The organism is Streptomyces typhae, assembly GCF_009755605.1.
Taxonomy (GTDB): domain Bacteria; phylum Actinomycetota; class Actinomycetes; order Streptomycetales; family Streptomycetaceae; genus Streptomyces; species Streptomyces typhae.
This window is the reverse complement of sequence record NZ_WPNZ01000030.1, coordinates 57,672-114,272: the sequence shown is the minus strand read 5'-3', so window position 1 is coordinate 114,272 and position 56,601 is coordinate 57,672. Positions and strand designations below refer to the sequence as shown.

52 protein-coding genes are annotated in these 56,601 nt (G+C 72.3%); 12 read left to right on the top strand and 40 right to left on the bottom strand.

The genetic code is table 11. The features are described 5' to 3' along the window. The first annotated feature begins 17 nt into the window (after nucleotides 1-17). Nucleotides 18-212 carry a DUF1918 domain-containing protein gene (locus GPA10_RS37000; protein ID WP_058851809.1) on the top strand — a complete coding sequence of 65 codons (195 nt, stop codon included), beginning with the start codon at nucleotides 18-20 and terminating at the stop codon, nucleotides 210-212. A 77-nt stretch (nucleotides 213-289) separates the two neighbouring features. Here the strand turns inward: GPA10_RS37000 and GPA10_RS36995 are convergent, their stop codons facing one another. Next, a complete protein-coding gene (locus tag GPA10_RS36995) occupies nucleotides 290-1,507 on the bottom strand; it encodes a glycoside hydrolase family 10-like protein (protein WP_157169205.1) in 1,218 nt (405 codons plus the stop codon). Between the two features lie 185 nt (nucleotides 1,508-1,692). Here GPA10_RS36995 and GPA10_RS36990 point away from each other — a divergent pair, with 185 nt between their 5' ends. Both GPA10_RS36990 and GPA10_RS36985 read left to right on the top strand, forming a co-directional pair. Then, nucleotides 1,693-2,550 carry a 3-hydroxybutyryl-CoA dehydrogenase gene (locus tag GPA10_RS36990; protein WP_058852039.1) on the top strand — a complete coding sequence of 286 codons (858 nt, stop codon included), beginning with the start codon at nucleotides 1,693-1,695 and terminating at the stop codon, nucleotides 2,548-2,550. 257 nt (nucleotides 2,551-2,807) lie between these two features. Then, a complete protein-coding gene (locus GPA10_RS36985; RefSeq protein WP_030560343.1) occupies nucleotides 2,808-3,065 on the top strand; it encodes a hypothetical protein in 258 nt (85 codons plus the stop codon). 21 nt (nucleotides 3,066-3,086) lie between these two features. Here GPA10_RS36985 and GPA10_RS36980 read toward each other — a convergent pair whose 3' ends face one another. From GPA10_RS36980 to infC, 10 genes are all read right to left on the bottom strand, one after another. Further along, complete coding sequence (locus GPA10_RS36980; RefSeq protein WP_058851807.1) at nucleotides 3,087-3,629, bottom strand: NUDIX hydrolase; 543 nt, start codon at nucleotides 3,627-3,629, stop codon at nucleotides 3,087-3,089. Between the two features lie 146 nt (nucleotides 3,630-3,775). Further along, nucleotides 3,776-5,125, bottom strand: coding sequence for an NsdA family TPR-like regulatory protein (locus tag GPA10_RS36975; RefSeq protein ID WP_157169204.1), 1,350 nt, complete (start codon nucleotides 5,123-5,125; stop codon nucleotides 3,776-3,778). Between the two features lie 273 nt (nucleotides 5,126-5,398). After that, nucleotides 5,399-6,490, bottom strand: coding sequence for a PP2C family protein-serine/threonine phosphatase (locus GPA10_RS36970; protein WP_157169203.1), 1,092 nt, complete (start codon nucleotides 6,488-6,490; stop codon nucleotides 5,399-5,401). A 211-nt stretch (nucleotides 6,491-6,701) separates the two neighbouring features. After that, the gene (gene pheT / locus GPA10_RS36965; RefSeq protein ID WP_157169202.1) at nucleotides 6,702-9,269 is read right to left on the bottom strand and encodes a phenylalanine--tRNA ligase subunit beta; all 2,568 of its coding nucleotides are present in this window, start codon (nucleotides 9,267-9,269) and stop codon (nucleotides 6,702-6,704) included. Further along, entirely contained in the window at nucleotides 9,269-10,411 is a 1,143-nt protein-coding gene (pheS, locus tag GPA10_RS36960) for a phenylalanine--tRNA ligase subunit alpha (protein WP_058851804.1), read from the bottom strand. The genes pheT and pheS overlap by 1 nt, the downstream gene beginning before the upstream one ends. A 160-nt stretch (nucleotides 10,412-10,571) precedes the next feature. Then, complete coding sequence (locus GPA10_RS36955; protein ID WP_058851803.1) at nucleotides 10,572-11,720, bottom strand: sensor histidine kinase; 1,149 nt, start codon at nucleotides 11,718-11,720, stop codon at nucleotides 10,572-10,574. Between the two features lie 58 nt (nucleotides 11,721-11,778). Then, a complete protein-coding gene (locus tag GPA10_RS36950; protein ID WP_058851802.1) occupies nucleotides 11,779-12,636 on the bottom strand; it encodes a TrmH family RNA methyltransferase in 858 nt (285 codons plus the stop codon). Between the two features lie 100 nt (nucleotides 12,637-12,736). After that, on the bottom strand, nucleotides 12,737-13,120 hold the full coding sequence (rplT, locus tag GPA10_RS36945) for a 50S ribosomal protein L20 (RefSeq protein ID WP_016642495.1): 384 nt from the start codon (nucleotides 13,118-13,120) through the stop codon (nucleotides 12,737-12,739). A 95-nt stretch (nucleotides 13,121-13,215) separates the two neighbouring features. After that, nucleotides 13,216-13,410, bottom strand: a complete 195-nt coding sequence (gene rpmI, locus GPA10_RS36940) for a 50S ribosomal protein L35 (RefSeq protein ID WP_004944288.1) — start codon at nucleotides 13,408-13,410, stop codon at nucleotides 13,216-13,218. 106 nt (nucleotides 13,411-13,516) lie between these two features. Then, entirely contained in the window at nucleotides 13,517-14,176 is a 660-nt protein-coding gene (infC, locus tag GPA10_RS36935) for a translation initiation factor IF-3 (RefSeq protein ID WP_241845561.1), read from the bottom strand. A 358-nt stretch (nucleotides 14,177-14,534) separates the two neighbouring features. Between infC and GPA10_RS36930 the strand changes: the two genes are divergently transcribed. Further along, nucleotides 14,535-14,909, top strand: coding sequence for a DUF1844 domain-containing protein (locus GPA10_RS36930; protein WP_058851800.1), 375 nt, complete (start codon nucleotides 14,535-14,537; stop codon nucleotides 14,907-14,909). 38 nt (nucleotides 14,910-14,947) lie between these two features. Here the strand turns inward: GPA10_RS36930 and GPA10_RS36925 are convergent, their stop codons facing one another. The 3 genes from GPA10_RS36925 to GPA10_RS43105 are packed head-to-tail and all read right to left on the bottom strand — an operon-like array spanning nucleotide 14,948 to nucleotide 18,853. Then, nucleotides 14,948-15,727 carry an SseB family protein gene (locus GPA10_RS36925; protein ID WP_343041739.1) on the bottom strand — a complete coding sequence of 260 codons (780 nt, stop codon included), beginning with the start codon at nucleotides 15,725-15,727 and terminating at the stop codon, nucleotides 14,948-14,950. Between the two features lie 10 nt (nucleotides 15,728-15,737). Further along, the gene (gene mycP, locus GPA10_RS36920; RefSeq protein WP_157169201.1) at nucleotides 15,738-16,913 is read right to left on the bottom strand and encodes a type VII secretion-associated serine protease mycosin; all 1,176 of its coding nucleotides are present in this window, start codon (nucleotides 16,911-16,913) and stop codon (nucleotides 15,738-15,740) included. Then, a complete protein-coding gene (locus GPA10_RS43105; protein ID WP_343041738.1) occupies nucleotides 16,910-18,853 on the bottom strand; it encodes a hypothetical protein in 1,944 nt (647 codons plus the stop codon). The genes mycP and GPA10_RS43105 overlap by 4 nt, the downstream gene beginning before the upstream one ends. Nucleotides 18,854-19,268: 415 nt before the next feature. Between GPA10_RS43105 and GPA10_RS36910 the strand changes: the two genes are divergently transcribed. Further along, nucleotides 19,269-20,471, top strand: a complete 1,203-nt coding sequence (locus GPA10_RS36910; RefSeq protein WP_157169200.1) for an amino acid deaminase/aldolase — start codon at nucleotides 19,269-19,271, stop codon at nucleotides 20,469-20,471. Between the two features lie 82 nt (nucleotides 20,472-20,553). On the opposite strand, the gene GPA10_RS36905 is transcribed toward GPA10_RS36910, so the two are convergent. The 5 genes from GPA10_RS36905 to GPA10_RS36885 all read right to left on the bottom strand — a co-directional run bounded on the left by GPA10_RS36905 (nucleotide 20,554) and on the right by GPA10_RS36885 (nucleotide 26,669). After that, entirely contained in the window at nucleotides 20,554-21,501 is a 948-nt protein-coding gene (locus GPA10_RS36905; RefSeq protein WP_157169199.1) for a DUF2510 domain-containing protein, read from the bottom strand. A gap of 96 nt (nucleotides 21,502-21,597) precedes the next feature. After that, nucleotides 21,598-22,896, bottom strand: coding sequence for an HAD family hydrolase (locus GPA10_RS36900; protein ID WP_157169198.1), 1,299 nt, complete (start codon nucleotides 22,894-22,896; stop codon nucleotides 21,598-21,600). A 160-nt stretch (nucleotides 22,897-23,056) separates the two neighbouring features. Next, nucleotides 23,057-23,872 carry a 3-oxoacyl-ACP reductase gene (locus GPA10_RS36895; protein WP_198550454.1) on the bottom strand — a complete coding sequence of 272 codons (816 nt, stop codon included), beginning with the start codon at nucleotides 23,870-23,872 and terminating at the stop codon, nucleotides 23,057-23,059. Between the two features lie 11 nt (nucleotides 23,873-23,883). Then, the gene (locus tag GPA10_RS36890; protein ID WP_198351809.1) at nucleotides 23,884-25,290 is read right to left on the bottom strand and encodes an aldehyde dehydrogenase family protein; all 1,407 of its coding nucleotides are present in this window, start codon (nucleotides 25,288-25,290) and stop codon (nucleotides 23,884-23,886) included. Between the two features lie 14 nt (nucleotides 25,291-25,304). Further along, a complete protein-coding gene (locus tag GPA10_RS36885; protein ID WP_343041737.1) occupies nucleotides 25,305-26,669 on the bottom strand; it encodes a glutamine synthetase family protein in 1,365 nt (454 codons plus the stop codon). Between the two features lie 78 nt (nucleotides 26,670-26,747). Here GPA10_RS36885 and GPA10_RS36880 point away from each other — a divergent pair, with 78 nt between their 5' ends. From GPA10_RS36880 to GPA10_RS36870, 3 genes are all read left to right on the top strand, one after another. Further along, on the top strand, nucleotides 26,748-27,494 hold the full coding sequence (locus tag GPA10_RS36880; protein WP_157169197.1) for a FadR/GntR family transcriptional regulator: 747 nt from the start codon (nucleotides 26,748-26,750) through the stop codon (nucleotides 27,492-27,494). A gap of 193 nt (nucleotides 27,495-27,687) precedes the next feature. Next, on the top strand, nucleotides 27,688-29,145 hold the full coding sequence (gene eat / locus GPA10_RS36875) for an ethanolamine permease (protein WP_157169196.1): 1,458 nt from the start codon (nucleotides 27,688-27,690) through the stop codon (nucleotides 29,143-29,145). A gap of 53 nt (nucleotides 29,146-29,198) precedes the next feature. Continuing rightward, entirely contained in the window at nucleotides 29,199-29,909 is a 711-nt protein-coding gene (locus GPA10_RS36870; RefSeq protein ID WP_058851789.1) for a gamma-glutamyl-gamma-aminobutyrate hydrolase family protein, read from the top strand. Here the strand turns inward: GPA10_RS36870 and GPA10_RS36865 are convergent. Further along, complete coding sequence (locus tag GPA10_RS36865; RefSeq protein ID WP_157169195.1) at nucleotides 29,890-30,891, bottom strand: LysR family transcriptional regulator; 1,002 nt, start codon at nucleotides 30,889-30,891, stop codon at nucleotides 29,890-29,892. The genes GPA10_RS36870 and GPA10_RS36865 overlap by 20 nt on opposite strands. A 72-nt stretch (nucleotides 30,892-30,963) precedes the next feature. On the opposite strand from GPA10_RS36865, the gene GPA10_RS36860 reads away from it, so the two are divergent. After that, complete coding sequence (locus GPA10_RS36860; protein WP_157169194.1) at nucleotides 30,964-32,136, top strand: TDT family transporter; 1,173 nt, start codon at nucleotides 30,964-30,966, stop codon at nucleotides 32,134-32,136. Nucleotides 32,137-32,157: 21 nt separating this feature from the next. Here the strand turns inward: GPA10_RS36860 and GPA10_RS36855 are convergent, their stop codons facing one another. From GPA10_RS36855 to GPA10_RS36840, 4 genes are all read right to left on the bottom strand, one after another. Beyond that, nucleotides 32,158-32,901 carry a helical backbone metal receptor gene (locus GPA10_RS36855; RefSeq protein WP_343041740.1) on the bottom strand — a complete coding sequence of 248 codons (744 nt, stop codon included), beginning with the start codon at nucleotides 32,899-32,901 and terminating at the stop codon, nucleotides 32,158-32,160. A 22-nt stretch (nucleotides 32,902-32,923) separates the two neighbouring features. Then, nucleotides 32,924-33,499, bottom strand: coding sequence for a helix-turn-helix domain-containing protein (locus tag GPA10_RS36850; protein ID WP_058851786.1), 576 nt, complete (start codon nucleotides 33,497-33,499; stop codon nucleotides 32,924-32,926). Nucleotides 33,500-33,865: 366 nt separating this feature from the next. Then, nucleotides 33,866-36,475 carry an ABC transporter permease/substrate binding protein gene (locus GPA10_RS36845; RefSeq protein ID WP_343041736.1) on the bottom strand — a complete coding sequence of 870 codons (2,610 nt, stop codon included), beginning with the start codon at nucleotides 36,473-36,475 and terminating at the stop codon, nucleotides 33,866-33,868. Next, nucleotides 36,468-37,664, bottom strand: coding sequence for a quaternary amine ABC transporter ATP-binding protein (locus GPA10_RS36840; RefSeq protein ID WP_343041735.1), 1,197 nt, complete (start codon nucleotides 37,662-37,664; stop codon nucleotides 36,468-36,470). The genes GPA10_RS36845 and GPA10_RS36840 overlap by 8 nt, the downstream gene beginning before the upstream one ends. A gap of 260 nt (nucleotides 37,665-37,924) precedes the next feature. On the opposite strand from GPA10_RS36840, the gene GPA10_RS36835 reads away from it, so the two are divergent. Continuing rightward, nucleotides 37,925-38,839: a 5'-3' exonuclease gene (locus tag GPA10_RS36835; RefSeq protein WP_157169226.1), complete on the top strand. Its 915-nt coding sequence runs from the start codon at nucleotides 37,925-37,927 to the stop codon at nucleotides 38,837-38,839. A 54-nt stretch (nucleotides 38,840-38,893) separates the two neighbouring features. Continuing rightward, nucleotides 38,894-39,733: a siderophore-interacting protein gene (locus GPA10_RS36830; RefSeq protein WP_157169192.1), complete on the top strand. Its 840-nt coding sequence runs from the start codon at nucleotides 38,894-38,896 to the stop codon at nucleotides 39,731-39,733. Nucleotides 39,734-39,906: 173 nt separating this feature from the next. Here GPA10_RS36830 and GPA10_RS36825 read toward each other — a convergent pair whose 3' ends face one another. Beyond that, nucleotides 39,907-40,494, bottom strand: coding sequence for a GNAT family N-acetyltransferase (locus GPA10_RS36825; protein WP_157169191.1), 588 nt, complete (start codon nucleotides 40,492-40,494; stop codon nucleotides 39,907-39,909). Nucleotides 40,495-40,607: 113 nt separating this feature from the next. On the opposite strand from GPA10_RS36825, the gene GPA10_RS36820 reads away from it, so the two are divergent. Beyond that, entirely contained in the window at nucleotides 40,608-41,561 is a 954-nt protein-coding gene (locus GPA10_RS36820; protein ID WP_246260408.1) for an RluA family pseudouridine synthase, read from the top strand. A 60-nt stretch (nucleotides 41,562-41,621) separates the two neighbouring features. Here the strand turns inward: GPA10_RS36820 and GPA10_RS36815 are convergent, their stop codons facing one another. From GPA10_RS36815 to GPA10_RS36745, 15 genes are all read right to left on the bottom strand, one after another. Next, a complete protein-coding gene (locus GPA10_RS36815; protein ID WP_343041733.1) occupies nucleotides 41,622-43,148 on the bottom strand; it encodes a cytochrome P450 in 1,527 nt (508 codons plus the stop codon). A gap of 18 nt (nucleotides 43,149-43,166) precedes the next feature. Then, nucleotides 43,167-43,796, bottom strand: coding sequence for a GTP-binding protein (locus tag GPA10_RS36810; protein ID WP_157169189.1), 630 nt, complete (start codon nucleotides 43,794-43,796; stop codon nucleotides 43,167-43,169). Continuing rightward, nucleotides 43,777-44,253 (bottom strand): DUF742 domain-containing protein, encoded by a 477-nt coding sequence (locus GPA10_RS36805; protein WP_157169188.1) that lies wholly within the window; start codon nucleotides 44,251-44,253, stop codon nucleotides 43,777-43,779. The genes GPA10_RS36810 and GPA10_RS36805 overlap by 20 nt, the downstream gene beginning before the upstream one ends. After that, nucleotides 44,250-44,657, bottom strand: a complete 408-nt coding sequence (locus GPA10_RS36800) for a roadblock/LC7 domain-containing protein (RefSeq protein ID WP_058851778.1) — start codon at nucleotides 44,655-44,657, stop codon at nucleotides 44,250-44,252. Before GPA10_RS36800 ends, GPA10_RS36805 begins: the two co-directional genes overlap by 4 nt. Then, nucleotides 44,654-46,285: an ATP-binding protein gene (locus GPA10_RS36795; RefSeq protein WP_157169187.1), complete on the bottom strand. Its 1,632-nt coding sequence runs from the start codon at nucleotides 46,283-46,285 to the stop codon at nucleotides 44,654-44,656. The genes GPA10_RS36800 and GPA10_RS36795 overlap by 4 nt, the downstream gene beginning before the upstream one ends. Before the next feature lie 372 nt (nucleotides 46,286-46,657). Then, nucleotides 46,658-49,468, bottom strand: a complete 2,811-nt coding sequence (locus GPA10_RS36790; RefSeq protein WP_157169186.1) for a DEAD/DEAH box helicase — start codon at nucleotides 49,466-49,468, stop codon at nucleotides 46,658-46,660. Between the two features lie 120 nt (nucleotides 49,469-49,588). Beyond that, complete coding sequence (locus GPA10_RS36785) at nucleotides 49,589-50,479, bottom strand: diacylglycerol kinase (protein WP_343041732.1); 891 nt, start codon at nucleotides 50,477-50,479, stop codon at nucleotides 49,589-49,591. 87 nt (nucleotides 50,480-50,566) lie between these two features. Then, a complete protein-coding gene (gene tatC, locus GPA10_RS36780) occupies nucleotides 50,567-51,502 on the bottom strand; it encodes a twin-arginine translocase subunit TatC (RefSeq protein WP_484600353.1) in 936 nt (311 codons plus the stop codon). A 51-nt stretch (nucleotides 51,503-51,553) separates the two neighbouring features. Next, nucleotides 51,554-51,844 carry a Sec-independent protein translocase subunit TatA gene (tatA, locus tag GPA10_RS36775; RefSeq protein WP_058851773.1) on the bottom strand — a complete coding sequence of 97 codons (291 nt, stop codon included), beginning with the start codon at nucleotides 51,842-51,844 and terminating at the stop codon, nucleotides 51,554-51,556. A gap of 244 nt (nucleotides 51,845-52,088) precedes the next feature. Then, a complete protein-coding gene (locus GPA10_RS36770; protein WP_058851772.1) occupies nucleotides 52,089-52,286 on the bottom strand; it encodes a hypothetical protein in 198 nt (65 codons plus the stop codon). A gap of 20 nt (nucleotides 52,287-52,306) precedes the next feature. Further along, nucleotides 52,307-52,561, bottom strand: a complete 255-nt coding sequence (locus tag GPA10_RS36765; RefSeq protein WP_058851771.1) for a hypothetical protein — start codon at nucleotides 52,559-52,561, stop codon at nucleotides 52,307-52,309. Nucleotides 52,562-52,721: 160 nt separating this feature from the next. Further along, a complete protein-coding gene (locus GPA10_RS36760; protein ID WP_058851770.1) occupies nucleotides 52,722-53,717 on the bottom strand; it encodes a helix-turn-helix transcriptional regulator in 996 nt (331 codons plus the stop codon). Nucleotides 53,718-53,734: 17 nt separating this feature from the next. Continuing rightward, a complete protein-coding gene (locus tag GPA10_RS36755) occupies nucleotides 53,735-54,751 on the bottom strand; it encodes a helix-turn-helix transcriptional regulator (protein WP_058851769.1) in 1,017 nt (338 codons plus the stop codon). A 348-nt stretch (nucleotides 54,752-55,099) separates the two neighbouring features. Further along, nucleotides 55,100-55,474 (bottom strand): FKBP-type peptidyl-prolyl cis-trans isomerase, encoded by a 375-nt coding sequence (locus GPA10_RS36750; protein WP_343041731.1) that lies wholly within the window; start codon nucleotides 55,472-55,474, stop codon nucleotides 55,100-55,102. Between the two features lie 64 nt (nucleotides 55,475-55,538). Continuing rightward, nucleotides 55,539-56,534, bottom strand: coding sequence for an FKBP-type peptidyl-prolyl cis-trans isomerase (locus GPA10_RS36745; protein ID WP_343041730.1), 996 nt, complete (start codon nucleotides 56,532-56,534; stop codon nucleotides 55,539-55,541). Nucleotides 56,535-56,601: the final 67 nt, after the last annotated feature.

Here is a 56,601-nt window from a genome sequence, read left to right as displayed (position 1 = left end):
CGAGGAGGGCACTCCCCATGCACGCATCCGTGGGCGACCGGCTGCTGATCCACGGCAGGATCGTCGGACAACAGGACCGGACGGCGGAGGTCGTCGAGGTCCTCGGCGAGAACGGCACCCCGCCCTACCGCGTACGGTTCGAGGACGGGCACGAGACCCTCATGTCACCCGGCCCCGACACCGTCGTACGGCACTTCGGCTCCGGCGAGTGAGGAATTTCGGCACCGGCGAGTGAGCACCGGGGCCCGGCCGCCCGACCCGGCGGGTCCGGGCCCCGTCGCCGAACCGCTCAGCCCGCGCGGTAGTGGTCGTCGACGACGCGCTGCATCGCGCCGATCCGGTCGGCGACGACGTGCTTCGCCGAGTAGAAGACGTGCCCCCGCACCCGCGGATACCCCTTGGCGAAAGTGAGGTGCCGGGACAGCTCCGCCGGGTCCTGCCAGGGCGCGGGCTGCGCCGGGTCCCCCGCCTTGTAGAGGGCCTCCCCCACGTACAGCCGCACGTTCGTGCCCCGCGCCACCTCGTCCCACCAGGGCACCAGCTTCGCGTAGTCGGCCGCGGCGAGCCCGATATGCCAGTACAACTGGGGACAGATGTAATCGATCCACTCTTTTCGCACCCAGCCCCGGGTGTCCGCGTGCAGGTCGTCGTAGGTCTGCACGCCGGCGCGCGTGTCGGAACCGGCCGGGTCGGTCGCGGCATTGCGCCACACGCCGAACGGGCTGATCCCGAACCGGGTGCGGCGGCGCACCTTCTTCACCCGTACGCCCATCTCCCGCACCATGCGGTCGATGTTGTCGCGGCGCCAGGACGCCCGGTCGGGGAAGCCGCCGCCGTAGCGGGCGAAGGCGTCGTCGTCGTCGAAGTTCTGGCCCGCCACGGGATAGGGGTAGAAGTAGTCGTCCCAGTGGACCGCGTCCAGCGGGTAGCGGCGCACCGCGTCGAGCATGGCGTCCTGCATGAACCGCCGGACCTCGGGCAGCCCGGGGTTGTAGTAGAGCTTCCCGCCGTAGGGCACGACCCAGTCCGGGTGCTGCCGTGCGGGGTGGGACGGGATGAGGCGCCCGGGGTCGGTGTGCATGGCGATCCGGAAGGGGTTGAACCAGGCGTGCAGCTCCAGGCCTCTTCGGTGCGCCTCGCGCACGGCGGTGCCCAGCGGGTCCCAGCCGGGGTCCTTGCCCTGGGTGCCCGTGAGGTACTCCGACCAGGGTTCGAACCGCGACGGCCAGAAGGCGTCGGCGGTGGGGCGCACCTGGAGGACCACCGCGTTCAGCCGGCGGCGGACCGCCTCGTCCAGATACGCGATCAGCTCGGCGCGCTGCTGGGCGGCGGTGAGGCCGGGCTTGGACGGCCAGTCGATGTTGACCACGGTCGCCACCCACATGCCGCGCAGCTCACGTTCCCGGTGCCGGGCCGCGGGGGCGGCCACCGCGTCCCCGGTCACCGTGAGCCCCGCGGCGACCGTGGCCGCCGCCAAGGCGAACGCCCGACGTGACATATGCCTCATGAAGTCGCCCCTTTGCGTCAGGATTCCTCCGACAACAGCCGGCCGTGCGGCAACAGCATGCCCGACCCGGCCCGGATCTCACCGCAGGTTGCGGAGTAACGTTCACCGGCGAGGCAGGCACCGGCACCGAGCGCGGGACCCTGCCGGACCTGTTGATCAGCGAAAGGCACGAGGTGACCGACTCCATGGCCGACATTGCGCGCGTGGGAGTAGTGGGCTGCGGCCAGATGGGCGCGGGGATCGCGGAGGTCTGCGCCCGTTCCGGCCTCGAGGTGAAGGTCGCGGAGACCACCGGCGAGGCCCTGGAGATCGGCCGCACCCGGTTGTGCAACTCCCTGGCCAAGGCAGCCGAGCGCGGCAAGATCTCCGAGGAGGAGCGCGACTCCGCGATGGAGCGCCTCAGCTTCACGACCGACCTCGGCGAGTTCGCCGACCGTGATCTCGTCATCGAGGCGGTCGTGGAGAACGAGCAGGTCAAGACCGAGATCTTCCAGGTGCTCGACCACGTCGTGACGCGTCAGGACGCCATCCTCGCGTCCAACACCTCCTCCATCCCACTGGTGAAGCTGGCCGTGGCGACGTCCCGCCCGGACCAGGTCGTCGGCATCCACTTCTTCAACCCGGCCCCCGTGCAGCAGCTCGTCGAGCTGATCCCGGCGCTGACCACGTCGGAGGGCACCATCAGCCGGGCACAGGCCCTGGTGGAGAAGGTGCTCGGCAAGCACGCGATCCGCGCCCAGGACCGCTCGGGCTTCGTGGTGAACGCGCTCCTCATCCCCTATCTGCTTTCGGCCATCCGGATGTTCGAGTCGGGCATCGCCTCGCGCGAGGACATCGACAACGGCATGGAGATGGGCTGCGCCCACCCGATGGGCCCGCTGAAGCTTTCCGACCTCATCGGCCTGGACACGGTGGCCTCGGTCGCGGACAGCATGTACGAGGAGTACAAGGAGCCCCTGTACGCCGCTCCCCCGCTGCTCCAGCGCATGGTCGACGCGGGCCGCCTCGGCCGCAAGACGGGCTCCGGCTTCTACACGTACTAGATTCCGGTCGCCTCGTACGGCGTTCCGCTTGCCGGAGCGCGATCCGAAAGCGATTACGCTCCGTATCTGAATTCAAGTCAATTTTCGGTCGGTTCACGGGCCCGGCACTCTCCGAGTGCCGGGCCCGCGCCATTCACACACCGTGTGCGCCACGGGCTCGCATATGCCCTTCGCACACTCTGTCGCCCTGCCCGCCTGGCGGGTTGACTTTCCATGCGCACAGGGGGGAAGTGACCGCTACCGAAAGGAGCTGACTCGTGACCACCGACCCCGAGCGTCCCGTGGTCCCGGAAGAACTCGCAGAGTTACGACGCAGCCTGGACGTGGGCCTCGCCCGCGTCGACGGACGGCTCGCGTTACTCACGCAGAGCGACTCCCAGCACACCAAGGACCAGGATGACCTGTCCCTCCGGATCACGGCCCTCGAGCACAACAGGTGGCCACTGCCGGCCCTCGCCGCCCTTACGTCGATCGGGGCACTCGCGGTGGCGGTCTGGCAGGCCCTCGGGCGCTAGAGCCGAACCGGGACAGGAGCGCTAACGCGCGTCCTGGCCGAGACGCAGATGGTGCAGCATGAGGAGTGCCGCCGCCATATTGGCGGCCGGGACCTCGCCCCGCCCCACCATGTCGGGAACGAGCTTCAGTGGGACCCACTCACGTCGGTCCGACTCGAAGTCGTCCTGGGGGTGGCCGATGTAGGTCCCTTCGTCCGACCAGTAGATGTGATGTCGGGCGTCGGTCAGACCGTTCGACGGCTCCACGCTCATCAGGTGCCGCAAGGGTCCCGGTCGCCAGCCGGTCTCCTCCTCCATCTCGCGGGCCGCCGCGACGGCGATGTCCTCGCCGTCCTCGACCACCCCCGCGGCCAGTTCCCAGCCCCAGCTGTCGGTGATGAAGCGGTGCCGCCACAGGAGCAGCACCTCGTTGGCCTCGTTGACGACCGTGGCGATCGCCACCGGCCGCATCCGTATCAGGAAGTGATCGAGGTGTCGCCCGTCGGGCAGCTCGACGTCTGCGAGATTGACGGTGAACCATCGGTTTCCATACACAGTTTGTTCGCTCTGTTTCGTCCACTGCACGGTTCTGCCACCTTCCGCCGAATAGATGGCAATATCGCAGCAGGAGAGTGGGCAGAGCACTCCGCGCACGGCGGAGCGAAGCAGGATGCGTCAGGTGTCGTCGTGCCCCCGGCGGCGCGCACAGCGCGCGGCGTCGCGCGGCGTCGCTACAGGGGCACGCGCAGCGCCCCGTCGATGAGCTCGGCGGCCTCGGCCGTACCGGCGCAGTCGCTGCGCACCAGGTGCTCGCGGACCGCCCGCAGCCGGTCGCGCAGCCGCTGGGACTCCATGCCCCGCGCCTGTTCCGCCATTTCCACCGCCGTCGCGGCGGCCTCGTCGGTGTTCCCCTTGCGCAGTTCGATCTGGCTCAGCATGGCGAGCCGGTGGACCCGGCCCCGGTCGTGCGCCGGTGTGTCCACGGCCGCGGTGGCGTGCTCGTACGCGCCGGTGAGATCGCCGAGGCTGAGCAGCGCCTCCGCCACCTGCACGTTCACCAGGCCGGGCTGGACATAGCCCGTCTCGTCCGGCTCACGCCCGCGCCGGATGCGGTCGGCCGCGGCCTCGGCACGCCGGATGCACGACAGCGCGCTGCTGCCGTCGCCGAGATGCGCGTACGACTTGGCCTGCATCGCGTACAGGTCGGACGCGAGCGCCGGGGTGATGTCGCGGCCCGCGGCCCGCAGCGCCGCCTCCGCGAAGGCCACCGCCTGGCGGTACTCGCGCATGAACAGCGACTGGTTGACGAGCAGGGCGATGATGTAGGCGCCGAGCCCGCGGTCGCCGCTGGCCTTCGCGAGCCGCAGGGCCTGGTGGAAGTAGCGCTGGGCAAGGCCGTGCGCGTCCGAGTCGTAGGCGCAGATGCCGGCTATCGCCACCAGGCCGCCCGTGGCGCGGTGCAGCTGACGGCCCATCGCGTCGGTGTAGCTGCCCCGCAGGAGCGGGGCCGCCTCGGCGTTCAGGAAGCCCACGATGCGGGTGCGCGTGGCCACCCCGCCGGTCTTGCGGTACATCTGCTCGTAGTGCGCCCGCGCCATCCGCATCATGTCGATGTCCGCCATGCTGACCGGGTGCCGTCCGCCCCGGGAGACGTCCACGTCCTCGGGCGGGTTCTCCCACTCCCACACGGGCATGACCGCGGGCGTACCGGTGACGGCGGGGGCGCCGAGCAGATGCGGGCGCTGCTGTTCGTCCGAGCGCCACAGCGCCGTGGCCCGCTCGACGAAGCCGGAGAGCGTGGAGGCCATCGAGCCGTGCCGGGCGGCCGGGGTGCCGGGCACGCCGAGGCCGATGTCGTCGAGCGTGACCGTGCGCCGCAGACGTCCGGCGAGCACCTCGCAGATCAGGTCGGGCACCTGGCCGCGCGGGCGCTGGCCCTTCAACCAGCGCGCCACGGCGGTGTGTTCGTATCTCAGCGGGAGTCCTCTCGCCTTGCCCGCCTGGTTCACATGGGCGGCGAGGCCCGCGTGGGAGATGCCCGCTTCGTCGAGGATCGCGTCGAGCAGGGTGTTGGGCTGCATGGATGCCCTCCGTTGGCTCGGTGCCACCCAGCGTAGTCGCACCGCCTTCACACGGGGTGTGAACGGAGTGCCCGCATCCGCTCGGTGCGCGCGCTGCCGCGCCGGGCGCGGTGTCGGTTGACTGGGGGCCCTCACCAAGGAGGCGGCCGGGCCGCCGGCTCCCCCCTCATACAGCGCGGCGGCCCCTCTGTGGCGCCGTCCGTGATCCGTCGTCTGCCCGGTGACTCCGCGACGGCTCACGGACGGCGCAGGCCGTACCACGCCGGGCGGTGTTCAGCTCATGGTGCGGGCGCACCGCCCGGTCTCCGCCTGGAGCGGGACGCGACGGCGGTCGTTGCGCAGCACGAGCAGGGCGGCGTCGTCCGTCGTCGACCGGCCGATGTGGCGCAGGAGTTCGCCGTACACGGTGTGGATCACGGCCTGCGGCGAGACCGGCTGGGCCCGAGCGGCTTCGCTGAGCACGGTCCCCAGCGGGAAGAACCGGCCCGCGGCGTCGCGGGCGTCCTCCATGCCGTCGGTGTGCAGGACGAGGCCGTCGCCGGGCAGCAGCCGTCCGCAGTGCGCGAGGGGCAGTTCGGCCGGCAGCGGGAAGGGGCCGAGCGGCGGCAGCGGCTCCCCGCCCGGCATCGGCTCGGCCCGGCCCCGCAGCCGGTAGGGCCAGGGGTGGCCGCAGTTGAGCGCCCGCACGTCTCCTTCCCCGCTGATCTCCACGAGCAGTACGGTCACGAACTCCTCGGCCGGCGACCCGCCCGCCGCGGCGGCACCGGCCTCCGCTCCGTCGGCCTGCCCGCGCTCGCGCAGATGGCGGTCGAGGGCCCGCTCCAGGCGCCGCAGGACGAGCGGCAGTTCGGGTTCGTCGTGGGCGGCCTCGCGGAAGCTGCCGAGCACGGCGGCCGCGGTGCCGATCGCGGCGAGGCCGTGCCCGCGGACGTCGCCCATGACGAGCCGCACACCGTGGTCGGTGGCCGCCACCTCGTACAGATCACCGCCTACGGAGGCGCCGTGCGTGGCGGACAGGCGGCCCGCGGCGAGCGCGAGGCCGTCGACGCGGGGCGGCAGCGGCCGCAGCAGGACGTTCTGCGCGGCACCCGCGACCGCGCGGATCTGCCGCAGCTCACGCAGCAGCGCCTGCCGCACATGCGCCACCAGGCCCGTGCCGACGGCGAAGAAAACGGCGCTGGTGACGATCCGCGCCCCCAGGCCGCTCTGCTGGGCGAGCGGGCAGGCCAGTTTGTACGTGATGGCGACGGCGCCCCACACGGTGGGCAGCCCGAGCCCGAGCACCCGGCGCAGCCGACGGGGGCGCGGCCGCTCGAACGGCGTCCCGGCGCCGGCGAGAGGTGGGCGAGGCTTCCTCCGGATCATGCCGACGGCTCCCTAAGCCCGGGTTCAGCGTGCGGGACCCGGCCGGTGCGGGCCGGTCCCTGCGGCCGAGATGATTCTGTCGACCGCATGGCCGGATCGGGTCAGATCATGGGATGTTGTCACTCAAATGAGTGAGGGGCGCATCCGCTTTCACGGATACGCCCCTCACCTGCGCTTCTGCACGCCCGCGGTGCACCCGCGGGCACAGGCCCTAGGCCCCGCGCAGCACCGCCCCGGTCGTCTCGGCGGCCCGCGCCACGGCCGCGTCACGCGCCGCGGAGGCCTCCTCGACGGTCAGCGTGCGGTCGGCGGCACGGAAGCGCAGCGCGTACGCGAGCGACTTCTTGCCCTCGCCGAGCTGTTCACCGGTGAACACGTCGAACAGGCGGATGCCCTCCAGGAGTTCACCGGCGCCGTCGCGCAGATACGCCTCGACGACGGCCGCGGGCACGTCCTGGTCCACGACGAGCGCGACGTCCTGCGTGGCCACCGGGAAGGTGGAGATCCGCGGCGCCCGCACCACGCCCTCGCCGGCCTCGGCGAGGACGTCGAGGTTCAGCTCCATGGCGCAGGTACGGGCGGGCAGGCCGAGCGCCTTGATGACGCGCGGGTGCAGCTCGCCGGCGTGGCCGACGGGCACGATGTCGCCGCGGCTGCCGTCGGCGGCCTCGGCGGATTCGAGGTACACGCTCAGCTCGGCGCAGCGACCAGGGTGCCAGGGACCGTACTGGCCCTGCTGGACGATGAGTTCGGCGCCTGCCTCGCGGGCCACCGTGCGCGCCGCCTCGACGGCGTCCGCCCAGTCCGACGGGCGGCCCTTGCCCCACCATCCGGCCTGCTCACGGGCGCCGGTGAGGACGGCCGCGACGTGCCGGGGCTGCTCGGGCAGGGTCGCGTCGAGCGCCGCGAGCTCCTCGTCCGTGGGACGGCGGTCGACCGGCGGGGCCGAGGCGAGGGCGGTCCCCTCCGCGGCCGGGTGGAAGACCAGGCCGGTCTCGAACAGCGCCAGGTCGTGGCTGCCGCGGCCGTCGTTGCGGCGCAGCGTGGCGAGCAGGCCCGGAAGCAGCGTCGTACGGAGCGCGGGCTCCTCGTCGGACAGCGGGTTGACGAGCTTGACGACACGGCGGTTCGGGTCGTCCGCGTCGAGGCCGAGCTGGTCGAAGACCTGCTCGGCGACGAACGGGTAGGTCGGCGCCTCGACGTAACCGGCGCCCGCGAGCGCGCGGCCCACGCGCCGGTGCAGCCGCTGCCGCCCGGACAGACCGCGTCCGGCGGGGGGCTTGGGCAGGGTCGAGGGGAGGTTCTCGTACCCCTCCAGGCGGATGACCTCCTCGGCGAGGTCGTTGATCTCGGCGAGGTCGGGCCGCCACGACGGCACCGTGACGGTCAGGGAGTCCTGGCCGTACACGTCGCAGCCGACCTGCTGGAGGCGGCGTACGACCGTCTCGCGGCCGTAGGCGACTCCGGCGACCCTGTCCGGGTGGTCGGCGGGCATCGTGATGGTGTGCGGCGCGGAGGGCGCGATGACCTCCGTGACCCCGGCCTCGGCGGTGCCGCCCGCGAGCAGCACGAGGAGGTCGACGGTGCGCTGCGCGGCGGCGGACGCGGCCTGCGGGTCGACGCCGCGCTCGAAGCGCCTGGCCGCCTCCGAGGACAGCTTGTGGCGGCGCGCGGTGCGGGCCACGGCGACCGGGTCGAAGTGCGCGGCCTCGATGACCACGTCCGTGGTCCCCTGGGCCTCGCCGGACGCGGCGTCGACGACGGTGTCGGCGATCTCGGTGTTGGCGCCGCCCATGACGCCCGCGAGGCCGATGGCACCCCGGTCGTCGGTGATCACCAGGTCCTCGGCGTCGAGGACGCGCTTGGCGCCGTCGAGGGTGGTGAACTTCTCGCCCTGCTCGGCCCGGCGCACGCCGATGGTGCCCTGGACGCGGGAGCGGTCGTAGGCGTGCAGGGGCTGGCCGAGCTCCAGCATCACGTAGTTGGTGATGTCGACGGCCAGCGAGATCGGGCGCATACCCGCCTTCTGCAGGCGGCGCAGCAGCCAGAGGGGCGAGCGGGCGTCGGGGCGGAGGCCGGTGACGGTGCGGGCGGTGAAGCGGTCGCAGCCTGCCGGGTCGCTGATCCGCACCGGGTAGCCGAAGGAGTTCGGCGCCGGTACGTCGAGCAGCGCCGGGTCGCGCAGCGGCAGGCCGTAGGCGGTGGCGGTCTCACGGGCCACGCCGCGCATCGACAGGCAGTAGCCGCGGTCGGGCGTGACGGCGATGTCAAGGACCTCGTCGACCAGTTCGAGCAGCTCGACGGCGTCGGTGCCCGCCTCGTGCTCGGGCGGCAGGACGATGATGCCGTCGCCGCCCAGCGCGGTGGAGTCGCCCATGCCCAGCTCGTCGCCGGAGCAGATCATGCCGTGCGAGGTCTTGCCGTACGTCTTGCGCGCGGCGATCGCGAAGCCGCCGGGCAGGACCGCGCCGGGCAGGACCACGACGACCTTGTCGCCGACGGCGAAGTTCCGGGCGCCGCAGACGATCTCCTGCGGCTCACCGGTGCCGTTGGCCGTGCCGACGTCGACGGTGCAGAAGCGGATGGGCTTCTTGAAGCCCTCCAGCTCCTCGATGGTGAGGACCTTGCCGACGACGAGGGGGCCCTTGAGGCCCGCGCCGAGCTGTTCGACGGTCTCCACCTCGAGACCTGCCGAGACGAGCTTGGCCTGCACGTCGCGGCCGGTCTCGGTGGCGGGGAGGTCGACATACTCCCGCAGCCAGGAAAGCGGGACCCGCATCAGATCTCCATCCCGAACGGCCGGGTGAAGCGCACGTCACCCTCGACCATGTCTCGCATGTCTTCTACGTTGTGGCGGAACATCAGCATCCGCTCGATGCCGAACCCGAAGGCGAACCCGCTGTACTTCTCGGGGTCCACACCGCAGGCCGTCAGGACCTTGGGGTTGACCATGCCGCAGCCGCCGAGCTCGATCCAGCCCTCGGAGGAGCAGGTCCGGCAGGGGCGGTCGGGGTTGCCGACGGACTCGCCACGGCACACGTAGCAGACCATGTCCATCTCGGCGGACGGCTCGGTGAAGGGGAAGAAGTTCGGCCGCAGCCGGGTCTTCATGCCCTCGCCGCCGAACAGCTCCTGCACCATGTGGTCGAGGGTGCCCTTGAGGTCGGCCATGGTCAGGCCCTCGTCCACGGCGAGCAGCTCGACCTGGTGGAAGACCGGGGTGTGGGTGGCGTCCAGCTCGTCGGTGCGGTACACGCGGCCGGGGCAGATCACGTACACCGGGGGCTCGCGGTCGATGAGCGAGCGGATCTGCACGGGCGACGTGTGGGTGCGCAGGACGACACCGGAGTCCGCGGCGGAGCCGCCGTCGGACGCGGCGTCGGCGCCCTCGACGAAGAAGGTGTCCTGCTCGCCGCGGGCGGGGTGGTCGGGGCCGATGTTCAGGGCGTCGAAGTTGAACCACTCCGCCTCGACCTCGGGGCCCTCGGCGACCGCGTAGCCCATGGCCACGAAGATGTCCTCGATGCGCTCCGACAGCGTGGTCAGCGGGTGCCTGGCACCGGCCGGTACGCGGTCGTGGGGCAGCGTGACGTCCACGGCCTCCTCGACCAGGACGCGCGCGTCCCGCTCGGCCTCCAGCTCGGCCTGGCGGGCGGCCAGGGCCTTGTTCACGGCGCCGCGGGCCATGCCCACGCGCTTGCCCGCGTCGGCCTTGGCCTGCGGCGGCAGCGCGCCGATCTCCCGGTTGGCCAGGGCGAGCGGCGAGGTGCCGCCGGTGTGGGCGGTCTTCGCCTCCTGGAGCCGGTCGAGGTCGGCGGCGGCCGCGAAGGCGGCGAGCGCCTCGTCCCGCATGCGCTCGATCACTTCAGGTTTCAGTGCCTCGACCTCGACAGGGTCGTACGACTTGTTCGGTGCCGACATCTCTTCCCGTGCTTCCGGTTGGCTGGCGGATGGTCCCCGTCGACGAGTCGGAGACGACTGGTCCTGAGATCGTCCCGAGGATGGGGACACAAAGGTGCCAACGACCGAGTCTAACGGGGTGGTGAGGTACGGATGAGCCCGCGGGCCGCTCAGGGCGTGATCACTGCAGATACGCCGGAGCCCCCACGGGCAACGTAAATCGGAACTGGGCGCCGCCGCCCGCCGCGCGGCCCACGGTGATCGTGCCGCCGTGCGCTTCGACGATGCCCTTGACGATGTACAACCCCAGTCCCGTCCCGCCGCGTTTGCTGCCCCGCCAGAAGCGGGTGAAGACGCGGCCCATCGACTCCTCCGGAATACCGGATCCCTCGTCGCTGACGGTGACCGCGGTGTCGGTCGCTCCCCGCACGCGCAGGGACGGCGAGGGCGCCACGTCAATGGTGACCGTTCCCTCACCGTGACGCACGGCGTTTTCCAGCAGATTGCTGAGCACCTGGTCGATCTTGTCCGGATCCGCCCAGAGGTCGGGCAGCGGCTGCTGCACCCGCACCAGGAAGCGGTCCGCCTCCTGCCCGGCGGCGACATGGGCCTGGATGTGCCGCCCGACGGCCGCGCCGATGTCGACGGGCTGGCGGCGCAGCTCCAGGCGCCCGGAGTCGATCCGGGAGATGTCGAGCAGCTCGGCGATCAGCCGGGTGACGCGGTTGGCGTCCGCGTCCACGGTCTCCAGCATCAGCCGCTTCTGGTCGTCGGTGAACCGTTCCCACTTGGCGAGGAGCGTCGCCGTGAACCCCTTGACGGACGTCAGCGGCGAGCGCAGCTCATGGGCGACGGTGGCGATCAGCTCGGCGTGGCTGCGCTCCGTGCGGCGCCGGGCCTCGGTGTCGCGCAGGGAGACGACGAGGCGGCGCAGCGGCCCGGTGGGGCGGGTGCGGACGTAGCGCGCGGACACGAGGACCTCGCGGCCGCCGGGCAGGAGCAGGTTCCGCTCGGGCTGGGCGACGCGGATGGCGAGTCCGTTGTAGGGGTCGGTGATCTGCCACCAGCGGCGCCCTTCGAGGTCCTCCAGGGGCAGGGCGCGCTCGATGGGAGTGCCGAGGGCGTCGGCGGCGCGGACGGCGGTGATGCGGGCCGCGGCCGCGTTGAAGCAGATGACGCGCCCGGTCTCGTCGGCGACGACGAGCCCGTCGGGCAGGTCGTCCGGGTCGATGCCGAGCTCGCCGGGGCCGGCGTCCGCCGGCCCTGCGGGGCCCGCGGGAGGGCACAGGATGTCCCGTACTCCCGGTGGTCTGCTCGTGCCGACGCTCATGTCCCCTTATCCCCGCCTCTCGGGCCTGGCGCAGTGGGCCTGTGAGCCCGACACACTACTAGCCGGGGGTGACGGAGCGGCACCCTCCGGCGGCGCGCTGTGCACGGGCGGAGGCATAGAGGCACACGGCCGCCGCGGTCGCGAGGTTCAGACTCTCGGCGCTCCCATGGATCGGAACGCGCACCACCGCGTCCGCGAGTGCGCGGGTCTCCTCCGGCAGGCCCCAGGCCTCGTTGCCGAAGATCCAGGCGGTCTCGGTGCCCATGGTGCCCTGGTCCAGCTCGGCGTCGAGGTCGTCGTCGCCCGCGCCATCGGCGGCGAGGACCCGCACGCCCGCGCCTTTGAGGCCGCGTACGGCGTCCTCGACGGGCACGCCCACGGCGACCGGCAGATGGAAGTGCGAGCCGACCGAGGCGCGCACGGCCTTCGGGTTGTACAGGTCGACGGAGGCGTCGGTGAGCACCACGGCGTCGGCGCCCGCGGCGTCGGCGCACCGCAGCACGGTGCCGGCGTTCCCGGGGTCGCGCACATGTGCGAGCACGGCGACCAGTTTGGGCCGGCCGGCCAGGATCTCCTCGAACGGCACGTCGAGGAACCGGCAGACCCCGACGAGCCCCTGCGGGGTGACGGTGGTGGAGATGTCGGCGATGACGCTCTCGTCGGCCAGGTGCACCCGGGCCCCGGCGTCCCGGGCCGCGCCCACGATGTCGGCGTACCGCTCGGCCGCCTCGACGGTCGCGAACAGCTCCACAAGCGTGGGCTGCCCGCCCCCGCGGTGTCCCGCGCCCTCCCGCACGGCCTGCGGGCCCTCGGCGAGGAACAGCCGCTCCTTGCCGCGGAAGTTCCGCCTGCCGAGCCGCCGGGCGGCGCTGACGCGCGGCGAACGCGGGGAAATCAGTTCGGGACCGTGTGCCATCGAGTCGCTTTCAGAGTTCGGGAGAGGGGACGTAAACGTGAGTGGACCCGTAGGCCACCGGGCCTACGGGTCCACTCACATCGCTCGGCTCAGTGCGACGTCAGGCAGCCTTGGGGGCGTTGACGTCGGACGGCAGCGCCTTCTGCGCGACCTCGACCAGAGCGGCGAACGCGTTGGCGTCGTTCACGGCCAGCTCGGCGAGGATCTTGCGGTCCACCTCGATGTTGGCGGCCTTCAGACCCTGGATGAAGCGGTTGTAGGTGATGCCGTTGGCGCGGGCAGCGGCGTTGATGCGCTGGATCCACAGCTGACGGAAGTCGCCCTTGCGCTTCTTGCGGTCGTTGTAGTTGTAGACGAGGGAGTGGGTGACCTGCTCCTTCGCCTTGCGGTACAGGCGCGACCGCTGGCCGCGGTAGCCGCTGGCCTGCTCGAGGATCGCCCGACGCTTCTTGTGGGCGTTGACTGCCCGCTTGACGCGTGCCACTTGTTAACTCCTTGTAGCGGGGCCGCGGTGTTCCTCACGCGGCCCGGAAACGTATGGGTCCCGGTCCTGACGTACGGCGCTCGCGCGCCGGTACGTCACTTGCCGAGAAGCTTCTTGATCTTCTTGGCGTCGCCCGGGGCCATCTCGGCGTTGCCGGTGAGGCGACGCGTCAGACGGGACGACTTGTGCTCGAGCAGGTGGCGCTTGCCGGCGCGCTCGCGGAGCACCTTGCCGGAGCCGGTGACCTTGAAGCGCTTGCTGGCACCGCTGTGCGTCTTGTTCTTCGGCATAGCGCCGTTCTCTCCTCGTCGGTGGCACTCCGATGCCCGGTCGTGGAACCGGGCACCCGGGAGCGTCATGTGTGTCGGTTGCGATCCCTGGACTCGCGTCCGTGGATCAGGCCTCGGCGGAAGCCTCGGCCGGGGCCTCGACGGGGGCTTCGGAAAGCTCCTCCTCGGCGGCGTTCTGCGAGCGGCCCGGATTGGCCTTCGCGTCAGCCTTGCGAGCCGCCTGGGCCTCACGGGCCTCGGCCATCGCCTCGGTCTTCTTCTTGTGCGGACCGAGGACCATGATCATGTTGCGGCCGTCCTGCTTGGGGTTCGACTCGATGAACCCGAGCTCCTGGACGTCCTCCGCGAGCCGCTGCAGCAGCCGGAAGCCGAGCTCCGGACGGGACTGCTCGCGACCACGGAACATGATCGTGATCTTGACCTTGTCGCCCTGCTTGAGGAACCGGACGACGTGACCCTTCTTGGTGTCGTAGTCGTGCGGGTCGATCTTCGGCCGGAGCTTCATCTCCTTGATGACCGTGTGCGCCTGGTTCTTGCGCGCCTCACGGGCCTTCATGGCCGACTCGTACTTGAACTTCCCGTAGTCCATGAGCTTGCACACGGGCGGACGGGCGTTCGCCGCGACCTCGACCAGGTCGAGGTCGTACTCCTGCGCAAGCTCCAGGGCCTTGGCAAGCGGAACAATCCCGACCTGCTCGCCGCTGGGGCCGACAAGTCGCACCTCGGGAACGCGAATCCGGTCGTTGATGCGGGGCTCGGCGCTGATGGATCCTCCTCGGTAGCACCACGCGACGGTCTGGCGGACAGCCGCGTTACGTCTGTTGTGACGACCAACGGCGCCGGAACACAAAAAATGCCCCGACCGATCACTGAAGGGGCTCCATACACTTACCGGAGCACCTCCGCGGTGATCGCGGGGCGCACATCCGACGGTCCGCCGCGCTGCGGCGACCGCCTGACCGGTGACCCGCCGCCCCTAGGAGCAGCCAGGTGGGAGATCGGAGCCTCCACTTGTGGGCCGGTCATCTGCGTTGGCACGCGAATGTCCGGCCGGTCGTTACACAAGGTTAGCAGGTCCTGGGGGGTGGGGCTAACGGCGGCAGGGCGGCTCTAGGCTGAGGGGCATGAGTGACACGAGCCCCGCCGCTTCTCCCGCACCCCAGAGCCCCGACTTCGACAGCATGACCCGCGACATCGCGGACGTCCCCGCCGTCGAGGTGATCACCACGGTGGCGGTGCATCTGATGAGCGCGGCGGCGGTGAACCTGGGCCTGGCCGAGGAGGGCGCCGCCCACAAGGACCTCGACGAGGCCCGCAAGCTGATCCACTCCCTCGCCGGCCTCCTGGACGCGAGCGCCACGGAGGTCAGCTCCTTCCACGCGGCCCCGCTGCGGGACGGCCTGAAGTCGCTGCAGCTCGCGTTCCGCGAGGCGTCGGTGGTGCCGGACGAGCCCGGCCAGGGCCCCGGCGAGAAGTACACGGGGCCGGTCTTCGGCTGAGGGCCCGCCGCCCTTCCCCTTCTCCCCACCACCTCATCTCATCCGCGTACGTACAGGGGCTCGCCCGGTGGCGTCGCCTCGGCCGGCAGCAGGGCCAGGTCGAGGCCGCGCACCAGGCGGGCCCTCAGTGTTTCGTCGGCGGCGAGGGTCTCGGCGACGCGCTGGGCGGCGGGCGCGGGGGCCGCGGAGGAGTCCAGGACCAGGGCCAGGGTGCCGTCGGCCGTGCCGGGGCCGAGGTGGGCGCGGACCACGGCGGGCTCGGCGGCGACGGCCGCGCGGACGGCGGCGACGACGGCCGGGTCCGTGAGCGCGTCGGAGCTGCGGCGGCCCTCGGCGAGGGCGATCAGCGCCGGGCGGTTCAGCTCGTAGGGGACGGGGCCCGCGAGGTCGAGGACGATGGTGTCGGCCTTCTCGTGGGCCGCGGCCTGGAGCGCCTGGTGCAGCGGCACGGCGACAGGGCGGGCCTCGGGGTCCCACAGGGCGAGCGCCCCGGTGGAGGTGAAGGCGGGCAGGGCGGTGCGGTGTCCCGCCTTGAGCGTCGGCACGGCCATGTCGCTGGTCTTCTCGCGCCGCAGCCCGCCCCCCCGTCTCCCACCACCACCCCTCTGCTGTGCTTCGCGCCCCTCTTGATCGTCCTCCTCCACGTCCCCGAGTACGGCGACGACGGGTACGAGGAGCCGCGCGCCCGCAAGGGCTTCGAGGACCGGGCCGTGTGCAGTGCGGTCCTGCTGCCACGCGGCGAGTGCCGCGGCGAGGGCCGGGTCGGCCGACCCGTCGTCGTCGGAGAAGCCGGGGTCGGGAATGTTCTTGTTCGCCACGGCACCGACCCTAGCGCCGGCGTCCGGGCGCTCCCCGCCGCCCCCGCCACAGCGCGACGCCCGCCACCAGCAGACCCGCGCCGAGCGCCGCCGCCGTGGGTCCCGCCCAGGCGGCGGGCCCGCCGCCGTCGTCGGGGTCGTCGGGGCCCGGCCCGAAGTACTTCTTCGCGTGCGCGGTGGTCCGCAGCGACCGCCGCTCGGCCTCGCCCGCGCGGGCCAGGGCGGCGACCGGGTCGACCAGGCCGAAGCCCCGGGAGTCGTCGCGGCCACCCGCGGGGGCGTCCCGGGCGGTGTCCTGGAGGAGCCGCTTGATCTGTGCGGGGCCGAGCCCGGGGTGTGCGGCGCGGATGAGGGCGACCGCGCCGGACACCATGGCGGAGGCGGCGCTGGTGCCCCAGCCCTCGTAGTACCTGCGGTTGGGGTCGGCGATCACGACGTCGTCGCCGGGGGCGCTGACGGTGGCATACCAGCGGCGGGTGGAGAACGACGCGCGGACGCCGTCGCTGTCGACGGCCGTGGCGGCGATGACGCCGGGGTACGCGGCCGGGTACGAGATGTGGTCGCCGCGCTCGCCGCCGTTGCCCGCGGAGGCGACGACGACGGCGCCCCTCTTCAGGGCGTACTGCACGGCGGCGTCCTCCGCCGGTTCCGGGTGGGCGGACTTGGAGTCGTCACCGAGGGAGAGGTTGATGACGTCGGCGCCGTGGTCGGCGGCCCAGCGGATGCCTTCGGCGAGGGCGTTGCCGCGGGTGGAGCGGGCCTTCCTGCGCGCCGGGTCGCCGTCTTCGAGGATGACCCGCACCGGTAGGACGCGGGCTTCGGGCGCGACGCCGAGCACACCGTCCCCATGGCCTTCGCCATGCCCGTGACCGGCGACGATGCCTGCCATGGCGGTGCCGTGCCGGGCCCAGGACTTGTCGCCGCGGCGGGCGCCGAAGCCGACCATGTCCTTTCCTTCGAGGACGTTGCCCACGAGGTCGGGGTGGGTGGCGTCCACGCCGGTGTCGAGCACGGCGACGGTGACGCCCGCGCCCTTGGTGGTGCGCCAGGCCTGGTCGGTGCCGAGGGCGTCGAGGGCCCACTGCTGGGCGCGGATGCCGTCGTCGGCGTACGCGGCGGGGGTGACGGGCGCGAGCGTCGTGGCGAGGGCGGTGACGGTGACCGCGGCGGCTCTGCGGATCCTCATGAGGGCTTCTCCGTGGCCGCGTCGACGGTCTTGCGCAGGCCGCGCTCGACGCGGTCGGCGATGCCCTTCGCGTCATTGCCGAGCCCGGCCTGGGCGGGGGCGGAGGTGGCGCCCGCCCTCATGGCCTCGGCGGCGGGCTCCGGTTCGGTGACGGTGCGGCCGTCGGCGAAGCCGGAGACGGCGTACGCGACGACGGGCGCGTCGGGCAGGACGGACAGGGTCCAGGTGGCGCGCTGGAGATCGCCGAAGCCCGCGGCCGGGGTTCCCTTCGCCGCGTACGGGCGGGGCATCAGGTCCGGGCGGGAGTCGAGGCCCTCCTCGGTGAACCGGCCGCGCAGGGCGTTCATGGCCTCCGCGTCGGCCTTGGTGAACAGCAGGCCGACGGTGGTGACATGGCTGCTGGTGGCGTCCGCGTACGTGGCGCGCAGCAGGCGCAGGCAGCCCGCGGGGGCGAGGGCCTTGCGCAGGAGCGGGTCGAAGGCGCCGGCGCAGCCGCTGTCGGGGGCGACGGCGAGGCGGTTCCAGGTGCGGTCGGCGCCGCCGGGGCCCGCGCCCTCGCCCTTGATCGAGGGTGGGAAGAGGCGGTCGACGGGGACGCTGTGCCAGAGCTTGCCCGCCGCCACGTAGGCGTTCCGCGAGCCGCCCGCCGCGTCCGACTCGCCGGTCAGCCAACTCCCGGTCGCCGCGCCGCCGATGAGGCCGAGCCCGAGCACGGCGCAGGCCGCGGCGGCGGCCACACGGGGGCCCGCCCAGGCGCCCACGGGGCGCAGCCGGGTGGTGGTGTCGTCGTACAGCGTGGGCCGGGCGAGAAACACGAAGGGGCGGCCCGTGCCGGGCCCCGGCGTCAGGTCGACCGCGCCGACGGCACGGCGGCGCCCGAACGCACGCGCGTGCGCCTGGGTTGTGTTTCTGGGGTTCCCGGGGGTCCTGGGGTTCCCAAGGCTCTTGGGGTTCCCCTGCTTCCCGGCGTTCCCAGCGCTCCCGGGGCTCCCGGTGCCCCCGGCCTGCCCGGCGTCCGTCGGCTGCGGCGGCCTCGGCGCGGCTGCGGCCCGGGACCGCGCCGCCGTGCCGGGCTCCATGGCGGGGGCCGTGCGGGACGGCTTGGCAGCGGCCGTGCCGGATGCCTTGGCGAGGGTTGCCGCTGATGCCGCGTCAGGCGGCTCGGGCGTGCCCGCCGGGCGGGGTGGCACGCCCGGCCGGGGCGGCGGAACCACCGGGGCCGGGGCTTGCGGCGCGTCCGTGCGGGTGGGGGCGCGGCCGTTCAGCGGTGGCGCGTCCGGCAGCCGCGCGGAGGCGGGCGGGGGCGGCGGCGAGGCGCCCTCCCCTTGCGGGGCGTTGCCCCCGCTCGGCGGCCGCGGGGGGCGTACCCGGTCGAACGGCGCGAGCAGATCCTCGACGAGGGACGCCTGCTCGGCGGAGGCTGCGGGGTCACTGGCCTCGCCGGAGAGATCACCGGCCCCGTCGGAGAGTTCGCCGACCTCGTCGGAGAGTTCGGCCCGGCCGGAGTCGCCGTCGCCGTCGCCGTCGCCGGGGAAGCGGTCGGGGCGGTCGGGGCAGTCGGAGCGCTCGGAGCCGGCCACGCGAACCGGTCGGGACGCGCCTATCGCCTCGGCCGGGTCGACGCCTTGGGCCGGGTCGGCCGGGTCGACACGCTCACCGCGCGCGCCCGGAGTTCCCGCCCGCAGAGACGTATCGCCCCGCTCCGCCGCGCCCGCGGCGGCGGCGGCCGTCGACGGCCGGGTGTCGGGGAAGCGTGCGGTGGCAGGGGGAGGGGGCAGCGGCGGTTCGGGGTCCGAGAGGACGAAGTCCTCGGCGGTGTCCGGCCGGGGGACGGAGCTGTCGGCCGCGTGCTGCCGGGCCGCGGAGCCGCCAGCCGCACCAGCACCAGCGCTGTCAGGGGCACCAGCACCGCCACCGCCACCGGTCAAAGATCGCTTCACGGAGCCGTCAGCCGCACCGGCCGAAGGTCGCTTCCCGGAGCTGTCAACCGCATCCCGCAGGGGCTGCGCCCTGGAACCGTCGACCCCGTCCTGCAAAGGCTGCGCCCCGGAACCGTCCACCGCACCCCGCAAGGGCTGCGCCCCGGAACCGTCGGCAGTGCCCCGCAAGGCCTGCGTTCCGGCCCCGTCCAGGGAGGGTTTCGGCACCCGTGGCGGGGTGCCGGGGCGTGGGGGGACGGGGGGCCGTCGCGCCTCCGTGCTCATGCACCCCCCGTTCCGTCGCGTCGCGCGCTCCCTGCGTGCGCGTCACTCTACGGGCTGGCACGAGGCCCGAGGGAACCCAGTCCGAAGGCCGGGGTGATCTGCCCGGATCATCCCCCTACCCTGGGGTAGCCGGGTCTGGCAGGCTGCCGCCATGAGAGGCCGAGCCGCTGACAGGGCCCGTTACGACCGGGCCACCGCGCATCTCGACGCACCGCTCGCGATCGTCGATCTGGCGGCGTTCGACGCCAACGCCGACGACCTCGTGCGCCGGGCCGGCGGCAAGCCGATCAGGGTGGCGAGCAAGTCCGTTCGCTGTCGGGCGCTCCTGGAGCGGGCGCTCGCGCGGGACGGGTTCGCGGGGGTCATGTCGTACACGCTCGCCGAGTCGCTGTGGCTGGCCCGCTCCGGCTTCGGGGACGTCCTGCTCGCCTACCCCTCGGCCGACCGCGCGGGCTTCGCCGAGCTGGCCGCCGATCCCGGACTGGCCGCGGCCGTCACGGTCATGGTCGACGACCCGGCACAGCTCCGGCTGATCGACGATGCGCGGGACGGCGGCCGCGAAGAGGTGCGGGTCTGCCTGGAGTTGGACACCTCGCTCAGGCTGCTCGGGGGCCGGGTCCGGATCGGGGCGCGCCGCTCCCCGCTGCACGAGCCCGCCCAGCTCGGCGCCCTGGCACGGGCCATCGCCCGGCGGCCGGGGTTCCGCCTCGTGGGCGTGATGGCGTACGAGGGTCATGTGGCCGGGGTCGGGGACGCCGTGAAGGGGCGCCCTGCCAGGTCACGGATGGTGCGGACGATGCAGGCGACCGCCCGTGGCGAACTCGCCGCGCGCCGCGCCGCCGCCGTGGCGGCGGTCCGTGCCGCCGTGCCCGACCTGGAGTTCGTGAACGGCGGCGGGACGGGCAGCGTGCAGCACACCGCGGCGGAGGACGCGGTCACGGAGATCGCCGCCGGTTCGGGCCTGTACGTGCCGCGCCTGTTCGACAACTACACGTCGTTCAGCGGGCGTCCCGCCGCGCTCTTCGCCCAGCCGGTCGTCCGCAGGCCGGGCCCGGGAGTCGTCACGGTGCTCGGCGGCGGCTATCCCGCGTCGGGCGTCGCGGGTGCAGACCGGTCCCCGGAGCCGTATCTTCCGGACGGGCTGCGCTACGACCCGCAGGAGGGCGCGGGCGAGGTGCAGACCCCGCTGCTCGGGCCGCCCGCGGACGACCTGCGCGTCGGCGACAAGGTGTGGTTCCGGCACGCCAAGGCCGGTGAGCTGTGCGAGCGGTTCGCGACGCTGCGTCTGGTGGAGGGCGATGTCGTACGGGACACCGTGCCGACCTACCGGGGCGAGGGGCACACGTTCCTCTGAGGCGGCGAGGCAGACCCGCCCGCCCCACCGGACAGACGCACCCCACCGGACAGACCCGCCCCACCGGACAGACCCGCCCGCCTCACTGGCCCGGTGCGACGCTGGCGCCCACTCCCCCGCCCGTCTCCCCGTCCCCGACCGGCCTGATCCCGTCGACGACCGCGTCGATGTCGGAGAGCGGCGGCGCGCCCCGGCCCGCGTCGACGGTGAAGCGGACCATCACCATCGCCTCGGAACCGGTGCTCGACGGGAAGGCCAGGGACTGGACGTAGCCGCCCGCGCCCTTCTCCGTGTGCACCCGCCAGCGCACGAAGTAGCCGCTGCGGCCGCCGACCGCGACGGTGCCCGCACCGACCTGCCGGTGCCGGGTGATGCCGCCGAACGGCTTGCGGTTGATGGAGTCCTCGTCGTACGCGGCGTCGGCCGCGTCGCCGATGTCGGCCTCGGCCAGCTTTCGCGGGGAGCGCTCGTCGCTGCCGGTGACCGTGGACGACGTGATCCTTCCCTGGCGGCAGAGGCCGGGGTCTCCCGGGCAGTCGTAGGTGTCCGGGGTCTGGAGGGTCAGTTCGTTGCCGACGGTGTCCTCGGCCTTCTCCCAGCCCTTCGGCACCGGCAGCGTGATGCCGTTGAGCTGGTCGACGAGGGTGTCGGGGTCCTCCGTCGGCGACGGCGACGCGGCGGCCTCCGGGGGTTCCGTCGAGGCAGCGGGGTCCTCCGACGTCGCGGAGGCGGGCACCGGCCCGGCCGCCGGGTCGCCGTCGTCGTCCTGGAGCACCAGGAAGCCGGTGACGATGGACGCGACGAGCACGGTCCCGGCGGAGCACAGGGCGATGGCCCTGGCGCGCCCGCCGCCCGTGCGCGCGGGAAGCGGCGCGACCACGGTGGCGGCGGACTCGGGGCGCGGCTGCGCCAGGTGGACCGTGGCCTCGGGCCCGCGCCGGTGCTCGGTCCATGCGGACCCGTCCCACCAGCGCTCGACGGCGGGGTGGGACGGGTCCGGGTACCAGCCGGGCGGCGGCGGCATGCTCATCCCGGCACTCTACGGCCTGGGCCGGGGCGCGCGGCGGCCGGTTCGGGGCGCCTCCGGGGCGCCCCGGAGGCCGGGTCGGGCCGCCGGGTCGGGCGGTCAGTGCACCGTGTCCCGCTGGTCGGGGACCACCGATCCGTCGTCGCGCAGGACCGGGCCCTTGCGCCCGTCGGGCTCGTTGTACGCGCCGGTCGAGCAGGGGTACGTACCGGACTTCCGCGGCAGCGGCTCGATGAACATGGGGTTCACGACCCAGCGGCCGTCGGCGTTGTCGTACGCCCGGCACATGAACTCGCTCTTGTTGCGGTTGAGCACGAGGTGGGCGCCCGTGGCGTCGCCGACGAACGTGACGTCGGTGTCGGCGTCGCCGCCGCCGACCGCGATCCGTTTGCCCCAGCTCTGCTTGTCCCAGGCCTTCTTGCCCTGGATCCGGTAGATCTCCTGGTTGATGAAGCAGCGCTTGCCGTCGATGTACGGGATGGTCTCGCCCTTGTTGGCCCCGGTGCCGCCGCAGCCCTGGTTCCAGGTGGTGATGCGGCCCTTGTGGTCGAGGACGGACCGGATGGCGATGGTGTGCTTCCGGTCGATGCCGACGCCGCGCGCCCACACCTCCGCGACGGGCTCGGAGCCCGCGGAGACGATGTAGACGTCGAATCCGGCCTTCTTCAGGGTGCGGATCAGATCGCGCTGCTGGTCGTAGTACCGGGCGTAGCCGGGCACGGTGTGGCTGCCGATGGTGCGGGTGGTGCCGACGGGGGCGGCGAGGGCCTCCTTGCGGGCCTTCTTCGCGTACGACTCCACTTCCTTGACGGTGTGTCCGGCGAAGAGCTGCGGCACCCAGGCGTACTGCGGCACCGTGCGCCGGTGGTTCCAGGTACCGGCGAAGGCGGCGGCGCCGCTCATCGTGGTGCCGTCCTCGCGGATCTGGAGGATCTCGTCCGCGCAGGCGTCGTCCGTGGACGTCGGCAGCGGCCCGCCGACGGGAACCGTGGTGCCGCAGGCCTTGGTGAGGGCGCGGTGGCCCGCGTCCGTCATCCACTTGCTGGAGGACTTCCAGCTCTTGGGGCGCAGGATCTTGTCGTGCCGCAGCGCCCAGCTGATGGTGGCGTCGGTGACGTCGTTCTTGGTGATGGTGTTGTCCCAGTCGAAGGCGGCGACCGGGCGCTTCTTGCCGTGTCCGAGGTGCGGGTTCGCGCAGGTGCCCCGCTCGTCGATGACCTTCTGGAGGCGGGCGCGGTTGTCGCCGTACCAGGGGAGCTTCTTCGACAGCTGCGGACAGTGGGCGCCGGAGTGCGGCGCGGGCGCGGCCGTGGCGGCGGCTGCGGGGAGCGTGACGGGCCCGGCCACCAGGGCGGCGGCCGAGGCCAGCGTCAGCGCAAGAACGTTTCTGTTACGCATGTGCGTGGACGCTACAGCAGCCATGCGAGGCACTTGAAGCCCCATGGCCCGGGGCTGCGCCCGGCCGGGGCCTGCGCCTGGCCGAGGCCTGCGCGGTGGTGGTGAGGCCGGGCGCCTCGCGACGCCCGGCTGACGGGTGGGTGGCTTCCGGGTGAGTGAACTACAGGGGCGTGACGTACGCCCCGGAGATGCCGCCGTCGACCAGGAAGTCGGTGGCGTTCACGAACGAGGAGTCGTCGCTGGCGAGGAACGCGACCGCGGCGGCCAGCTCCTCGGCCTCGGCGAAGCGGCCCACCGGGATGTGCACGAGGCGGCGCGCGGCGCGCTCGGGGTCCTTGGCGAACAGCTCCTGGAGGAGCGGGGTGTTGACGGGCCCCGGGCACAGCGCGTTCACGCGGATGCCCTCCCGCGCGAACTGCACGCCGAGCTCGCGCGACATGGCGAGGACGCCGCCCTTGGACGCCGTGTACGAGATCTGCGAGGTCGCGGCGCCCATCCGGGCCACGAACGACGCCGTGTTGATGATGGAGCCCTTGCCCTGGCGCCGCATGTAGGGGATCGCGGCCTTGCAGCAGAGGTAGACGGAGGTGAGGTTGACGTCCTGGACGCGCTTCCAGGCCTCCAGGTCCGTGTCCAGGATGGAGTCGTCGTCGGGCGGTGAGATGCCGGCGTTGTTGAAGGCGACGTCGACGGAGCCATAGGTCTCGTACGCCGTCCTGAACAGCGCCTCCACCTGCTCGGGGACGGTGACGTCGACCTTCACGAACGTTCCGCCGACCTCGTCGGCGGCCTTCTTGCCCGCGGTCTCGTCGATGTCGCCGCACACGACGTGCGCGCCCTCGGCGGCGAGGCGGCGGGCGGTGGCGAGGCCGATGCCGCTGCCGGCGCCCGTGATGACGGCGGTGCGGCCGACCAGGCGACGGCAGGCGGGGGTCTGGGGGGAACCCCCAGCGGATTCCACAGTTTCTTCGGTCACAGTTTCTTCGGTCACAGTGACGGGCCCTCCGTGCTCTCCGTGCTGATGAAGACGTTCTTGGTCTCGGTGAAGGCGGCGAGGGCGTCCGGGCCGAGCTCACGGCCGAGCCCGGACTGTTCGTAGCCGCCGAAAGGCGTCCAGTAGCGCACGCTGGAGTGCGAGTTGACGGACAGGTTCCCGGCCCGTACGGCCTGCGACACGCGCAGCGCCCGGCCCACGTCCCGGGTCCAGACCGACCCGGACAGGCCGTAGTCGGTGGCGTTGGCGAGGCGCACCGCCTCCGCCTCGTCGTCGAAGGGCAGCACCACGGCGACGGGCCCGAAGACCTCCTCGACGGCGACCGGCGACGTCGGCGCCGCGTCGGTGAGCACGGTGGGCGGGAACCAGAACCCGGGCCCGTCGGGCGCGCTGCCGTGGATCCCGGCGCCGGACGGGACATAGGAGCGCACCCGCTCCAGCTGCGCCCGGGAGATCAAGGGGCCCATCTGGGTCTTCTCGTCGGCGGGGTCCCCGACGACGTACGACTCGACCGCGGGCGCGAGGTGAGCGAGGAACCGGTCGTACACGGAGCGCTGCACCAGGATGCGGGTGCGGGCGCAGCAGTCCTGGCCGGAGTTGTCGAGGAAGGATCCCGGCGCGGCGAGGGCGGCGGCCTCCACGTCGGCGTCGGCGAAGACGATGTTCGGGCTCTTGCCGCCGAGTTCGAGGGTCAGGCGCTTCACGCGGTCCGCGCACTTGGCCATGATCCGCTTGCCGACGCGGGTGGATCCCGTGAACACGATCTTGGCGACGCCCGGGTGCTCCACGAGCGCGTCCCCGGCGACGGCTCCCTCGCCGGGCAGGACCTGGAACAGGCCCTCGGGAAGGCCCGCCTCCAGGGCGAGCTCGGCCAGGCGCAGGGCGGTCAGGGGGGTGGTCTCGGCGGGTTTGAGGAGCACCGCGTTGCCCGCCGCGAGGGCCGGGGCGGTGCCCCAGGCGGCGATGGGCATCGGGAAGTTCCAGGGCGCGATGACGCCGACGACGCCGAGGGGTTCGAGCATCGTGACGTTCAGGCCGCCGGGCACGGGGATCTGGCGGCCGTTGAGCCGCTCGACGCCGCCCGCCGCGTAGTCGAACAGGTCGCGGGCGTTGCCCGCCTCCCAGCGGGCGTTGCCGATGACGTGCCCGGCCTCGCGGACCTCGATCCGGGCGAGCTCCTCGACGTGGTCGTCGATGACGGCGGCGAAGCGGCGCAGCAGCCGGGCCCGGTCGGCGGGGGCCGCGGCGGCCCAGGACGCCTGCGCCCGGGAGGCGTGCGCGACGGCCGCGTCGACGTCGCGGCGGGTGGCGGCGGGGACGGTGGCGACGACGTCCTCCGTCGCCGGGTTCAGTACCTGGAGTGAATCGAGCAAGGAAGTGCCCCTTACATGCGTTCGCATTGCACGTGTTCGCATTACATGCGTTCGAAGGAGCGGCGCAGCTCCCAGTCGGTCACCGCGGCGTCGAAGGCCTCCAGTTCGACCCGCGCCATGTTGCGGTAGTGCGCGACGACCTCGTCGCCGAAGGCGGCCTTCGCGGCGGGGCTGTTCTCCCAGAGCTCCGCGGCCTCGCGCAGCGTCGTCGGCACGTGGGCGTAGTCGGCGGTGTAGGCGTTGCCGGTGCAGGCGTCGGGCAGTTCGAGCTGCTGCTCCACGCCGTGCAGGCCCGCGGCGATCAGTCCGGCGACGGCCAGGTAGGGGTTGACGTCGCCGCCGGGCAGCCGGTTCTCGAAGCGCATCGAGCGGCCGTGGCCGACCACGCGCAGCGCGCAGGTGCGGTTGTCGTGGCCCCAGGCGGCGGCCGTGGGCGCGAAGGTGCCCGGCTGGAACCGCTTGTAGGAGTTGATGTGGGGGGCGTAGAGGAGGCTGAAGTCGCGCAGCGCGGCGAGCTGCCCGGCCAGGAAGTGCCGCATCAGCGGCGACATCCCGCCGGGCCCGTCACCGGCCATGGCGTTGGTGCCCTCGGCGTCCTGGAGCGAGAGGTGGATGTGGCAGGAGTTGCCCTCGCGCTTGTTGTACTTCGCCATGAAGGTGAGCGAGACGCCCTCCTGCGCGGCGATCTCCTTGGCACCCGTCTTGTAGATCGCGTGCTGGTCGCAGGTGACGAGGGCCTCGTCGTAGCGGAACACGATCTCGTGCTGGCCCGGGTTGCACTCGCCCTTGGCGGACTCGACGGTCAGGCCCGCCGCGGCCATCTCGTTGCGGATGCGGCGCAGCAGCGGCTCGATGCGTCCGGTGCCGAGGACGGAATAGTCGATGTTGTACTGGTTGGCGGGCGTGAGCCCTTGGTAGCCCGCGTCCCAGGCCTGTTCGTAGGTGTCCTTGAAGACGATGAACTCCAGCTCCGTGCCGACGTGGGCGGTGTAGCCGAGTTCGGCGAGACGGTCGAGCTGGCGGCGCAGTATCTGGCGCGGGGCGGCCACGACGGGCTCGCCGTCCGCCCAGGCGAGGTCGGCCATCAGCAGGGCCGTGCCCTCGTTCCAGGGGACGCGGCGCAGCGTACCGATGTCGGCGTGCATGGCGAAGTCGCCGTACCCGCGGTCCCAGGAGGACATCGCGAAGCCGTCGACGGTGTTCATCTCCGCGTCGACGGCGAGGAGGTAGTTGCAGCCCTCCGTGCCGTGCTCCAGGACCTCGTCGAGGAAGAACCGGGCGGCGAACCGCTTGCCCTGGAGCCGCCCTTGCATGTCGGGGAAGGCCAGGACGACAGTGTCGATCTCACCGCTCGCCACGAGGGCACGCAACTCCTCGATGCCTAGCGGGGGTGTGCGGTCTGCCACGGGAAAAGCCTCCTTGGGTCAGCCGAGTGGCCATAAGGTATTGCCGAGAACCATTGCTTGGGAAGGGGGTACGGGCAGATGTCGCACGCGGAGGTCAACGCCGCGCGGCGTTCGGCCGACGACCGGTTGACGCAGGTCCTGCGTCCGGTACGGGCCGGCAACGGCTTCGAGGAGGCCCTGGAGCAGATCCTCCAGGTGGTCCGCCTCGGCCTGGTGCCGGGCGGCGAACGCCTCCCGGCCGAGCGGGAGCTCGCCGACCGGCTCGGGATCAGCCGGGTCACGCTGCGCGAGGTCCTGAAGGTGCTCCAGGACCAGGGGCTCGTGGAGTCGCGCAGGGGGCGCTACGGCGGTACGTTCGTGCGCCCGCGCCCGACGGCGGCCGGGGAGGACGAGCTGCGCCGGCGCATCGCGGACGTGGACGTGGAGGACGCGCTGCGCTTCCGCGAGGTCCTCGAGGTGGGGGCGGCGGGCCTGTGCGCCGCGCACGGGCTCGACGACGGCCAGGCCGAACGGTTGCGGTCGGCGCTCGCCCGCACCCACGACGCGCCGCTCGCCGAGTACCGCCGCCTGGACACCCTGTTGCACCTCACCCTGGCCGAGCTGTCCGGATCGCCCTCGCTGACCGCGCAGTACGCGGCGGTCCGCGCCACGGTCAACGACCTCCTGGACTGCATCCCGCTCCTGGTCCGCAACCTGGAGCACTCCCAGTGCCAGCACACCGCCCTGGTGGAGGCGGTGCTCGACGGAGACGCGGACGGCGCGCGGGAGATGATGCGCGAGCACTGCGCGGGGACGGCGGCGCTGCTGCGGGGGTTCCTGACGTGAGGGCGCCTGCGGGGCCCCGGGGCAGGGCGACCCCGGGACCTCGGGACAGGGCGACCCCGGGTCGTCGCCGCCGCGTTCTACCGCGGCGTGCCGCACGGGTCTTGCGTTCTCCCCTCCGACACCGCAAAGGTATGGCCTCACTCCATTGAAGTCCCGCCTGGGTCCGTCAAATGCCGCCGCAGGGAGCCGTGCCATGAGCCTGGAGTCCACCGAGCCGTCGAAGGCCCGCGCCGCCGAGGATCCGGGCGACGACTATCTGGAGCGGCGCGCGCTGCGCCGCGGCAACGCGGGCTGGGTGCTCCTCACCGGCCTCGGCGTCGCCTATGTCGTCTCCGGCGACTACTCCGGCTGGAACTCCGGCCTCAAGGAGGGCGGCTTCGGCGGCCTAGGCATCGCGATGGCGCTCATGGGCGTGATGTACGCCTGCATGGTCTTCTCGCTCGCCGAGCTGTCGTCCGTGCTGCCGACGGCGGGCGGCGGCTACGGCTTCGCCCGGCGCGCCCTCGGCCCCTGGGGCGGCTTCCTCACCGGTACGGCGATCCTCATCGAGTACATCCTCGCGCCCGCCGCGATCTCCATCTTCATCGGCGACTACGTCGAGTCCCTCGAACTGTTCAGCCTGGAGTCCGGCTGGCCGGTGTACCTGGCCTGCTTCGTGATCTTCATCGGCATCCATCTGTGGGGCGTCGGCGAGGCGCTGCGCTTCAGCTTCGTCGTCACGGGCATCGCGGTGGCGGCGCTGCTCGTCTTCGCCGTGGGCGCCTTCATGGACTTCGACGCCTCCCGTCTGAACGACATCGCCGTCGACCACGACGCGTTCGGCGCCAACTCCTGGCTGCCGCTCGGCCTGCTCGGCATCTGGGCGGCCTTCCCGTTCGGCATGTGGTTCTTCCTCGGCGTGGAGGGCGTGCCGCTCGCCGCCGAGGAGACCAAGGACCCCGCGCGCACCCTGCCGCGCGCCATCCGCTGGTCCCTGTGCATCCTGGTCGCGCTCGCCCTGCTCACCTTCTTCGCCTCGGCCGGGGCGCGCGGCTCGGCGGCCCTCCAGGACACCGGCAATCCGCTGGTGGAGGCGTTGCAGCCGGACGGCAGGGCCACCGCCCTCAGCCGCGTCATCAACTACGCGGGCCTCGCGGGCCTGGTGGCGTCGTTCTTCTCCCTGATCTACGCGGGCTCCCGCCAGCTCTTCGCCCTGTCCCGGGCCGGCTACCTGCCCCGCTTCCTGTCCCTCACCAGCAGCCGCAAGGCGCCCTACCTGGGCCTGCTCGTCCCGGGCGCGATCGGCTTCGCCCTGGCGGCGGCGACCGGCGACGGGGCCCGGATGCTGAACGTGGCGGTGTTCGGCGCGACCATCTCGTACGCCCTGATGTCGCTCTCGCACATCGTCCTGCGCCGCCGCGAACCGCACCTGCCGCGCCCCTACCGCACCCCCGGTGGCATCGTGACCTCGTCGGCCGCGCTCGTCCTCGCGTGCGCGGCGCTGGTCGCGACGTTCCTCGTCGACGTGACGGCGGCCTTCATCGCGCTCGGCGTGTACGTGGTCGCCCTCGCGTACTTCGGCCTCTACAGCCGCAAGCATCTGGTGGCACGGGCCCCGGAGGAGGAGTTCGCGGCGCTCGCGGCGGCGGAGGCGGAACTGGAACGCCACTGACCACCACCCGCCCCGCACAGCACCCCGGCACAGCACAGCACACGGAGAACGACGTGACCAAACCCCTCATCGGCATCAGCACCTACTGGGAGGAGAAGGCGAGCTGGGGCGTGTGGGAATCCCCCGCGGCGCTCCTGCCCGCCGGATATCCGCGGCTCGTCCAGGCCGCGGGCGGCCTCGCGTCGATGCTGCCGCCGGACGATCCGGCGTACGCGGCCGACGTCGTCGCCCGGCTCGACGGCGTGGTCGTCGCGGGCGGCCCCGACGTGGACCCGGTCCACTACGGAGCGGTACGCGAGGACCTCACGGGGCCGCCCGCGCCGGAGCGGGACGCGTGGGAGCTCGCCCTGATCCGTGCGGCCCTGGACGCCGGCACCCCGCTGCTCGGCATCTGCCGGGGCATGCAGCTCCTGAACGTCGCCCTCGGCGGCACGCTCGTGCAGCACATCGACGGCCATGTGGCGGCCCCCGGCGTCTTCACCACCCACCCGGTGCGCCCGGTCCCCGGCACCCGCTACGCCGAGATCGCCCCGGAGCCGAGCACGGACGTGCCCACCTACCACCACCAGTCCGTGGCCCGACTCGCCGCCCCCCTGCACGCCTCGGCCCACGCGGAGGACGGCACCGTCGAAGCCGTCGAACTCCCCTCCCCCGCCTGGGCCCTGGGCGTCCAGTGGCACCCGGAGGCGGGAAGGGACACAAGGGTGATGGAGGCGCTGGTGCGGGCGGCGTCGGGCAGTCCGGCTAGGGCGTCGCGCGAGTGAGGCTCAGGAGGTCGCGCGCCGGGCCCGCCGGTACGTGTCCCACCGGCCACACGGCCCGCAACTCGCGCCGCAGCCGCGCCCCGTCCACGGGAACGCTCACGAGCCGCCGGGCGGCCAGCTCCTCCCCCACGGCAAGCTCGCTGAGCACCGCGGGCCCGGCCCCGCTCACGGCGGCGGACTTCACCGCGGTGGTCGAGGACAGTTCGAGCAGCGGCCGGGCCAGCTCGCCGAGGGCGGCCTGAAGGACCTGCCGGGTACCGGACCCCTCCTCGCGCAGGATCAACGGCGTGGCGGCGAGCTCGGCGGCCGCGACGGGCGCCCGCCGCCGCGCCCAGGCGTGCCCCGGCGCCACCACGACGACGAGCCGGTCCTGCGCCACGACCACACCGTCGAGACCGGCGGGCACCCCGACCCCCTCCACGAACCCGACGTCGGCCTCTCCGGTGAGCAGCCGCCCGGTGACCGCCGCGGAGTTGCCCGCGAGCAGGGACACCGCGGTGTCGGGCCGCCGCGCCCGCAGGGCTATCAGCCAGCCCGGCAGCAGATACTCGGCGATGGTCATGCTGGCGGCGACCCGCAGCCGCGAGTCCCGCCGGTCCCGCAGCGCCTGCGCCCCCGCGTCGAACGCCTCCGCCGCCTCCACGACCCGCCGGGCCCAGTCCGTGACGAGCGCCCCCGCCTCCGTGAGCCGCGACCCGCGGGGCGAGCGGTCCACCAGGGCCACACCGAGCTGCCGCTCCATGGAGCGGATCCGGCCGCTGGCGGCGGGCTGGGAGATGCCGAGTTCCCGCGCCGCCCGGCCGAGACTGCCGAGCCGCGCCACGGCGAGCAGCAGCTCCAGGGCGGCCAGGTCCGGCACCCGGTGGGCGAGCGGCGCCCCCGACGACGTACCGGAGCCGCCGACGGCACCGGACCCACCCGCGGCACCGGACCCACCGGACCCGGCGGCCCCTTCCGGAACGGAGGCGTCAGAAGAACTCATAAGCCCAGGTTATGCCCTCATAGAGGAGAGGTCCCTGGTGGGCCGGGCCGCCCCCGCCCGCACCGTGGAGTCATGGTCACCGCCGCCCCCGTCGCAGCCCCCACCACCACCCCGGCCCGCCCGGCCCCGGGGCCCCGCTTCGCCGCCCTGCGCCACCTGGGCCCGAACTGGTACGCCGCCGTCATGGGCACCGCCGTCGTCGCCACCGCGGGCGCCGGACTGCCGGTGGACGTCCCCGGGGTGCGGGCGGGCGCCACCGCGGTGTGGGCGCTCTCGTTCCTGATGCTCCTCGCGCTGCTGGCGGCGCGCGCCGTCCACCTGACGCACCACCGCGACCAGGCGCGCGCCCACCTCGGCGACCCGGCCGTGGCGCCGTTCTACGGCTGTCTGGCGATGGCGCTGCTCGCCGTCGGCGGCGGCACGGTCGTCGTGGGCGCGGACTGGCTGGGCACCACCGCGGCTGTCGCCGTCGACGCGGTCCTGTTCACCGCGGGAACGGCCGTCGGGCTCGCCGCGGCCGTCGCCGTCCCGTATCTGATGGTGGTGCGGCACCGTGTGCGGCCGGGCTCCGCGTCGCCGGTGTGGCTGCTGCCGGTCGTGGCCCCGATGGTGTCGGCGGCCCTCGGTCCGCTGCTCGTCCCGCATCTGCCCGCGGGCCAGGCCCAGGAGGCGCTGCTCCTCGGATGCCTCGCGATGTTCGGTCTGAGCCTGCTCGCCACCCTGCTGATGCTGCCGCTGATCTTCGGGCGTCTGGTGCACGGCGGTCCGCTGCCCCTGGCACTCACTCCCACGCTCTTCCTGGTCCTCGGCCCGCTGGGCCAGTCGACCACGGCCGCGGGCAAGTTCGCGGACGTCGCGCCGGGCGTGCTCCCGGCCCCGTACGCCGAGGGCTTCGCCGTCCTCGCGGTGCTTTTCGGTGTGCCGGTGATGGGGTTCGCCCTGCTGTGGCTCGCGCTCGCCGCCGCCCTGGTGCTGCGGGCGCGGCGGCGCGGCATGGGCTTCGCGATGACCTGGTGGGCGTTCACCTTCCCCGTCGGTACGTGTGTGACGGGCGCTGAGGCTCTCGGTGCGCACACCGGCCTCGCCGCGTACGACTGGCTGGCCGTGGCGCTGTACGTGCTCCTTGTGTCGGCCTGGCTGGTGGCACTGGCCGGGACCGGGCGCGGCCTCGCCGACGGCCGGCTGCTCGCACCCCCGCGCGGAGCCCAGAGCCCGGAGCCCGTAGCCCGGAGCACTGAACACTGAGCACTGAGCGCGGACGCGTCGTCAGTGGTGGACCGCCCGCAGCGCCGCGCCCAGCACGTCGGGTGCCTCGGCGAGCGACGGCCCGTACCAGGTCAGATGGCGGCCGCTGACCAGCGCCACGGGCAGCGCGGCGGGGAACGCCTCCGGGCCGTCCTCGCGCGTGAAGCGGTACGGCTCGTCGGGCAGGACCACCAGGTCCAGGCCACCGGAGCGCAGCTCGTCGAGCGGGACCCGCGGATAGCGCTCGGCGTGGCCCGCGTACGCGTTGTCGATCCCCAGCCGGGCCAGCACGTCACCCGCGAACGTGTCCCGGCCGAGCACCATCCAGGGCCTGCGCCAGATCGGCACCGCCGCCCGCGGCCGGGCCGCGGAATCCCGCACGCCGAACCGGTCGCTCTCCGCCAGGTCCAGCCACCGGGACTCGGCCGCGTCCAGCCACCGGGGCCGGTCCGCGCCGCACACGGCGAGCATCCGGGTCAGCTCGGCGAAGGCCTGGTCGAGGCCCCGCACCTCCGTGACGAGCACCTCGACACCCGCTGCCCGCAGCGCGTCGAGGTCCGGCGCGCGGTTCTCCTCCTCGTTGGCGACCACCAGATCGGGGCGCAGGGCCACGATCGCCGGTACGTCGGGGTTCTTGGTGCCGCCGACACGGACGACGTCGAGGTCCGCCGGGTGCGTGCACCAGTCGGTCGCGCCGACCAGGGCGCCCGGCAGCGTCGTGGCCACGGCCTCCGTCAGTGACGGCACCAGCGAGACCACCCGGATGTCGGACACTCGCACGGGCCCTTCAGTGCCGGTGGTCGTCGACGGCCTCGATGTGGCCGCCGACGGCGACGACGAGGACGCGCGCGTCCGCCGCCGTGGCCCGCCAGCGGTGCCGCACCCCGCCCGTCAGATACAGGGTGTCGCCGCGCCCGAGGCGGTAGGCGCGGCCCTCGGCCTCGACCTCGACGGCGCCGGCGATGACGTACATCAGCTCGTCGTTGCGGTGCTGGAACTCGCGGCCCTCGTCGTGGTCGCCCACGTACTCGAACGCGTGCAGCTGGTGGTGGCCGCGCACCAGGTCCCGGACGTGCGTCTCGGGCGTGCCGCCGGCCAGGCTCACCTCGTCGTCGGCGCGCACCAGGTCCACCGTGCAGGCCGGGTCGGCGGCGGCGAGCAGTTCCACGGCGGTCGTGCCGAGGGCGTCGGCGACCCGCTCCAGGGAGCGTGTGCTGGGCCGGGCCCGCTCGTTCTCGACCTGGCTGAGGAAGGGCACCGAGAGACCGCTGCGCGCGGCGACCACGGCAAGGGTGAGCTCCAGCTGGCGGCGGCGCCGCCGCACGGCCGAGCCCACCCGGAGGGTTTCCTTGCGCTCGTCCATGGCCCCGGCTCCCTTCTTCCACTCCGGTCCACTGTCGCGTACGCCGGTCGTCCTGCCCGCGTCATCACCCTGAAGGGTTTTCTGCACCCTACGCATGTTCGCCAAACGGTTTTACCCGCTTGGGCACTCCGGGCGCCGGTTCCGGCCGCCGCGAGCCCCCTCGCGCCCCGTACGGACCGTACGCGGTCGTTCACAGCCGATGCCAGTAGATCAGCTGTCCGGATTCCCCGGAAGCCGGGGGCGCACTCCGCGCGCTGCCGGACGAGCCCCCGAACGCCCCCGAGGGGCGGGCCCCGCCCGGCGGCGGGGCCCGCCCCTCGGGGGACGGTCGGGATGCCGCGGCCCGGGGGCCGCGGCTCGTGACGGCTACTGCACGGCCGTCATCCTCTGTTCGAAGCCCGGGTTCTTCTTCAGCCAGGTGTCGACGGCCTTGGGCTCGTTGTTCTTGCCCGCCTTGTTGATCTCGTTCTCCAGGGAGGCGAGCTGCTCCTCGCTCATCTTGAAGTTCTTGAGCCACTTCGTGAGCTGCGGGTACTGCTCGGGGAAGTCCTTCCCGGAGAGCGTGCGGATCGTGTTGCCCTTGCCGAAGCCGCCCTTGGGGTCCTTCAGCTTGGTGAGGTCGTACTCGCTGTAGGCCCAGTGCGGCGACCAGAGCAGGACCGCGATCGGCTCCTTCTTGGCGTACGCGGCCTTCAGCTCGGAGAGCATCGCCGGGGTCGAGCCCGCGGCGATCTCGTACTCGCCCTCCAGGCCGTAGCCGGGCAGGACCTTGTCCTTGAGGGCCTGCATCACGCCGGTGCCCGGCTCAATGCCGATGATCTTGCCCTTGAACCTGTCGCCCTTGCCCTTGAGGTCCGCCAGGGACTTCACGTCCTTGACGTAGGACGGGACGGCGACCTCCAGGGACGTCGGGCTGTACCAGGAGCCGAGGTCCTTGAGGTTGTCCTTGTTCTTGTCCCAGTACGTCTTCTGTGCGGTGGGCAGCCAGGCGTCGAGGTTGAGGTCGAGGTCGCCCTGCGCGAGGCCGGTGTAGGCCGGGCCCACGTCGGCCGGGGTCAGCTCCATCTTGTAGCCGCGCTTCTCCAGGACGCGCTTCCACAGGTTGGTGACGGCGATGTTCTCGTCCCACGCGAAGTACGCGGCCTTCAGCGGGCGCTTGTTCTCGTCTCCGACGGCGTTCTTCGGCAGCGGCGCCATCGAGTCGAGCACGCCCGGGCTCTTCTTCAGCCAGGTGCGCACGGCGTCCTGCTGCTTGCCCTTGCCGGCCTTGTTGATCTCCGCCTCGAGGTCCGTGAGCTGCTTCTCGGACATCTTGAAGTCCTTGAGCCACTTGCCGACCTCGGGGTTCTCCTGGGAGAAGCCCTTGCGCGCCAGGGTGTGCACGCCGTCGCCCTTGCCCCAGGCGCCCTTCGGGTCCTTGAGCTTCTTCAGCTCGAAGTCGCTGTACGCCCAGTGCGGCGACCACAGCGTGGTGACGATCGGCTCCTTCTTGGCGTACGCGGCCTTCAGCTCGGCGAGCATCGCGGGCGTCGAGCCGTCGACGACCTTGTACTCCTTGCCGAGGCCGTACGCACCGAGGACCTTGTCCTTGAGCAGCCCCATCATCCCGGCGCTCGACTCGATGCCGGTGATCCTGCCCTTGAAGGTGCTGCCCTTGCCCTTGAGGTCCTCCAGGGAGTCGACGTCCTTCATGTACGCGGGGACGGTCAGCTCCAGCGACGTGGGGCCGAACCAGGAGCCCAGGTCCTCCAGGTCCTTTCCGTACTTCTTCCAGTACGAGGCGTGCGTCGTCGGCAGCCAGGAGTCGGTCTGGAAGTCGATGTCGCCCTGCGCCAGGGAGGTGTACAGCGGACCGGCCTCCAGCTGGCTGGTGGTCACCTTGAAGCCGCGCTGCTCCAGGACCTCCTTCCAGAGGAAGGTGGAGGCGACGCCCTCGTCCCAGGGGATGTAGCCGATCTTGACTTCCTTGCCCTGACCGACGTTCTTGGTGTCGGCCACGGACTTGGAGTCGGTGCCGCCGAAGACGCTCATGCCGCCCGCGACGAGCGCGAGGACGACGACGCCGACCATCGCGACGACGGGCCTGGGGCGGTAGTTCCAGACGTTGAGGCCCTGCGCGGCCCGCAGCTTGGCGAGCGCGCGGCGGCCGAGCGGGGAGACCTGGCTGCCCAGGCCGCTGGTGACGCGGTCCAGGTAGATGGCGAGGATCACGATGGAGACGCCCGCCTCCGCGCCGAGACCGACGTCGAGCTGGCCGATGGCCGCGTTGACGTCGGCGCCGAGGCCCGGGGTGCCGACCATGCCGGTCAGGGCCGCCATGGAGAGGCCGAGCATGATGACCTGGTTGACACCGGCCATGATCGTCGGCAGCGCCAGCGGCAGCTGGACGCGGAGGAGGGTGCTGCGGGGCGTGGTGCCGAACGCGTTCGCGGCCTCGACCAGCTCCTTGTCGACCTGGCGCAGGCCGAGTTCCGTCATGCGCACACCCGGGGCGAGCGCGAAGACGATCGTGGCGACGATGCCCGCGGGGGCGCCCATCCGGAAGAACAGCAGCGCCGGGATGAGGTAGATCATCGCGGGCAGCGTCTGCATGAAGTCCAGGACGGGCCTGACCATGCCGCTGACCGTCTTGGAGCGCGCCGCCCAGATGCCCACGGGCACGGCGAGGACCAGCGCCACGAAGGTCGAGACGAGCACCAGGGACAGCGTCATCATCGCGTTGTCCCACAGCTCCAGGGACACGATGAACGCGAAGCCCACGAAGGAGAGGGCGCCGCCGAGCAGTCCGCGCAGCCAGAACGCGACGACGGCGAGGATGCCCGCCATCAGGAGCGGCTCGGGGCCGGAGAGGACGTCGTAGACGCCGTCCCACATGTTCTGGAAGAGCGTCTTGATGAAGTCGAACAGCCAGTCCATGTGGGTTCTGGACCATTCGACCGCGTCATTGACCCAGTCGCCGAAGGGAATCCTAGGCACCGCTGCTCACCTTGCCCACGCTCTTGCCGCCGTCGCCGCCGGTGTCCGTGTCGTTCCCGGTGTCCCGCGCCGGCTCGGCCACCTGCGCCGGAATGACGGCGTCGAGCGGCGCGTCGGCCGGTGCCATCGGCTCACCGAGCACGGCAAGCAGCCGCGAGCTCGGCACGACGCCGACGAGTTCGCCGTCCGCGCCGGTCACGGCGACGGGCACGGTGCTCGTGGAGCACGGCGTGAACAGGTCGATGATCGGCGTCGACTCGGCCACGGCCGCGGGGGCGGCGGCCAGGACGTCCTTCGCCGTGCGCAGTTCCTTGCCGTCGGGCGCCGTGGTGCCGTAGACGGTGTCGGGGTCGGCCATGATGGCGCCCGCCGTCAGCACGCGGGAGCGGTCGACGTCCTGCGTGAACGCCGCGACGTAGTCGTTGGCCGGGGTGACGAGGATGTCCTCGGCGGTGCCCGTCTGCACGATGCGGCCGTCGCGCATGACGGCGATCTGGTCGCCGAGGCGCATGGCCTCGTTCAGGTCGTGGGTGATGAAGACGATGGTCTTCTTCAGGCGCTTCTGCAGCTCAAGGAGCTGGTCCTGCATGTCGCGGCGGATCAGCGGGTCGAGCGCGCTGAACGACTCGTCCATGAGCAGCAGGTCGGCGTCCGTGGCGAGCGCGCGGGCCAGGCCCACACGCTGCTGCATGCCGCCGGACAGCTCGTCGGGCCAGGACTTCTCCCAGCCCTTGAGCCCGGCGAGCTCCAGGGCCTCCAGGGCGCGCTTCTCGCGCTCGGCACGCGGCAGCCCCTGTACCTCGAGGCCGTACGCCGCGTTCTCCAGGACGCTGCGGTGCGGGAACAGCGCGAAGTGCTGGAAGACCATGCTGATCTTCTTCGAGCGCACCTCCCGCAGTTCGCGGGCGCTGAGCCCGGTCAGGTCCTGGCCGTCGAAGAGCACCTGCCCGGCCGTGGGCTCCGACAGTCCGTTGAGCATGCGCAGCAACGTGGACTTGCCGGACCCGGAGAGACCCATGACGACGAAGATCTGGCCCGGTTCGACGGTGAAGGAAGCATCGATCACCGCGGCGGTGGTACCCGCCGCGCGCAACTCTTCACGGTCGGTTCCGTGGCGGAGTTTCTCCACCGCGTCATCGGGTCGTCTGCCGAACACCTTGTACAGATGCTCGGCTTGCAGCCTGGACACATACACCTCTCGGGTAGAACCAAGACGGCCCGCCTCCCCCGCCGGCGGGCCGTGGAGCGGCGCGGCTTCCATCCGCTCTCCGTCAAGCTTTCCGTCAAGAAGTTGAAAACTCGACCGAGTGCGCTCCGCGTGCGCGCCTGCCCCCGCCCGCACCGGCCAAACCAAAGAGTGACCCAGGTCACTTCCGAGGCGTCGGACGGCGGGACCCTGTCAGTGCGGTGCGGCATGATGCGAAGGTGACTCAAGCAACGCGGCGGCTGATGCTGCTCGACACGGCGTCCCTGTACTTCCGGGCCTATTTCGGCGTCCCCGATTCCGTGCGGGCCCCGGACGGCACGCCGGTGAACGCGGTGCGCGGTCTGCTCGACTTCATCGCGCGCCTGGTCCAGGACCACCGCCCGGACGACCTGGTGGCCTGCATGGACGCGGACTGGCGCCCGCACTGGCGCGTGGAGCTGATTCCCTCGTACAAGGCGCACCGCGTGGTCGAGGAGGCCCCCGAGGGCGCCGCCGCGCCGGACACCGAAGAGGTGCCCGACACCCTCTCCCCGCAGGTCCCCGTCATCGAGGACGTCCTGGACGCCCTCGGCATCGCCCGCGTGGGCGTCTCGCCGTACGAGGCGGACGACGTCATCGGCACGTACACCGCGCGGGCCGCGGGCCCGGTCGACATCGTCACGGGCGACCGCGACCTCTATCAGCTGGTGGACGACGCCCGGGGCGTCCGCGTGCTCTACCCCTTGAAGGGCGTGGGCACCCTCCAGACGACCGACGAGGCCTGGCTGCGCGAGAAGTACGGCGTGGACGGTCCGGGCTATGTGGACCTTGCGCTGCTGCGCGGCGACCCGAGCGACGGCCTGCCCGGGGTGCCGGGGATCGGCGAGAAGACCGCGGCCAAGCTGCTCGACGCCTTCGGCGACCTGGCAGGGATCATGGCGGCGGTCGACGACCCCGCGTCCCGGCTCACCCCTTCCCAGCGCAGGCGCCTCGACGAGGCGCGCGCCTATGTCGCCGTGGCACCGAAGGTGGTCCGGGTCGCGGGTGACGTGCCGCTGCCGGACGTCGAGATCGCCCTGCCGCGCGAGCCGCGCGAGCCCGCCGCCCTGGACGAGCTGGCCGCCCGGTGGGGACTCGGCGGATCGCTTAACCGACTGTTGACCATCCTTCGTGCCTGAGGTGTTAGGTTAGGTAAACCTAACTATTTGTGGATGAGGGGAAGGCCTACCGCCATGGCAGAGCGACCCGCACGCAAAATGCCGAAGCTGCACACCGCGCAGGTCCTGCGCACCGAGCGTCTGACGCCCCATATGCTCCGCGTGGTCGTCGGCGGCGAGGGCCTGGCGGAGTTCTCCGCCGGGGAGTGCACGGACCACTACGTGAAGCTGCTGTTCCCGCGCGAGGGCGGCAGCTTCCCGCCGGACTACGACATGGAGCGGGCCCGTGAGGAGCTCCCCCGCGACCAGTGGCCGGTGATGCGCACGTACACGGTGCGCTGGTGGGACCCCAAGACCCGCGAGCTGGCCCTCGACTTCGTGATCCACGGCGACGAGGGCCTCGCCGGGCCGTGGGCGCTCAACGTGCGGCCGGGCGAGACGATCCACATGGCCGGACCCGGCGGTGGGTACCACCCGGACCCGACCGCCGACTGGCACCTCATCGCCGGTGACGAGAGCGCGCTGCCCGCCATCGCCGCCGCCCTCGAGGCCCTGCCCGAGGGCGCCGACGTGCGCGCCTTCGTGGAGATCGAGGGCCCCGATGAGGAGCAGCCGATCGACACCCACGCGAAGATCGTCTGGCTGCACCGCGACGGCCGCCCCGTCGGCCAGGCCCTCGTCGAGGCCGTCCGCGCCCTCGACTTCCCCTCCGGCGACCTTCAGGCCTTCGTGCACGGCGAGGCGGGCTTCGTGAAGGAGATCCGCCGCATCCTGCGCATCGAGCACGAGGTCCCGCGCGAGCGCCTCTCCGTCTCCGGTTACTGGCGCCTCGGCCACAACGAGGACGGCTGGCAGGCGTCCAAGCCGGAGTGGAACGCCCAGGTGGAGGCCGAACAGGAAGCAGCAGCGGCGTAACCGCACGAGGGCGTCGCCCACCCTTCCCGCCACCGCTGCGGGCGCTCGTCGCCCCACTGCGGGCAATCGTCCCGCGGAGCGAGTGGAATCTCCCCTGCCGCTAGCGGAGCCGAGAGCCTGGGGACGGGTGGGTACAGCCAATGCACCTGCACCGGGCACCGTCCCGCGGACGCTCAGCCGGTCGGACCCGCGACCCGCGCGTGCAGATGCATGTCGTGCCACCCGTCCTCATGCAGAACGGCACTCCGCTTGGTGCCCTCCGGCAGGAACCCGGTCTTCAGCGCCACCCGGCAGGACGCCTCGTTCACCGTGGCATGGGTGAGTTCGAGCCGGTGCAGTCCCACGACGTCCATGGCCCACGCGGCCAGGGCGGCGACCCCGCGCGGAGCGACACCCCGGCCCCGGAAGCGGGGCCGGGTCCAGTACGCCATCTCCGCCTGCCCGTCGGCGAGATGGATCTCGCGCAGGGCGACCCGCCCCGCCACCTCGTCGGTGCCGACGTCGACCACCGCCCAGTGCGCACTGCTCTCCTTCGCCCACTCCCCCCGCCAGCGCTCTATCCACTGGCGGGCCTCGTCCTCGGAGTCGGCCACGCGCGCGTGCCAGCGTTGCAGCACCGGGTCCTGGAACGCCTCGTACACGGCACCCGCGTCGGCGGGCGACCAGGGCCGCAGGGCGAGGCCGTCGGCAGCGGGCAGAGACGGTTGCTCCCGGCTCGCGAAGGTGCCGGGCTCCACCACGTTCGAGATCTTGTATGGCATGCGGCCATCGTGCAGGCCTACGGCCGAGGGGGACACCGGTTTTCCGGGGCGCCCCCGGGCCGCCGGGCCGGGCGGCGGGCACGCGCGGCCCGGCCCGGCTCCGCCCCGTACGCTTGCCCGATGTGACCCGCAGACGCCGCGTTCCGCCCGCTCCCCTGCCGCAGCGTGACGGCGTCGACCCGGTGCGGCTGCGGCTGCCCGCCGACGGGACGTGGGCGACCGTGCGGGACCACCTCGTGGAGCGCCTCGGCGTCCCGCCCGGCACCGTCGACGCGATGCTCGCGGAGAGCCGGGTCGTCGGCGCCGACGGGACGCCGGTGGCGCCGGACGCCCCGTACGCGGCGGGCGCGTACGTGTGGTTCCAGCGGGACCTGCCGGACGAGCCCCCGGTGCCCCACGACATCGAGGTCGTGTACCGCGACGAGCACATCGTCGTCGCCGACAAACCGCACTTCCTCGCCACCATGCCGCGCGGCAGCCACGTCACCCAGACCGCGCTCGCCCGGCTCCGTGCCACCCTCGGCATCCCGGCGCTCGGCGCCGCCCATCGCCTGGACCGGCTCACCGCGGGCCTGCTCCTGTTCACCGTGCGGCCCGCGGAGCGCGGCGCCTACCAGACGCTGTTCCACGACCGCCGCGTGCACAAGGAGTACGAGGCCGTGGCCGCCCACGACCCCGGCCTCGCGTTCCCGCGCACCGTGCGCAGCCACATCGTGAAGGAGCGCGGGATCCTCGCGGCCTACGAGGTCGCGGGCGCCGAGCCCAACAGCGAGAGCCGCGTCGAACTCGTCGAGCACCGCGGCGGGATCGCGCGCTACCGGCTGTTCCCGCACACCGGCCGCACCCACCAGCTCCGCGTCCATATGAACGCCCTCGGCCTGCCCATCCTCGGTGACCCGCTCTACCCCGAGGTGCGCGAGCCGACGGCGCCGGACGACTTCCGGCGCCCCCTGCAACTCCTCGCCCGCTCCCTCAGGTTCACCGACCCCGTGACCGGCGCCGCCCGCCATTTCGTGAGCGGCCGCACCCTCCAGGCGTGGTCCTCGTACGAGGAGTGGGCGGGCTAGCACCTGTCGTCGAGCTCCCTCCGTCGCCCGGAGGGGGCCCGGTCCTCTCGAAGCCACGGCTCAGTGGCCGCGCCACCACTCCAGCAGGCGCCGCCAGGCACCCTTGCGCCGGGCGGGCGCGACCGCGGCGGGCCCCGGGTCCGGCGGCGCGGTGGGTGTGGCCGCCGGTGCGGGGGCGTCCGTCGGTACCGGCGCAGGCGGCGGCTCGAACGCCTGCGGCAGCGGCGACGACACCTCCCAGGGCCTGGGCGGTGGCGGCGTGTGCGACCTCGGCGTCGCCGTGATGTCCTGCGGCGGCCGCTTGCCGAAGTACACCGGCAGCTCCACCAGGTGCCGCGACATGATCGACGAACGCCAGCGCAGCTCCCGCTCGTCGATGGCGAGTTCCACGTCGGGCAGCCGCATGAGGAGCGCGTCCACACCGGTGTCGGCGATGGCGCGGCCGATGTCCTGCCCCGGGCACTCGTGCGGTCCGCCGCTGAAGGCGAGGTGGGAGCGGTTGCCCTGCATGTTGGCTGCCAGGTCGGGGCGGACGACGGGGTCGACGTTGCCCGGCGCGATGCCGAGCAGCAGGCCGTCGCCCGCCTTGATCCGCCGGCCGCCGAGCTGGGTGTCCTGCTTGGCGAAGTAGCCGACCATCGCGCTGAACGGCGGCTCGTCCCACAGCGACTGCTCGACCGCCTCCGGCACGGTCATCTGGCCGCCGCTGAGCCGGGCGCGGAAACGCGGGTCGGTGAGCACCACGCGCAGGACGTTCGCGATGAGGTTCGCGGTGGCCTCGTACGCCGCGATGAGCACCAGACGCAGATGGGCGGCGACCTCGTCGTCGGTGAGCTGCTCGGGCTGGGCGATGAGGGCGCTGGCGAAGTCCTCCTCGGGCTGGGCGCGGCGGCGCGCCACGAGCCGGGTGAGGGCCTCCATCACGAACTCGTTGCTGGCGATGGCCGTCGTGGTGCCCTGGATCATGTCGCGGGCGGCCTGCACCATCCGCTCGCTGTACTCCTCGGGCATGCCGAGGATGTGCAGCATCACCATCATCGGCAGGTGCTCGGCGAACTGGCCGACCAGATCGGCGCGGCCGGTCTCGCAGACGCCGTTGAGGATCTTGTTGCTGTAGCGGTTGATGTGGCGGCGGATGCCGCGGTGGTCGAGGCCCGCCATGGCGCCGGTGACGGCGCCGCGCAGCCGCTGGTGCTCGGCGCCCTCCGCGAAGCTGCACATCGGCTGCCAGGTGAAGACGGGCGCGAGGGGGTGGTCGGCGCCCGCGGTGCCGTCCCGTACGGCGCTCCACTGCCGGGAGTCGCGGGTGTACAGGGAGGGCGTGCGGACCATGTGCAGGTTCTCGCTGTGGCCGAGCACCGCCCAGACGCGTACGTCGTTGTGGAGCAGGGCCGGTGCCACCGCGCCGTGTTCGGCGCGCAGCTTCTCGTACACGCCCGAGAGGTCCTGGTCCGCCTCGGGGCCGAACAGGCGGCGCAGACCGCCCGCGCCGAAACCGGAGGGGTCATGGGCGGGGCAGCCCGGCGGCGGCGCGGTGACCTGCTCGGTGCCGGGGCCGGCAGGGGAAGGGCGGGAGGGGGTGGTCACGGGTGTCGCTCCGGAGATTCAGGCCCTGGCCAGGGCGAGGGAGTGCAGATAGCGCATGAGGGTCATCAGGGTGTCCCTGCTGGAGACCCGCTGACGCGCGTCGCACGACACGATCGGCACGCGCTCGTCCAGGTCGAGCGCCGTGCGCAGGGCGTGCACGGGGTGGCGCGGGGCGTCCGGGAAGTCGTTGACGGCGATGATGAACGGCACGCCGCGCTCCTCCAGGCGCCCTATCACGTCGAAGCTGACCTCGAGGCGACGGGTGTCGATGAGGACGACGGCGCCGAGCGCCCCTTCGAAGAGGCCGTTCCACAGGAACCAGAAGCGCTCCTGGCCCGGGGTGCCGAATAGATAGAGCACCAGCTCGTCGGAGACGCTGATCCGGCCGAAGTCCATCGCCACGGTGGTGGCGGTCTTGGTCTCGGAGCCGTAGTCGTCGTCGACACCGATGCCGGCCTGCGTCATGGTCTCCTCGGTGGTCAGCGGACGGATCTCGCTGACCGAACCCACCATCGTCGTCTTGCCGACTCCGAACCCGCCCACGATGACGATCTTCACGGCGGCCGCGGCCGTGGCGGGCAGGACGTCCTGCTCGCGGGGGCCGGTGACGGTGCCGGAGGTGAGCGTGTCAGAGCTTTTGAAGTCCATGCATCACCGCTTCGAGAAGGGAACGGTCGGGGAGCGCGGAGCGCACCACGGGCGCGCGCGCATGCACTAAGTCCGCCGCGAGCAACTCCGTGAGGAGCACGGTCACCACGCTGTAGGGCAGCGCCATGTAGGCCGAGAGCTCCGCAGCGGACAGCGGCGTCCGGCACAGCCGAAGGAGCGTCGAGTGCTCGGGCTGTGCCGTCGGTGACGGATCGCCCTTGGCGACGATCAGCGTGACCAGGTCGATGGGGGCTCGTTCGGTGTCCTCGCCGGTCAGGATGTACAGCCGGTCGGGGCCACCGCCGGGTCCCGTCGGGGCCCCGGTGCCCGCCCCGGTCTCGGGCCTCGCCGGGGGTACCGGGCTGCGACGTTCGCGCCGGGCGGTGATCTCCGCCTGGAAGCGGGGATCGGCGTCGTCGGGTTTTCCGTCCTGCAAGGGGTCTTGCGGAGGAGTCATACGGCCTGCCCGTCACGCCGCGGCGGGCTGGTGAGGTGGTCGCCGATCCGCACGACCAGATCCCGCATGCGGTTGCTGACCATGCCGGCGTCGACGGTCTCCTCGGCGAGCACCGCGAGATACGCGCCGGCGCCCGCGGCCATCATGTAGAAGTAGCCGTTGTTGACCTCGATGATGACCATGCGCATCTGCCCGTCGCTCTCGGGGATCTCGGTGGCGACAGCGGTGGCGAGGCTCTGGAGCCCCGCACAGGCCGCGGCGAGGCGGTCGGCACCGTCCGGGTCGCCGCCGTACCGCGCGATGCGCAGACCGTCGGCGGAGAGCACCACGATCTGCCTGACTCCGTAGACGCCGTCGGCGAGTTCCTTGAGCATCCAGTCGAAGTTGGCTCGCTGCTGGATCACTTCCAGCCCCCCTCGTCGGCGTTGTCGGTGCTTGTGTGGTCGTTCTGGCCGCGGACCTGTTCCTTGGCCGCCGGTCCTTCGGCGGCGTCGCGCGCGGGCGGGGTCTCGCCGTTGAGCCCCGCCATGAAGGCCTCGACCCACAGGCCGGGCGCCTTCTGCTCCTTCTTCGGCGGTTCGAGGGGCGCGGGTGGCTGCGCGGCGATGGCCGCCTCGGCGCGGCGCTGGGCCTCCGCCTCCTGCGCGTAGCGTTCGTGGAGCGACATCGTCGCGCGGCTCCTTCGCTGCGGCAGCCCCTGGGCGGTCCACTCGGTGACCTCGGGGATCTCGTCCTCCATGGACAAGTTGACCGGCATGGAGGGGCGAGGGACCGTGGTGACCTTGCGGGGCTTCTTGCGGCGGATGTCACGGGCCTCTTCGATGAACGTGCCGTCGGGGTTGACGCGCGGCACGGCGGAGGCGCCGATGCCGTGCGCGATGCCCGGCGCCTCGCCCGCGGTGATCATGTCGCGCGGCACGATGAGCACCGCGCGCACACCGCCGTACGCGGACTGGCGCAGCGAGACCTGGAGGTTGTACATCCGCGAGAGCCGTCCCACGACGGCCAGGCCGAGGCGGGGCGTCTCCGTCAGGTCGGTCAGGTCCTTGCCCTGCTTGGCGTCCTCCAGCATCTTCTCGGCCCGCTTGCGGGCCTCCTCGCTGAGGCTGACGCCGCCGTCCTCGATCTCCACGGCGACACCCGACTGCACCTCGACGGCGGTGACGTGCACCTTGGTCTGCGGCGGCGAGTAGCGCGTGGCGTTGTCGAGCAGTTCGGCGCAGGCGTGGATGAGCGGCTCCACCTTGGTGCCGTGGATGGCGACGTCGGTGATGGAGTGCAGCTCGATCCGCCGGTACTCCAGGATCCGGGACATGGCGCCGCGCAACACGCTGAACAGCGGTACGGGCTTGGGCCACTGGCGGCCGGGGCGGGCGCCGCCGAGCACCGTGACCGAGTCGGCGAGGCGGCCGATGAGGGCCGTGCCGTGGTCGAGACGGAGCAGGTCGTCGAAGACCTCGGGGTTGCGGCCGTGGAACTCCTCCATGTCGCGCAGTTCCGCGGACTGCTGGTGGACGATGGACTGCACGCGCCGCGCGATGTTGACGAAGGCGCGCTGCGCGTTCTCGCGCATCGCCACCTCGTGGTCCGCGGTGTCCAGGATGGAGCGCAGCAGGACGCGCTGGGGCTGCGGCAGACGGCGGTTGTTCTCGTCGCCGTCGATCACGTGCCGGATGACCTCCGAAGGGGCCTCGCCCTGGCGGACCCGGTAGAGGGTCTGGGGCAGCAGCTCGCGCCCCAGGCGGACGGTGTCCTCGTCGTGGGTCGCGATGCGGTGCTCCAGGTGGGCGATCTGCGCCGCGTGGCTCCTGCGCAGGTCCCGCAGGACGCGTCCGCGGCGTGCGGCCTCGGCGCCGACGGCGACGACCAGGAGCGTCGCCACGGCACCGCACAGGCCTACCGCGGTCCGGGCCGGCTCCGTCACGGCGGCGACGGCGGCTCCCGTCGCCGCGGCCATGACCATGGCCGGCAGCAACAGCACGCGTGCGTAAGGGACTTCTCGGCCACCGGGAGGCGATTGAACACTCACCATGTATGCCCTCTGAACACTCGTCTTGGGGGGAGAAAGGGGAAGGGTGCGGGGGTCCCCTGCACGAAAGAACGAACTATCGAATATCAGGGAACAAGCGCGCGAATCTGTCGCAACTTGTTCAACTCGCCGCGCTCCGGGCGAGCTTAGTCCGCTCACATCACGCTGGAGTCATATTCGGCAACCCTCTGCGAGCAGCCGCGAACAGGCATACACTCGGCCCCATTTACACGCGTGGCGACCGGTCGACCGCATGGAGTCACCGCCTCCGGCCTGGGAGGCGCCCCCTGCGCGCCCCCGGGTGCGCGCGGGTGGCGGAGACGGCAGTGGCCCCCGCCGGTTCACCCGGCGGGGGCCACTGCGATGCCGCCGACGTCAGCCTACGGAGCTGTACGCCACCACTCCGCGCAGCAGCTGGTCCACTGCCTTGCGCGCGTTCTTCCCGACCGTGCCGCCCTCGCGCGGCGCCGCCGCGGAGATCTGCCCCAGTACGTCGATGACCTGCTTGCACCAGCGCACGAAGTCACCGGCCGGCATCTCCGCCTCGCGCAGGACCTCGTCGAGGCCCTTGCCGCTCGCCCACATGTACGCCGCCCAGGCGAAGCCGAGGTCGGGCTCGCGCTGCCCGACGCCCTCCGCCTGACTGATCCGGAACTCCTCCTCCAGGGCGTCGAGGCGGCCCCAGATGCGGACCATCTCGCCGAGCGCCGCCTTGGCGTTGCCCGAGGGCAGCTTCGGGGCGAGCGCGTCGTCGCCGACCCGTGCCTCGTACACCAGGGCGGAGACGCAGGCGGCGAGCTCGGCCGGGCCGAGGCCCTCCCACACGCCCGCGCGCAGGCATTCGCTGGCCAGCAGGTCCAGCTCGCCGTACAGCCGGGCGAGGCGCTTGCCGTGCTCGGTGACCTCGTCGCCGCGCAGATAGTCGAGCTCGGTGAGCAGGGCGACGATGCGGTCGAAGGTGCGGGCGATCGTGTTCGTGCGGCCCTCGATGCGGCGCTCCAGCTGCGAGGTGTCCCGCAGCAGGCGGTGGTAACGCTCGGCCCAGCGGGCGTGGTCCTCGCGCTCGTCGCAGCCGTGGCAGGGGTGCGCCCGCAGCTCGGTGCGCAGCCGGGCGATCTCGCGGTCGTCGGCGGCGACAGCGCGGCCCTTGCGGTGCCGCTCGGGCACGATGTGACCGGCCTTGGTGCGCAGCGCGGAGGCGAGGTCGCGGCGGGACTGCGGGGAGCGCGCGTTGAACGACTTGGGGATGCGCATCCGCTCCACGGCCTCGACCGGCACCGGGAAGTCCATCGACGCGAGCCGCTTGACCTGCCGCTCGGCGGTGAGGACGAGCGGGCGCGGCCCGTCCTGGTGCTCGAAGCCGCGATGGCCGTTGGCGCGGCCCGCGGGCAGGCCGGGGTCGAGGACCAGGGCGAGGCCCGCGAACTTCCCCGTCGGTACGTGGATCACGTCGCCCGGCTTGAGCTTCTCCAGGGCGGCCGCTGCGGCGGCACGGCGCTGGACGGCGCCCTGCTTGGCGAGTTCGGTCTCGCGGTCCTTGAGTTCGCGGCGCAGCCGCGCGTACTCCTCGAAGTCGCCGAGGTGGCAGGTCATCGAGGCCTTGTAGCCCTCGAGGCCCTCCTCGTTCTTCTGCACCTGCCGGGAGATGCCGACGACCGACTTGTCGGCCTGGAACTGTGCGAAGGACGTCTCCAGGAGCTCGCGCGAGCGGTGCCTGCCGAACTGCTCGACCAGGTTCACCGCCATGTTGTACGACGGCTTGAAGCTGGAGCGCAGCGGATAGGTGCGGGTGCCCGCGAGGCCCGCCAGGTGCTCGGGGCTCATGGCGCGCTGCCACAGGACGACGGCGTGGCCCTCGACGTCGATGCCGCGGCGCCCGGCCCTGCCGGTGAGCTGGGTGTACTCGCCGGGGGTGATGTCGGCGTGCTGCTCGCCGTTCCACTTCACCAGCTTTTCCAGGACCACGCTGCGGGCGGGCATGTTGATGCCGAGCGCCAGCGTCTCGGTGGCGAACACGGCCTTCACCAGGCCGCGCACGAACAGCTCCTCCACGACTTCCTTGAAGGTCGGCAGCATGCCCGCGTGGTGGGCGGCGATGCCGCGCTCAAGGCCCTCCAGCCATTCGTAGTACCCGAGGACGTGGAGGTCCTCGTCCGGGATCGAGGCCGTGCGTTCCTCGACCAGCTCGCGCACCCGCAGGCGGGCGTCGTCGTCGTTCAGGCGCAGGCCCGCGTACAGGCACTGCTGCACGGCGGACTCGCATCCGGCGCGGCTGAAGATGAACGTGATGGCGGGAAGGAGGCCCTCGGCGTCCAGGCGCTCGATGACCTCGGGGCGGCCCGGCGTCCAGATCCGCGAGCGCGACCTGCGCTCCCGCTCGCGGTCGGCCTCGCGGACCATCTTGCCCTTGCGGCGGTCCCGCGGGTTGTACGACCGGCTGGACTCCAGGCGGGCCATCCGGGTCAGGTCCGGGTTGACCGTCCTGCGCCGTCCTTCGCCCTCCTCGAAGAGGTCGTACATCCGCCGGCCCGCGAGCACGTGCTGGAACAGCGGGACCGGACGGTGCTCGGAAACGATCACTTCGGTGTCACCGCGGACCGTGTCGAGCCAGTCGCCGAACTCCTCCGCGTTCGACACCGTGGCCGACAGGGACACCAGCGTGACCGACTCCGGCAGGTGGATGATCACTTCTTCCCAGACCGCGCCGCGGAAACGGTCCGAGAGGTAGTGCACCTCGTCCATCACCACATGGCCGAGACCGATCAGGGACTGCGAGCCCGCGTACAGCATGTTCCGCAGGACCTCGGTGGTCATCACGACCACCGGTGCCTCGGAGTTGACGCTGTTGTCGCCCGTGAGCAGGCCGACCCGGTCCGCGCCGTACCTCTTGGCGAGGTCGTTGTACTTCTGGTTGGAGAGCGCCTTGATCGGCGTGGTGTAGAAACACTTCTTGCCCTGCTGGAGGGCGAGGTGCACGGCGAACTCGCCGACGATCGTCTTCCCGGAGCCCGTGGGGGCGGCCACGAGCACGCCCTTGCCGGCTTCGAGCGCCTGGCACGCCTCGATCTGGAAGGGGTCGAGGCCGAATTCGTACATCTCGCGGAAGGACGCGAGTGCGGTGGCCTGCTCGACGGCACGCTTGCGCGCCGCCGCATACCGCTCGGCCGGTGAGAGGTCCTCTGTCATCGTGCTTTCGAGCCTACCGGCCACCACTGACAACGGACGATCATTATCGGCTCCCGGAAAATCCGCAGATCACCGGCACCGTGGAGAAACCCGCAGGTGAAAGCGGTGCGCCCCGGCGCCTCAGGGCCCGAGGATCCGTACCGCCCCCGGCACGCAGCGGGCGGTCAGCGGCAGCTCACCGAGGCGTTCGCCGTCCGCGTACCCGGTGGTCCCGGGCGCCGCGAGCTCCACCTTGGCGGCCCGGTGCACGGTGACCTTCGGGTGGTCCAGGTGCGTGCCCCGGTAGACCCGGGGGAACACCTTGAGCAGCGTGGTCCGGCCGCAGTCCCCCACGACCGTGACGTCGAAGAGCCCGTCGGCCATGTCGGCGCCCGCGCAGATCCGCATGCCGCCGCCGTACGAGGAGCCGTTACCGACCGCCACCAGGGTCGCCTCGACCTCGTGGACGTCGGTGTCGTCGAGCGTGATGCGGTAGCGGACCGGCGCGAACGCGGCCAGCTCGGCGATCATGGCGAGGTCGTACTTGAACCGGCCGCCGGGCCACCGCATGCGGTTGCCGCGGTCGTTGACCCGCGAGTCGAAGCCGGACGCGAGGACCGTCCCGAACCAGGTCGCGCCGACCCGTCCCGCGTCGATGTCCCGTATCCGGTCCTCCTTGAGCGCCGCCGCGACCAGGGCACCCGCGGCGGCGGGCGCCCGCACGGGCAGCCCGAGGGCCCGCGCGAAGTCGTTGCCGGTGCCGACGGCGATCACCCCGAGCGGGGTACGGGTCCCCGCCACGGCCTGCAGGGCGAGGCTCACCAGGCCGTCGCCCCCGACGGCTATCAGGGCTCCGGTGCCCCCGTCGACGGCCGCACGGGCCCGGCGCAGGGCGTCCCCGGCGTCCTCGCCGATGACGGTGCGCACGGAGAACCCGGCCGCCCGCAGGGCCGCCGCGGCGGGCTGCGCGGCGTGCGCTCCGCGGCCGCGGCCCGCGGTGGGATTGACGAAGAGAGTGATCTCGCTGGTCACGGGCGGACCCTACAAGGCGGCCCGCCCCGGCAACCAGAAGGGGCCGGACGCGGTGTGCGTCCGGCCCCGGTGCGGTCGTGCGGTGCCTCAGGTGACGTCGTCGTAGCCGTTGTACTTCGCCGTCCGGGAGCCGTCGCCGTTGACCTGCTCCGGCAGCGCCTTGGCGGTGGGTGCGGGGGCGATGGGCTCGGGTGTGAGGTCGAGCTCGGAGGCCTCGTCGTCGTCGAGTTCCGCGTCCGGGTCGCCCCGGCGGCGACGCTTGTCGTTGAGGACGGAGAAGCCGACGGCGATGAAGTAGAGGACCACGATGGGGCCCGCGAGGGCGAGCATGCCGAGCGGGTCGGTCGTCGGCGTGGCGACCGCGCCGAAGATGAACACGCCCATCACCACGCCGCGCCACCAGCCGAGCATGCGGCGTCCGGTGACGATGCCGGTCATGTTCAGCATCACGAGCAGCAGCGGCAGTTCGAAGGAGGCGCCGAAGACCAGGACCATCCTGACGCTGAAGTCGAGGATGTCGTCCATCTCGAGGATGTTCGACGCGCCGTCGGGCGTGATGCCGAGGAGCACGCGCATGCTGATCGGCATGATCACGTACGCGAGCCAGGCGCCGGCGAAGAACAGCGGCACCGCGGCGGCGACGAACGCGTAGGTGTACTTGCGCTCGCTCTTGTGCAGCCCCGGGGCGACGAAGGCCCAGAGCTGGTACAGCCAGACCGGGCTGGAGAGGACGACACCCGCCATGAGGCTGACCTTCACCGTGGTGGTGAACGGCGACAGGAGTTTGGTGTAGGAGACGACGGCACAGGAGCCGCCGGTGGACTCGCCCAGACCCTCCTTGCAGCGCGGCACCGGGTCCGAGAGGAAGTCCATCAGCTGCTGGCTGTAGAAGGCCGCCACGATCGAGACGATCGTGACCGCGAGGAGTCCCTTGGCAAGCCGGTTGCGGAGTTCACGCAGATGGTCCGCGAGCGGCATCCGCCCCTCGGGGTCCCGCTCCTTGTTGCGGGCAGACTTAAGCAACCCACGTCCTCATCTCGTGCGGCAGGCCGGCTCGTCGGGGCCGGCCTTGGGTCAGCGCTTCGTCGTGTCGGTGGGCTCGGCGACGGGGCGCGAGCTGGTCACGTCACCGGGGGCGGCCTGGATGGTGCGCTGCTGCGGAGCGGTCTGGTCGGCGGGCGCGGGCGGGTCGGCCGGGGCCTCCTCGTCCTTCTTGCCGTCCGACTTCATCGCCTTGGCCTCGCTCTTGAGGATCCGCGCCGACTTGCCGAGGGAACGGGCCATGTCCGGCAGCTTCTTCGCACCGAAGAGCAGGACCAGGATGACGAGGATCAGAATGATCTCGGTGGGGCCGAGCCTACCCATAGCTGTCTACCTTCTTCACCGAGGCGTCAGATTTCGGACCGGCTGTCGGACAGTCGTCCGACCACCGGGCTTGGCTGCGATCGTAACCCCCTGGAGTAAACGCAGGGCAATCCCTGTGCATACTCCCAGTTGCGGCCCGCGCCTCACATTTCGGACCACTTCAGCAGCGTACCCGGCTGCCCTGGGGTGTTGACAGGCCGCCTCGGCGCGAAGGCCCCGGTGGGGCGCTACCGGCCCGGCGGACTCAGCCGAGGTCCCGGCCCGCGCGGGCCACTCCCGTCGCCGCCTTCTCCAGGTCCTCGGCGGCGCGGTTGATCCTCTGTGTGGTCTCGGTCACCTGCCTGCCGAGCCGCTGGGCCTCCACGAAGACCTTGATCGCGAACACACTCAGGACGGCGAGGCCGCAGAAGCCCGTGCCCACCGCCAGCATCGCCCAGAACATGAGGTCGAGCCTAGTCGAGGCTAGAGCGTCGAGTGCAGCCGCAGCGTCCGCACCCCGCCCCCGGTGAGGAGTTCGACGATGCGCTCACCGGCGGGCTTGCGCACGGCGTTGCCGCACTCCGGGCAGGTGAAGGAGTAGAAGGTCGTCCGCCGGCTGGCACCGATGGCCAGCCGCAGCGCGCCCGCGGAGAGCTCGAAACGGGCCCGGCAGTCGGGGCAGGCGGCCTTGAAGAGGACCGCGGCCACCGAAGGCGACGAAAGGGGCATCAGCGTCATACTGTGCGACTCTCCTCGGCTCTGACGACCACAACCGGCCCCGCTCCGGCCGCCGGGCCGGGGGCCCGCGCCGGGCCGTCCGCCCCGCGCGGGGCGGAGCCGCCCCACCGGCAGCCCCACGCCAGATCGCTCCCCTGCTGCGGGGCGCGGCGCGGCGCGGTCACCGGGCGGGCCCGTCCGCCGGGGCGGCGCCGGCCTCCGGCGCCTGTTCCTCGTACGCGGCAAGGGCCTCGCGCGCCGCACGCCGGGCGCTGTCCGCCAGGTCCTGCGGGGAGACGATGTGCCCGTCCCGGCCGAGGCGCAGGGCGAGACGGCGCAGGGAGGCCGGTTCGGGGGTGCGCAGGGTGATGCGCAGTCCGCCGTCGGGCAGCTCCTCCGCGCTGTCGTGCGGGTAGTACTCGGCGACCCAGCGGCCCCCCGGTCCGACCTCGACCACGACCTCCGGGTCCTCGGCCGCGGGCTGCACGAGCCCGGCGGAGAGGTCCCGCAGCTCCACCTCCGGGGGTGCGGACGGCTCGTCGAGGACCTTGATCTCGGCGACCCGGTCGAGCCGGAAGGTGCGCCGCGCCTCGGAGCGGCGGCACCACGCCTCCACATAGGTGTGGCCCACGCTGACCAGGCGGATCGGGTCGATCTCCCGCTCGGTGAGCTGGTCGCGGGCCGGGGAGTAGTAGCGGATCCAGAGTCTGCGGCGCTCGGAGATGGCACGGTCGACGTCGGCGAAGACGCCGCCCTCGGACTCGAAGGTGACCGAGAGCCGCGAGCTGGCACCGGCCGCCTCGCCCGCCGCCTCCTCCAGCTTCGCCGTCGCGCGCAGCAGCGCGAGCCGGTCGCTCTCCCGCAGGCCCGGCAGCGTGGACACCGCGCGGGCGGCCACGAGCAGCGCCGTGGCCTCGTCGGCGGCGAGCCGCAGCGGCTCGGCGACGTCGTCCGGGTTGTGCCACCAGATGCGCTCGCCGTCGGTGTCGATGTCGAGGAGGTCGCCGCCGCGGAAGCTGGTCCCGCACAGCGGCAGCACGTCGAGGTCGGAGATCAGCTCGTCCTGGCTGATGCCGAAGGCGCGGGCCACGTCGGCGACGCGGGCGCCGGGGCGCTCGCGCAGATAGGTCACCAGGGACAGCATCCGCCTGGTCTGGTCGATGGCATTCGCGGCCATTGCTGGTTACGTCCCCCTCAGCCCTTGGCCACGGCGCGCAGCCGGTCCACGACGTCGGCCCGCAGCTCGGCGGGCTCGACGACCACCACGTCAGGACCGAACTCCACCAGCCAGGCGTCGAGCCCGTGCCCGTACGGAATCTCCAACTCGTCCCAGTCCTCGTCGAGTTCCCGGGCGCCGACGGCCTTGGCGCGCAGGGGGTAGCCGGCGCCCTTGCGGAGCCGGATCAGGGCGGTGCGGTCGGCCTTCTCGCCCGCCCAGCTCGCCACGGTCTCACGCACGGTGACCACGTCGGGCACCTCGGCGCGGAACTTCCCTGCCCGCGAGCGGACCTTGCCGGTGATGCGGGAGAGCCGGAAGACGCGCTCGGCCTCGCGGTCGCGGTCCCAGCCCGCCAGGTACCAGTGGCCGCGCCAGCACTCCAGGGCCCAGGGCTCGACGTGTCGTGGGGCAGGGTGCGCGGCGGTGGCCTTGCGGTACTCGAAGACGACGGGGCGGCGGTCGCGGCAAGCCAGCATCAGCGGCTCGAAGGCCGCCTCGTGCACGGGGATGCGGGGTTCGAGGGCGCCGTGCGCCTCGTAGGGGTCGACGTCCTCGGGCAGGCCCGCGGCGCGCAGCTTCTGCAGGGCGCCGCTCGCCGCGCCGGCGAGCCTCGCCTGCTGCCACACCTTCGCGGCAAGGCCGAGGGCCGCGGCCTCCTCGGCGTCGAGCCTGACGGGCGGCAGCCGGTTGCTGTCGCGGCGGGCCAGATAGCCGACCTCGCCGTCGAGGTTCTCCACGGTCTCGATGACCAGGCCGAGTTCCCGCAGGTCGTCCTTGTCCCGCTCGAACATGCGGTTGAAGGAGTCCTCGGAACCGGCGGGCGGCCCGGAGAGCGCGCTGCGGCCGGGGCCGAAGGCGGCGCCCGGTGCAGGGCCGAAGGCCTCGACATAGGCCTCGATGGACTCCCGCAGCTCGCGCTTGCTGAGCGGTCGCCGGGTCCCGAGCAGACACAGCGCCAGATTCATGAGCCGCTCGGCCTTGGCAATGGCCATCGACGCCCTTTCTCTCTCCCGACCGACGACCGTACCGCCAGGGGGTGTCGCGGCAAAAGCCGAGGGCGGCCGGGGGGCAGTCGAGGGCAGGGGATACGGCCCGGAAGGGTTCCGGTACGGGACAGGCGAGGGCCCATGCCGGAACAGGCATGGGCCCTCGTCGGACACTTCCGGTCGGACACGAACGCGTCCGGTCGGCTGGTCGGACCGGGCACGAACGCGTCCGGCCGACGCGCCGGTCCGGGCTCGCTCACACGCGGCCGACGCGCCAGTCCGGGCACGCTCACACCAGGCCGACACGCAGGACCAGGCACGCTCACGCCCAGCCGACGCGCAGGACCAGGTGCGTCAGACCGAGACCAGGTCGCAGACGAAGATCAGGGTCTCGCCCGGGGCGATGCGGCCGCCACCGGCGCCGCGGTCGCCGTACGCGAGGTGCGCCGGGATGGTCAGCTTGCGACGGCCGCCGACCTTCATGCCCTGGACGCCCTGGTCCCAGCCGGCGATGACCTGGCCGGCGCCCAGCTGGAACTCCAGCGGGTTGCCGCGGTTCCAGGAGGCGTCGAACTCCTCGCCGGTGGAGAAGGACACTCCCACGTAGTGGACCTTGACGAAGTCGCCCGCCTTGGCCACCGCGCCGTCGCCTTCCCAGATCTCGTCGATCTGGAGCTCCGTGGGCGCCTCGCCCTCGGGGAAGTCGATCTCGGGCTTGTCGATGTTCACGAAAAACTCCTGCTCATGTACGTGAGGGGCAACCGGGACAGTCTGCCATCCGACCCGCCGATGATCACATCTTGGCGAGGATGTCCACGGAGAAGACCAGCGTGGAGTCCTTCTTGATGGAGCTGCCCTGCGGCGGCTTGTCGCCGTAGCCCTGCTTCGGCGGCACCACGACCAGGACGCGGCTGCCGACCTTCTTGCCGGTCAGGCCCTCGCGCCAGCCAGGAATGACCTGCGCGAGGGAGAACTGCGCGAGCTGGCCGCTCTTGTACGAGGAGTCGAAGTCCTTGCCGTCGGCCCAGAGCACGCCCTTGTACTGGCAGAGCAGCGTGTCGCTGGCCTTGACCTCGTCGCCGTCGCCCTCGATGACGTAGCTCCCGACGACCTTCTTGGGGGCGTCCTTCTTGGGCACGTCGATCTTGGGCGCCTTGCCGTCGGTGTTCGTCCCGATCTTCGGCAGGTCCATGTTGTCCTGGGCGACTTCCTTGCCCTTGGCGGAGCTCTTGGTGCTGTACGTGTTCACGATGTCGACGACGAAGACCAGGGTGTCGGTGCCCTTGATGCCCGCCTGCTTGTTGCCCTGCTTGCCGTACCCCAGCTCCGGGGGGATGGCGAGCTCGACGCGGCTGTCGACCTTCTTGCCGACGAGGCCCTGGTCCCAGCCGGGGATGACCTGGCCGACACCGATGGGGAAGATCGTCGGCGCCTTGCGGTCGTAGGAGTTGTCGAAGACCTTGGCCGAGTCCCAGATCTGGCCGAGGTAGTGGGCCTGGAGATAGTCGCCCTTGGCCACCTCGACGCCCTTGCCGGCGATGAGGGTCTTGACCGCGAGGTCGGACGACGGCTTGCCGGAGCCCTTGGCGACCGTCGGCTTCTCGCCGAACTTGGTGCCCTTGGTCACATCGGGCACCGGACCGTCGACGACCTTCGCCTTCGGCGGCGTGGAGTTCGACGGGGACGGGCTGTCCTTGGCCTTCGACTTGTCGGACTTGTCGTCGTCGCCGCATCCGGCCAGGGTCAGCAGGCCGGCCGGAACGGCCAGGAGAAGTGAGCGTCGGCGCACGGTGGGGGCCTCGTATCGATCGATCTTGTGGGTTGGCGTGCGCGCAACTCTACGCAGTGAGAAGGGC

Coding starts and splice junctions, on each gene's coding strand:
- GPA10_RS36835 (WP_157169226.1), top strand. CDS start 37,925: ATGCTGCTCGACACGGCGTCCCTGTACTTCCGGGCCTATTTCGGCGTC.
- pheS (WP_058851804.1), bottom strand. CDS start 10,411: ATGTCGGCACCGAACAAGTCGTACGACCCTGTCGAGGTCGAGGCACTG.
- GPA10_RS36790 (WP_157169186.1), bottom strand. CDS start 49,468: ATGACAGAGGACCTCTCACCGGCCGAGCGGTATGCGGCGGCGCGCAAG.
- GPA10_RS36865 (WP_157169195.1), bottom strand. CDS start 30,891: ATGAGTTCTTCTGACGCCTCCGTTCCGGAAGGGGCCGCCGGGTCCGGT.
- GPA10_RS36970 (WP_157169203.1), bottom strand. CDS start 6,490: ATGATCCGGAGGAAGCCTCGCCCACCTCTCGCCGGCGCCGGGACGCCG.
- GPA10_RS36765 (WP_058851771.1), bottom strand. CDS start 52,561: ATGACGCTGATGCCCCTTTCGTCGCCTTCGGTGGCCGCGGTCCTCTTC.
- tatA (WP_058851773.1), bottom strand. CDS start 51,844: ATGGGTAGGCTCGGCCCCACCGAGATCATTCTGATCCTCGTCATCCTG.
- GPA10_RS36955 (WP_058851803.1), bottom strand. CDS start 11,720: ATGAGCGTCGGCACGAGCAGACCACCGGGAGTACGGGACATCCTGTGC.
- GPA10_RS36975 (WP_157169204.1), bottom strand. CDS start 5,125: ATGCAGCCCAACACCCTGCTCGACGCGATCCTCGACGAAGCGGGCATC.
- GPA10_RS36770 (WP_058851772.1), bottom strand. CDS start 52,286: ATGTTCTGGGCGATGCTGGCGGTGGGCACGGGCTTCTGCGGCCTCGCC.
- GPA10_RS36910 (WP_157169200.1), top strand. CDS start 19,269: ATGAGAGGCCGAGCCGCTGACAGGGCCCGTTACGACCGGGCCACCGCG.
- GPA10_RS36825 (WP_157169191.1), bottom strand. CDS start 40,494: ATGCCATACAAGATCTCGAACGTGGTGGAGCCCGGCACCTTCGCGAGC.
- rpmI (WP_004944288.1), bottom strand. CDS start 13,410: ATGCCGAAGAACAAGACGCACAGCGGTGCCAGCAAGCGCTTCAAGGTC.
- GPA10_RS36995 (WP_157169205.1), bottom strand. CDS start 1,507: ATGAGGCATATGTCACGTCGGGCGTTCGCCTTGGCGGCGGCCACGGTC.
- GPA10_RS36850 (WP_058851786.1), bottom strand. CDS start 33,499: ATGGACGAGCGCAAGGAAACCCTCCGGGTGGGCTCGGCCGTGCGGCGG.
- GPA10_RS36950 (WP_058851802.1), bottom strand. CDS start 12,636: ATGGCACACGGTCCCGAACTGATTTCCCCGCGTTCGCCGCGCGTCAGC.
- GPA10_RS36760 (WP_058851770.1), bottom strand. CDS start 53,717: ATGGCCGCGAATGCCATCGACCAGACCAGGCGGATGCTGTCCCTGGTG.
- GPA10_RS37000 (WP_058851809.1), top strand. CDS start 18: ATGCACGCATCCGTGGGCGACCGGCTGCTGATCCACGGCAGGATCGTC.
- GPA10_RS36905 (WP_157169199.1), bottom strand. CDS start 21,501: ATGAGCATGCCGCCGCCGCCCGGCTGGTACCCGGACCCGTCCCACCCC.
- GPA10_RS36860 (WP_157169194.1), top strand. CDS start 30,964: ATGGTCACCGCCGCCCCCGTCGCAGCCCCCACCACCACCCCGGCCCGC.
- GPA10_RS36930 (WP_058851800.1), top strand. CDS start 14,535: ATGAGTGACACGAGCCCCGCCGCTTCTCCCGCACCCCAGAGCCCCGAC.
- GPA10_RS36755 (WP_058851769.1), bottom strand. CDS start 54,751: ATGGCCATTGCCAAGGCCGAGCGGCTCATGAATCTGGCGCTGTGTCTG.
- mycP (WP_157169201.1), bottom strand. CDS start 16,913: ATGAGGATCCGCAGAGCCGCCGCGGTCACCGTCACCGCCCTCGCCACG.
- GPA10_RS36810 (WP_157169189.1), bottom strand. CDS start 43,796: ATGGACTTCAAAAGCTCTGACACGCTCACCTCCGGCACCGTCACCGGC.
- GPA10_RS36795 (WP_157169187.1), bottom strand. CDS start 46,285: ATGGTGAGTGTTCAATCGCCTCCCGGTGGCCGAGAAGTCCCTTACGCA.
- GPA10_RS36880 (WP_157169197.1), top strand. CDS start 26,748: ATGTCGCACGCGGAGGTCAACGCCGCGCGGCGTTCGGCCGACGACCGG.
- GPA10_RS36805 (WP_157169188.1), bottom strand. CDS start 44,253: ATGACTCCTCCGCAAGACCCCTTGCAGGACGGAAAACCCGACGACGCC.
- eat (WP_157169196.1), top strand. CDS start 27,688: ATGAGCCTGGAGTCCACCGAGCCGTCGAAGGCCCGCGCCGCCGAGGAT.
- GPA10_RS36890 (WP_198351809.1), bottom strand. CDS start 25,290: ATGCGAACGCATGTAAGGGGCACTTCCTTGCTCGATTCACTCCAGGTA.
- GPA10_RS36990 (WP_058852039.1), top strand. CDS start 1,693: ATGGCCGACATTGCGCGCGTGGGAGTAGTGGGCTGCGGCCAGATGGGC.
- GPA10_RS36900 (WP_157169198.1), bottom strand. CDS start 22,896: ATGCGTAACAGAAACGTTCTTGCGCTGACGCTGGCCTCGGCCGCCGCC.
- GPA10_RS36830 (WP_157169192.1), top strand. CDS start 38,894: ATGGCAGAGCGACCCGCACGCAAAATGCCGAAGCTGCACACCGCGCAG.
- pheT (WP_157169202.1), bottom strand. CDS start 9,269: ATGCGGGTCCCGCTTTCCTGGCTGCGGGAGTATGTCGACCTCCCCGCC.